General features: G+C 50.8%; 49 protein-coding genes (2 of these 49 running past the window's edge). 16 read left to right on the top strand and 33 right to left on the bottom strand.

Annotation, left to right across the window (positions count from 1 at the left end; genetic code table 11):
- A protein-coding gene (locus tag C0068_RS03315; protein WP_103683069.1) for a TonB-dependent receptor crosses the window boundary here: on the bottom strand, window positions 1-1,443 show its 5' portion. 918 nt of this gene lie to the left of the window's left edge; the window shows 1,443 of its 2,361 coding nt (coding positions 1-1,443); its start codon is at window positions 1,441-1,443; its stop codon lies beyond the left edge, outside the window.
- 134 nt (window positions 1,444-1,577) lie between these two features.
- Here C0068_RS03315 and C0068_RS03310 point away from each other — a divergent pair, with 134 nt between their 5' ends.
- Genes C0068_RS03310 through C0068_RS03300 form a run of 3 tightly spaced genes read left to right on the top strand, consistent with a single transcriptional unit; the run spans window position 1,578 to window position 5,178 of the window.
- Window positions 1,578-2,873, top strand: a complete 1,296-nt coding sequence (locus C0068_RS03310; RefSeq protein ID WP_158249903.1) for a DsbA family protein — start codon at window positions 1,578-1,580, stop codon at window positions 2,871-2,873.
- Window positions 2,874-2,875: 2 nt separating this feature from the next.
- Entirely contained in the window at window positions 2,876-4,513 is a 1,638-nt protein-coding gene (locus C0068_RS03305; RefSeq protein ID WP_103683067.1) for a sulfatase-like hydrolase/transferase, read from the top strand.
- 17 nt (window positions 4,514-4,530) lie between these two features.
- Entirely contained in the window at window positions 4,531-5,178 is a 648-nt protein-coding gene (locus tag C0068_RS03300; RefSeq protein ID WP_103683066.1) for a TetR/AcrR family transcriptional regulator, read from the top strand.
- A 9-nt stretch (window positions 5,179-5,187) separates the two neighbouring features.
- Here C0068_RS03300 and C0068_RS03295 read toward each other — a convergent pair whose 3' ends face one another.
- Together C0068_RS03295 and C0068_RS03290 are read right to left on the bottom strand one after the other, a co-directional pair.
- Window positions 5,188-6,309, bottom strand: a complete 1,122-nt coding sequence (locus C0068_RS03295; RefSeq protein WP_158249902.1) for a glutathione S-transferase family protein — start codon at window positions 6,307-6,309, stop codon at window positions 5,188-5,190.
- Window positions 6,310-6,337: 28 nt separating this feature from the next.
- Complete coding sequence (locus C0068_RS03290; protein WP_103683064.1) at window positions 6,338-7,420, bottom strand: MBL fold metallo-hydrolase; 1,083 nt, start codon at window positions 7,418-7,420, stop codon at window positions 6,338-6,340.
- 165 nt (window positions 7,421-7,585) lie between these two features.
- On the opposite strand from C0068_RS03290, the gene C0068_RS03285 reads away from it, so the two are divergent.
- From C0068_RS03285 to C0068_RS03275, 3 genes are all read left to right on the top strand, one after another.
- Window positions 7,586-9,325, top strand: coding sequence for an arylsulfatase (locus C0068_RS03285; protein WP_233208719.1), 1,740 nt, complete (start codon window positions 7,586-7,588; stop codon window positions 9,323-9,325).
- A gap of 190 nt (window positions 9,326-9,515) precedes the next feature.
- On the top strand, window positions 9,516-9,896 hold the full coding sequence (locus tag C0068_RS03280) for a hypothetical protein (RefSeq protein WP_146047833.1): 381 nt from the start codon (window positions 9,516-9,518) through the stop codon (window positions 9,894-9,896).
- 101 nt (window positions 9,897-9,997) lie between these two features.
- Complete coding sequence (locus tag C0068_RS03275; protein WP_103683061.1) at window positions 9,998-10,948, top strand: AEC family transporter; 951 nt, start codon at window positions 9,998-10,000, stop codon at window positions 10,946-10,948.
- 41 nt (window positions 10,949-10,989) lie between these two features.
- Here the strand turns inward: C0068_RS03275 and purK are convergent, their stop codons facing one another.
- Complete coding sequence (purK, locus tag C0068_RS03270; RefSeq protein WP_103683060.1) at window positions 10,990-12,063, bottom strand: 5-(carboxyamino)imidazole ribonucleotide synthase; 1,074 nt, start codon at window positions 12,061-12,063, stop codon at window positions 10,990-10,992.
- Window positions 12,063-12,554: a 5-(carboxyamino)imidazole ribonucleotide mutase gene (gene purE / locus C0068_RS03265; protein WP_103683059.1), complete on the bottom strand. Its 492-nt coding sequence runs from the start codon at window positions 12,552-12,554 to the stop codon at window positions 12,063-12,065. Before purE ends, purK begins: the two co-directional genes overlap by 1 nt.
- Window positions 12,555-12,897: 343 nt before the next feature.
- Between purE and arsS the strand changes: the two genes are divergently transcribed.
- Window positions 12,898-13,848, top strand: coding sequence for an arsenosugar biosynthesis radical SAM (seleno)protein ArsS (gene arsS, locus C0068_RS03260; protein ID WP_103683058.1), 951 nt, complete (start codon window positions 12,898-12,900; stop codon window positions 13,846-13,848).
- Between the two features lie 204 nt (window positions 13,849-14,052).
- Here the strand turns inward: arsS and arsH are convergent, their stop codons facing one another.
- Genes arsH through C0068_RS03240 form a run of 4 tightly spaced genes read right to left on the bottom strand, consistent with a single transcriptional unit; the run spans window position 14,053 to window position 16,654 of the window.
- Window positions 14,053-14,763 carry an arsenical resistance protein ArsH gene (gene arsH, locus C0068_RS03255; RefSeq protein ID WP_103683057.1) on the bottom strand — a complete coding sequence of 237 codons (711 nt, stop codon included), beginning with the start codon at window positions 14,761-14,763 and terminating at the stop codon, window positions 14,053-14,055.
- Window positions 14,764-14,793: 30 nt separating this feature from the next.
- The gene (gene arsB, locus C0068_RS03250; RefSeq protein ID WP_103683056.1) at window positions 14,794-15,813 is read right to left on the bottom strand and encodes an ACR3 family arsenite efflux transporter; all 1,020 of its coding nucleotides are present in this window, start codon (window positions 15,811-15,813) and stop codon (window positions 14,794-14,796) included.
- Window positions 15,813-16,304, bottom strand: coding sequence for an arsenate reductase ArsC (locus C0068_RS03245; RefSeq protein ID WP_103683055.1), 492 nt, complete (start codon window positions 16,302-16,304; stop codon window positions 15,813-15,815). The genes arsB and C0068_RS03245 overlap by 1 nt, the downstream gene beginning before the upstream one ends.
- Window positions 16,305-16,318: 14 nt before the next feature.
- Window positions 16,319-16,654: a metalloregulator ArsR/SmtB family transcription factor gene (locus tag C0068_RS03240; protein WP_103683054.1), complete on the bottom strand. Its 336-nt coding sequence runs from the start codon at window positions 16,652-16,654 to the stop codon at window positions 16,319-16,321.
- Window positions 16,655-16,846: 192 nt separating this feature from the next.
- Here C0068_RS03240 and C0068_RS03230 point away from each other — a divergent pair, with 192 nt between their 5' ends.
- Window positions 16,847-17,878 carry an NADP(H)-dependent aldo-keto reductase gene (locus tag C0068_RS03230; protein WP_103683052.1) on the top strand — a complete coding sequence of 344 codons (1,032 nt, stop codon included), beginning with the start codon at window positions 16,847-16,849 and terminating at the stop codon, window positions 17,876-17,878.
- A 31-nt stretch (window positions 17,879-17,909) separates the two neighbouring features.
- Here the strand turns inward: C0068_RS03230 and C0068_RS03225 are convergent, their stop codons facing one another.
- Window positions 17,910-20,018, bottom strand: a complete 2,109-nt coding sequence (locus C0068_RS03225; RefSeq protein WP_103683051.1) for a TonB-dependent receptor — start codon at window positions 20,016-20,018, stop codon at window positions 17,910-17,912.
- A gap of 260 nt (window positions 20,019-20,278) precedes the next feature.
- Between C0068_RS03225 and C0068_RS03220 the strand changes: the two genes are divergently transcribed.
- Entirely contained in the window at window positions 20,279-21,151 is an 873-nt protein-coding gene (locus tag C0068_RS03220) for a bile acid:sodium symporter family protein (RefSeq protein WP_103683050.1), read from the top strand.
- A gap of 32 nt (window positions 21,152-21,183) precedes the next feature.
- Here the strand turns inward: C0068_RS03220 and C0068_RS03215 are convergent, their stop codons facing one another.
- Genes C0068_RS03215 through C0068_RS03205 form a run of 3 tightly spaced genes read right to left on the bottom strand, consistent with a single transcriptional unit; the run spans window position 21,184 to window position 22,577 of the window.
- Window positions 21,184-21,936, bottom strand: a complete 753-nt coding sequence (locus tag C0068_RS03215) for a hypothetical protein (RefSeq protein WP_103683049.1) — start codon at window positions 21,934-21,936, stop codon at window positions 21,184-21,186.
- Window positions 21,920-22,345 (bottom strand): hypothetical protein, encoded by a 426-nt coding sequence (locus C0068_RS03210; RefSeq protein WP_146047832.1) that lies wholly within the window; start codon window positions 22,343-22,345, stop codon window positions 21,920-21,922. Before C0068_RS03210 ends, C0068_RS03215 begins: the two co-directional genes overlap by 17 nt.
- Before the next feature lies 1 nt (window position 22,346).
- Window positions 22,347-22,577, bottom strand: a complete 231-nt coding sequence (locus tag C0068_RS03205) for a hypothetical protein (RefSeq protein WP_103683047.1) — start codon at window positions 22,575-22,577, stop codon at window positions 22,347-22,349.
- A gap of 112 nt (window positions 22,578-22,689) precedes the next feature.
- On the opposite strand from C0068_RS03205, the gene C0068_RS03200 reads away from it, so the two are divergent.
- Together C0068_RS03200 and C0068_RS03195 are read left to right on the top strand one after the other, a co-directional pair.
- A complete protein-coding gene (locus C0068_RS03200) occupies window positions 22,690-23,646 on the top strand; it encodes an SDR family NAD(P)-dependent oxidoreductase (RefSeq protein WP_233208718.1) in 957 nt (318 codons plus the stop codon).
- A 291-nt stretch (window positions 23,647-23,937) separates the two neighbouring features.
- Window positions 23,938-24,306: a hypothetical protein gene (locus tag C0068_RS03195; RefSeq protein WP_103683045.1), complete on the top strand. Its 369-nt coding sequence runs from the start codon at window positions 23,938-23,940 to the stop codon at window positions 24,304-24,306.
- A gap of 259 nt (window positions 24,307-24,565) precedes the next feature.
- On the opposite strand, the gene C0068_RS03190 is transcribed toward C0068_RS03195, so the two are convergent.
- The 11 genes from C0068_RS03190 to C0068_RS03135 form a co-directional block, all read right to left on the bottom strand.
- Window positions 24,566-25,438, bottom strand: coding sequence for a universal stress protein (locus tag C0068_RS03190; RefSeq protein ID WP_103683044.1), 873 nt, complete (start codon window positions 25,436-25,438; stop codon window positions 24,566-24,568).
- Between the two features lie 554 nt (window positions 25,439-25,992).
- Window positions 25,993-27,228 carry a type II toxin-antitoxin system HipA family toxin gene (locus C0068_RS03185; RefSeq protein WP_103683043.1) on the bottom strand — a complete coding sequence of 412 codons (1,236 nt, stop codon included), beginning with the start codon at window positions 27,226-27,228 and terminating at the stop codon, window positions 25,993-25,995.
- A complete protein-coding gene (locus C0068_RS03180) occupies window positions 27,221-27,463 on the bottom strand; it encodes a helix-turn-helix domain-containing protein (RefSeq protein ID WP_146047831.1) in 243 nt (80 codons plus the stop codon). The genes C0068_RS03185 and C0068_RS03180 overlap by 8 nt, the downstream gene beginning before the upstream one ends.
- Before the next feature lie 161 nt (window positions 27,464-27,624).
- Window positions 27,625-28,449, bottom strand: coding sequence for a restriction endonuclease (locus C0068_RS03175; protein ID WP_103683041.1), 825 nt, complete (start codon window positions 28,447-28,449; stop codon window positions 27,625-27,627).
- Window positions 28,450-28,659: 210 nt separating this feature from the next.
- Window positions 28,660-29,229, bottom strand: a complete 570-nt coding sequence (locus C0068_RS03170; protein WP_103683040.1) for a DNA-binding protein — start codon at window positions 29,227-29,229, stop codon at window positions 28,660-28,662.
- Window positions 29,230-29,906: 677 nt separating this feature from the next.
- A complete protein-coding gene (locus C0068_RS03160; protein ID WP_103683038.1) occupies window positions 29,907-31,145 on the bottom strand; it encodes a ribonucleotide-diphosphate reductase subunit beta in 1,239 nt (412 codons plus the stop codon).
- Between the two features lie 86 nt (window positions 31,146-31,231).
- Window positions 31,232-34,126 carry a ribonucleoside-diphosphate reductase subunit alpha gene (locus C0068_RS03155; protein ID WP_103683037.1) on the bottom strand — a complete coding sequence of 965 codons (2,895 nt, stop codon included), beginning with the start codon at window positions 34,124-34,126 and terminating at the stop codon, window positions 31,232-31,234.
- Window positions 34,127-34,535: 409 nt separating this feature from the next.
- Window positions 34,536-35,741: an ABC transporter ATP-binding protein gene (locus C0068_RS03150; protein WP_233208717.1), complete on the bottom strand. Its 1,206-nt coding sequence runs from the start codon at window positions 35,739-35,741 to the stop codon at window positions 34,536-34,538.
- Between the two features lie 49 nt (window positions 35,742-35,790).
- Window positions 35,791-36,708, bottom strand: a complete 918-nt coding sequence (argF, locus tag C0068_RS03145) for an ornithine carbamoyltransferase (protein WP_103683035.1) — start codon at window positions 36,706-36,708, stop codon at window positions 35,791-35,793.
- A 27-nt stretch (window positions 36,709-36,735) separates the two neighbouring features.
- Window positions 36,736-37,926 carry an acetylornithine transaminase gene (locus C0068_RS03140; RefSeq protein WP_103683143.1) on the bottom strand — a complete coding sequence of 397 codons (1,191 nt, stop codon included), beginning with the start codon at window positions 37,924-37,926 and terminating at the stop codon, window positions 36,736-36,738.
- Between the two features lie 265 nt (window positions 37,927-38,191).
- Complete coding sequence (locus C0068_RS03135; RefSeq protein WP_103683034.1) at window positions 38,192-39,352, bottom strand: iron-containing alcohol dehydrogenase; 1,161 nt, start codon at window positions 39,350-39,352, stop codon at window positions 38,192-38,194.
- A 209-nt stretch (window positions 39,353-39,561) separates the two neighbouring features.
- Between C0068_RS03135 and C0068_RS03130 the strand changes: the two genes are divergently transcribed.
- The 3 genes from C0068_RS03130 (at window position 39,562) to grxD (ending at window position 44,295) form a co-directional block, all read left to right on the top strand.
- Window positions 39,562-41,967: a TonB-dependent receptor gene (locus C0068_RS03130; protein ID WP_103683033.1), complete on the top strand. Its 2,406-nt coding sequence runs from the start codon at window positions 39,562-39,564 to the stop codon at window positions 41,965-41,967.
- A gap of 114 nt (window positions 41,968-42,081) precedes the next feature.
- Entirely contained in the window at window positions 42,082-43,620 is a 1,539-nt protein-coding gene (locus C0068_RS03125; RefSeq protein ID WP_199176097.1) for a hydantoinase B/oxoprolinase family protein, read from the top strand.
- Between the two features lie 345 nt (window positions 43,621-43,965).
- Window positions 43,966-44,295, top strand: a complete 330-nt coding sequence (gene grxD / locus C0068_RS03120) for a Grx4 family monothiol glutaredoxin (protein ID WP_103683032.1) — start codon at window positions 43,966-43,968, stop codon at window positions 44,293-44,295.
- A 34-nt stretch (window positions 44,296-44,329) separates the two neighbouring features.
- On the opposite strand, the gene C0068_RS03115 is transcribed toward grxD, so the two are convergent.
- The 4 genes from C0068_RS03115 to C0068_RS03100 all read right to left on the bottom strand — a co-directional run bounded on the left by C0068_RS03115 (window position 44,330) and on the right by C0068_RS03100 (window position 50,287).
- Window positions 44,330-45,232 carry a sterol desaturase family protein gene (locus C0068_RS03115; RefSeq protein ID WP_233208716.1) on the bottom strand — a complete coding sequence of 301 codons (903 nt, stop codon included), beginning with the start codon at window positions 45,230-45,232 and terminating at the stop codon, window positions 44,330-44,332.
- A 57-nt stretch (window positions 45,233-45,289) separates the two neighbouring features.
- The gene (locus C0068_RS03110) at window positions 45,290-47,455 is read right to left on the bottom strand and encodes a TonB-dependent receptor family protein (protein ID WP_103683030.1); all 2,166 of its coding nucleotides are present in this window, start codon (window positions 47,453-47,455) and stop codon (window positions 45,290-45,292) included.
- A 21-nt stretch (window positions 47,456-47,476) separates the two neighbouring features.
- Window positions 47,477-48,712: an imelysin family protein gene (locus tag C0068_RS03105; RefSeq protein ID WP_103683029.1), complete on the bottom strand. Its 1,236-nt coding sequence runs from the start codon at window positions 48,710-48,712 to the stop codon at window positions 47,477-47,479.
- Between the two features lie 78 nt (window positions 48,713-48,790).
- Window positions 48,791-50,287 carry a DUF4856 domain-containing protein gene (locus C0068_RS03100; protein ID WP_103683028.1) on the bottom strand — a complete coding sequence of 499 codons (1,497 nt, stop codon included), beginning with the start codon at window positions 50,285-50,287 and terminating at the stop codon, window positions 48,791-48,793.
- Between the two features lie 200 nt (window positions 50,288-50,487).
- On the opposite strand from C0068_RS03100, the gene C0068_RS03095 reads away from it, so the two are divergent.
- Window positions 50,488-50,946 carry a hotdog fold domain-containing protein gene (locus C0068_RS03095; RefSeq protein ID WP_103683141.1) on the top strand — a complete coding sequence of 153 codons (459 nt, stop codon included), beginning with the start codon at window positions 50,488-50,490 and terminating at the stop codon, window positions 50,944-50,946.
- Between the two features lie 3 nt (window positions 50,947-50,949).
- On the opposite strand, the gene C0068_RS03090 is transcribed toward C0068_RS03095, so the two are convergent.
- The 4 genes from C0068_RS03090 to C0068_RS03075 form a co-directional block, all read right to left on the bottom strand.
- Window positions 50,950-52,050: a hypothetical protein gene (locus C0068_RS03090; RefSeq protein WP_146047830.1), complete on the bottom strand. Its 1,101-nt coding sequence runs from the start codon at window positions 52,048-52,050 to the stop codon at window positions 50,950-50,952.
- Window positions 52,051-52,394: 344 nt separating this feature from the next.
- Window positions 52,395-52,757: a hypothetical protein gene (locus C0068_RS03085; protein ID WP_103683026.1), complete on the bottom strand. Its 363-nt coding sequence runs from the start codon at window positions 52,755-52,757 to the stop codon at window positions 52,395-52,397.
- 3 nt (window positions 52,758-52,760) lie between these two features.
- Entirely contained in the window at window positions 52,761-54,977 is a 2,217-nt protein-coding gene (locus C0068_RS03080; RefSeq protein ID WP_103683025.1) for a peptidase M19, read from the bottom strand.
- 280 nt (window positions 54,978-55,257) lie between these two features.
- The gene (locus tag C0068_RS03075; RefSeq protein ID WP_103683024.1) at window positions 55,258-55,719 is read right to left on the bottom strand and encodes a MarR family winged helix-turn-helix transcriptional regulator; all 462 of its coding nucleotides are present in this window, start codon (window positions 55,717-55,719) and stop codon (window positions 55,258-55,260) included.
- A gap of 241 nt (window positions 55,720-55,960) precedes the next feature.
- On the opposite strand from C0068_RS03075, the gene C0068_RS03070 reads away from it, so the two are divergent.
- Window positions 55,961-56,935 (top strand): zinc-dependent alcohol dehydrogenase family protein, encoded by a 975-nt coding sequence (locus C0068_RS03070; protein ID WP_103683023.1) that lies wholly within the window; start codon window positions 55,961-55,963, stop codon window positions 56,933-56,935.
- A 386-nt stretch (window positions 56,936-57,321) separates the two neighbouring features.
- On the opposite strand, the gene C0068_RS03065 is transcribed toward C0068_RS03070, so the two are convergent.
- Window positions 57,322-57,671: the end of a DUF3800 domain-containing protein gene (locus C0068_RS03065; RefSeq protein ID WP_103683022.1), read on the bottom strand. Its footprint extends 544 nt past the window's final position; the window shows 350 of its 894 coding nt (coding positions 545-894); its start codon lies beyond the right edge, outside the window — the gene reads right to left on this strand; it ends in the stop codon at window positions 57,322-57,324.

Raw genomic sequence — 57,671 nt, 5'->3', positions numbered from 1 at the left:
TACGGACAGTTGATTGGACTGTTCTATGCTGCCGTGCTTTTTCTCGTAAGAGTAGCGAAGCCCCAGCGACATCTGCCATTGCTCTGAAAGGGATAGATCGTATTTATTGAAAATGCCAAAGCTTTCAGTTTGTTGTTTAACGTAGTAGTCGCCGCGATCCCCAGCAACGCCCAGGGCCGGAATAGTTAGCGGCAGTAAATTAATGGGAAGAATTCCTAAAGAAATTTGGTAGTCAGCGACTGCATCGCCATAGGCGGCGATATCCTGCTGGGCAATAAATTCGGGGCGATCGCGGTCGCCGCGAATAAAGGTGTTTTCATAGTAGAACAGACCAGCTAGCCAATTTAGGCGGGCATTGTCATTGGAGGCAAAGCGTAGCTCTTGCGAAAAGGAGTGACCGTTTTGAACGTCGAGGAAGTTGGCGACTTGCAAGCTTTGCTGCTCTACATCATTTACACCATTGGCGCTTTCATAGTCGTCATAGCTGCTGATTGAGGTAAAGCTAAGCTTGTCGAGAGCGTATTCGACTTTGAGAATAACGTCATTGCTTTCGCTGGCGAAGGTAGTGTTGTCTCGGTATTCAACTTTTCGATCGCTTGGATCGTTGGCGATACTGGTCTTGCCGCCGGCATTGGCGATAATGGTTTTGGCGGCTTCACTTAAATACACGTCGCCGCTCATGGGATTCAGATCTTTTTCGCTGTAGCCGACAATCAGGCGGGCGCTGAGTTGATCGCTAAAATCGGCTTGCAGCTGTCCGCGAATGGCGCGGCTGTCCTGGTTGTCGCTGTCGGCACCTATCGTATTATTTATCCATGCGTCGCGGTGGGTCTCTACCCAGCTCACGCGGCCACTTAGCCAGTCTGTTAGTGGGCCGCTGATCGAGGTTTTTAGTTGCTGTAGCTGGTCATCGCCTAGGCTGGCTTCCACCATGCCTTCCAGTGTGTCGCTGGGGGCTTTGGTGGTGACGCTAATAACCCCTGCGGTGACGTTCTTGCCGTGTAGTGTACTCTGGGGCCCTTTGAGCACTTCCACCGATTGCACATCGGCTAAATCGCCAATACCCATGCCGGAGCGTGAGCGAAAGGCGCCGTCGATGAATAAGCCCGTGGCGGGTTCAAAGGTGGGAATATTGCCCGCGTTGCCGATATTGCGAATACGGAAGGTCGCCGATAGCGGGCTGATATTGGTTAATACAATGAGTGACGGCACTTGCGCGGCAATATCGGCGATATCGTTAAAGCCAATATCGTCGAGCTGGTCGGCGGTGATGGCCGACACAGCTACTGGTACATCCTGAAGATTTTCGCTGCGCTTCTGGGCGGTAACAATGACCTCTTCGAGCTGGGGTGTCGCGATTGCGCTGCTATTCAGCCCTAGGAGCAGTGCGCTACCAAGCATTGTGGGGTTTGTGAAAACGCGGACTTTGCGAAATGACATCATTGTTGAAACCTTTATTCTGGGGAGCGCTTATTGCTTCCCCATTGTTGTTATTTTGGCTCAAACTATCACAGGGTTTACACTATGTAAATAAAATTGCTAGTATCGCTCAACGAATAAAAAAAGTGTGGTGTGTCATGGCGGTGCCGACCAAGGCAAGATACAAGGCCAGAGTGATTCAGCTAGTGGCTGGCGGATATAAATTCGCTCAGCGGCGGCGGGCAGCCCGTGACAATGCAGCGGATGATTTGGAGTTTTATTACGCGGCGGGAGATCCCCACTCGCATTTGGCAGCACAGTTGCTGCCGCGCTTGCAGGAGCAGAGCAGAGTAAAGATTCGCGTGCGCTTGGTGTCTCAGCACGAGAGCCCTATTTATCCTGCAATAGACAAGCAGCGTCAGTTTGCGCTGACGGATGTGCCGCGTTTGGCGTCGGCTTATGGGCTTAAAACGGTGGCGATGAATACACTACCGAGCGCCGATCTACTGGCAAGCGGCAGTCGACATTTACATGGAGCCATCTCGTTAGAGGAATTTATACAGCGGGAATGGGAGGTGTCGGCGGCGCTTTTTTCTGGCCAGAAAACGCAGCCATTTGATACGGGCAAGTTAGCCACGCCGGAGGACACCGACATTGAAATACAGGCCAACAATGCGCGCCGCGAACGCTTAGGTCATTACCTGCCAGCCATGTGGCAGTTTCGCGGTGACTGGTTTTGGGGGGTGGATCGCGCAGAGGCTTTGTGTACGGCTCTTGGTCGCGCCAAGTTGTACGACGGTGCGTTGCAATTGTCGTGCTCAGCCAACGTCGCCGAGCTTGGCGAGACGCCTGCGATGGATACGCCTTTAGAGTTTTTCTTCAGTTTTCGCAGCCCTTACTCTTACCTCGCGGCGGTGCAGTTGCAGCAGCGCTTGCCGTCCTTATCGCTTCCGCTAGCGGTGCGGCCAGTACTGCCGATGGCAATGCGCGGATTTAAAATTCCCCTCGCTAAACGCATGTACATTGTTCATGACGCCGCGCGTGAGGCGAAAAATTTGGGAATCCCCTTTGGCCTGATCAGTGATCCCATTGGCGAGGGCGCCCTGCGTTGCTTAAAGGTATTTAGTTTGGCGACGGGCGCGGGGCAGCAACTTGATTTCTTGGTGTCGGCGGGGCGGGGTGCTTGGGCAGAGGCTATCGATTTGTCCACTGATAGGGGCTTGCGTAAAGTCTGCGAGCGAGCGGGCATTAACTGGGTGGCGGCGCAACGCTGTTTGCAAGGGCCCTTGCCGAATTATGCCCAGGCCAATCTCGATGCTTTGCAAGATATGGGCTATTGGGGAGTGCCCAGTTTTCGTTTGGGGAAATTCACCAGCTGGGGTAATGATCGCATGTGGATGCTGGATGAATTGCAGCGGCGAGTTGTCTCGAATCAGCGGATGAAGGAACAATAATAATGAAGAAAATCCTGCTCGCAGTGACTGTGGTATTACTGCTCGTGCTAGCTGCTTGGCCCTACCGAGGAGAGTGGCTGCTGCGAACCGTGATTGGGCTCGATAATCTTCGGAATCCGGTATTAGAAAATCAGCCGGTTAATTGGCAGCGGGGTGAACATGCCCCCGCCGATAAGCGGCCAAACATCATCCTCATTGTGGCGGACGACCTAGGTTTCAATGATATTAGTTTTCACGGCGGTCAACAGGCCACTTTGCCAACACCGGCTATTGATTCTTTGGCCCAGCAGGGCGTTTCTTTCAGCAGCGCTTACGCGGGCAATGCCGTCTGTGCGCCGTCGCGGGCGATGTTGATGACCGGCCGTTATTCAACGCGCTTTGGTTTTGAGTTCACACCGGCGCCGCGCAGCTTTGCAAAAATGTTCAATATATTGCCGAAAAATCCTGATGCCGTTCACCAGCCAGAGGTGGATATGGCGGCGGTGGATCGCATGCCAAGGTTTCAGTCTATGGGCATGCCGACCGAAGAAATAACCTTGGCGGAGCAGTTGCAGGCGGCGGGATACCACACCCTGCATATTGGCAAATGGCATTTGGGGCGCGATCAGGGGATGCGCCCTGAGCATCAAGGTTTTGACGAAAGCCTGCTGATGGAGAGCGGCTTGTATTTACCGGTAGACGATCCGCAGGTGGTTAACGCTAGACAAGATTTCGACCCGCTGGATCAGGCGATATGGCTGAAAATGCGCTATGCCGCCTCTTATAATGGCGGGCCGGCCTTCGCCCCCAAAGGCTATCTTACCGACTACTATACCGATCAAGCTGTTAGCGCGATTGAGGCGAATAAGGATAGGCCGTTTTTCCTTTATTTAGCGCATTGGGGAGTGCATTCACCCCTGCAGGCTTTAAAGGCCGATTACGACGCGCTAGCGCATATTCAAGATCACCGTTTGCGGGTGTATAGCGCCATGCTGCGCGCATTGGATCGCAGCGTGGATAGGGTGATGCAGGCGCTGGTAGATAACGGTATTGACGACAATACGCTGGTGATTTTTACCAGCGACAACGGCGCGCCGGGGTATCTGGGCTTGCCGGATTTAAACGCGCCGTTTCGGGGGTGGAAGCTGAGTTATTTTGAGGGCGGCGTCCGCGTTCCGTTTTATGTACGCTGGCCGCAACAGTTATCGCCGGGCTTGAGGTATGATGCACCGGTTTCGCATTTGGATGTGTTCGCCACTGTCGCTGCCGCCGCTAAGGCGGGGTTGCCTGCAGAACGGGTAATGGACAGCGTGGATCTATTGCCTTATTTGAGCGGGGATAAGCAGGGCCTGCCCCACGAGGCGATTTTCTGGCGGGAGGGCGACTATCAGGGCGTTCGAGCTGGCGACTGGAAGCTGATGCGCTCACTAAATCCGAATAAAATCTGGTTGTACAACCTCAAGGACGACCCCTTGGAGATGCATAATCTGGCGGCGGATAAACCGGATGTAGTGGCGCGTATGACGGCGCAATTGGCTGAGCATAATAGCCAGCAGCAGGACTCGCGCTGGCCCTCGGTTGTCAGCTTACCGGTGTTGATAGATAAGACGATGGCTGAGCCAGCTACGACGGATGACGAATATATTTACTGGCCAAATTGACAGGACATCACGCTGATATGGCGGAGAAAAAAACGGCAAAGCGCAATTACCTAAATCGGCAGCAGCGCAGGCAGCAACTCTTAGAGGCGGCGGCGACGATTGTAGACGAGCAGGGTTGGCCGGGGCTGACCATGATTTCGCTTGCCGAGCGGGCGGAGGTGAGTCGGCAATTGGTGTATCAGCATTTTCCGGCAATAGATGAATTACTGCTAGAAACCATCAAGCATTTGTTTGGCAGTCTTTATCAAGATTCGCAGGCGGACTTTAATCAGCAGCCAAATAATATTGAGCAGGCTGTGCAGGCTCAGCACCGACACTATCACGAAGACTTGTCCGCTGGCCGCGTGCGCGCCCTGTGGACGATTTTGTTTACCCCTTATAACGCCGACGAGCCCATTGCCAAAGCAGCGAGAATGATTCGTCGCATTAGCGCCGATGTGCCGGCGGCGGCGATACCGGGCTTGGTCGGTGAGGGTTTGATTGACAGTCAGCGGCGACATATCGGTTTTATGATCGACATGTTGTTTTGGGGCAGCTACAGCCTAGTGAGCGACGGTGAGATGGATAAAGACAGCGCGCTTGAATTGCTGTTGTGGATGCTGAAGCGCTTTAAATCTGGCGACAAGGCGGGTTTGCCCCCTGTTAGCAATAAGCCCGCCTCTTAATACCTACGTTTATTTTTTTGCCACCCAGCGAATAGCTGTGCCGGCTTTTTCTAGGTGCCACGCTGCGTCTGTTTTCAACAACGGCAGGAAGCCAGTGTCGGCAAGCAGAGTGTCGGCGCTCTGTTGGTCTTCAAGTGATAATTCTCGGTAAGCATTCATCACCCTTTGTAATTTCCAAGCTACATAAGGTGAGCTGGCCGATGAAACCTCTACCCCTTCGATCGTAACGGAAAGTGGGCCGAAGGAGGGCGGCAACGTATCGCTGTCGGTGCTGCTAATACCTTTTTCCACGGCGTGCCATACAGCTTGCGCCATAGCTGCAAAGGGAGTGGCGAGTTGGGCGAGAAATTCCGCTAGCTGCGGGTCATTGTCCAGCTGGCCATCGCTGGCTTCGCCCGCTGCGGCATGCATGCGCATCATCCACATCGACAGCTTCGTGCAGTGGCGGCGGAGGTATTCGCCGGCGTCGCAGGGGTCCATATAAATGTGACCAAACAAACCATTCATCAGTGCCACATCTGCAAGAGAAGGCCGCTTGCCGAGCAGGAAGCGTTGCTGGTTTAAGCGTTGTTCGATGGCATCTAAAATGCGGTGGGTAAGCTGCCGACTTAGCGCTTGTACGTCTTCTCGGTCTTGGCCCAGTTTGCGCACCTTAGCCTGAATACCCTCGGCGACAATATCGGATATGCCCGCAGATTGTTCCCGCAGGGCGGGGTCGTCAAGGTCGGTATGTATAACTGTTTGGAACATGTCCAGCGCCCACTGGCGAGTGTCTTCGGGAATCCAGCGGTAGTAAATAAACGGCGCAATAAAAAACTCATCACAGAGGGTTTCTAATAATAAGCAGGCCAGCTTTAGAACGGGGTCTTCGGGTGACAGTGGCCGCTCTGGGTGGCGTTGCTCCAAGGCCTCGACAATGTCGCAGCTGTCGTTTAGCAGCTCGCCGTCGGGGCAGAACACGACGGGGAATTTAGCCTCGCCGGTGCGCGGCAATACATCCTGAAAGAGCGCCTGAAAATTGCTGGCCCGCTCGGTGTAGGACAGGCGTTTGTATTGCAGGCAGGCGCGCACTTTGGCGGAGTAGTAGGAATACTGTGTAGCGATCAGAATATAGTCTTGTTGGTGATTCATAGTCGTGTCCGAAGCTCGTGAATTAGGCTTACAGCAGGGAGTCAGTGTGAATGTCACTGCTGTTGGCTGGCAGGCTGAAAAAATCGCCATCGCGGGTGATGCTAATTGGGCCTTTGTAATGTTTGGCGCTACCCTGGATAAACAGCTTTTCTAGATAGCGTAACGGGAGGCCGGGAACAATGTGGTTAAGCGCTAGGTACTTGACCCCAGCGGCCTGAGCAATGTCAGCGGCCTGTTGAGGTGTGGTGTGGTAGTTGAGAATATCCTCTGAAATTTGCGCCATGTGTTTAGCGCCGACTTCCTTTGCAGCCGCTTGCATGAGGTTTACCAATTGCGGAGATAGCGCTTCGTGAAGTAGTAAATCGGCCCCTGCGGCCATTGCTTCAACATTGGCATTTTTACTTGTGTCGCCAGAAATCACCACGCTGCGCCCCTTGTAGTCAAAACGGTAGCCAACGGCGTTGGGGATGGGGTAATGGTCGACGGTAAACGCGGTAATACGCAGTCCTTCATCTTCAATAATCACGGCGCTGCCCATGCTGTCCATTTCCGCAAAGCTGTGGGCTTTTAGGCCGGCGCCTGAGGGGATGACGGTATGGGCGCCGTGGTGGTCAATGCGGTATTGCGTGTCTTGGGTGTAGGCCAGATTAAAGCCGTCAACGACCTGTTCAACACCTGTTGGCCCGTAGACGTTTAGCGGTTCATCGCGATGGCCGCCAGCCCAGCGCTGTACCGATAGCTCACCTAAAGCGTCGATATGGTCGGAGTGAAAATGGGTGAGTAATACCGCTTTGGTGCGACCCGCAGAGAGTCCGGCAGGGCCGATATTGCGAATGCTGCCGCTGCCGGCATCGACAATATACAGATTGTCGCCGGCGATCACGGCTGTGCAAGGGCCGGCGCGATGAGGGTCGGGGATGGGGGAGCCAGCGCCGCAGATGTAGACATGTAGGCCGTCAGGAAGCTCACCCATAAAGCGGTTGCTGAGGGTGTTTTCCACTTGTCGCTGCATCAACTTCAGCACAAGCGGGTCGCCGAACTTCCAGAAAAAGCCTGCACCGGCGACGATCAACAATAGCAATACAGCGCTGAATTTTGAACGTGTTGTCATTGCGTTATTCTCGTTGTTATGACTGGACAGTTTGCGCCATTCTGCATTAAAGTTTACATCGTGTAAATAAATGGTCGAATGCGCTTCGCGTAGCTGAGTGGGGCGCGCTTTAGTGTTCCGGCGCCGTAGGCCAACGATAAAAATAATGATAAGAGGGTGTGCCCAGTGTTGAGGCGAAATCTTTGCTGCTTGTTACTAATATTGATGCCTTCCGTCTCAGAAGCGGCAACTCCCAATATTGTTTTGATTCTGGCTGACGATCTTGGCTTTACCGATATTCAGCCCTTTGCCAGCGAAATTTCTACGCCGAGTTTGGCGGCGTTGGCAGAGAATGGCGTACGCTTTACCAATCACCATGTTGCCGCTAGTTGCGCGCCCACGCGGGCAATGCTGCTAACCGGCGTGGACAGTCATTTAAATGGTGTGCCAAATATTCCAGAGGCGATGCCGCCAAGTCAGTTGGGTCGCAATGGCTACGACGGGGTGCTGTCTCACCAAGTGCAGACTGTGGCGACGCTGCTGCGTGATCGCGGTTATCACACCTATGTGTCGGGGAAATGGCATCTGGGTAAAGACCCTAGTCGCCTACCGAATCAACGCGGCTTTGAGCGCAGTGTGATTCTGGCAGAAAGCGGGGCGGATAACTGGTCCCAGCGTCCTTATCTACCAATGTACCGCACTGCAAATTGGTACAAAGATGATCAGCCCCACCAGTTGCCGGAAGAATTTTATTCATCGGAATATATTGTCGACCAAGCCATCGAGCAGATCGACAGTCAGCACGGCGACGGCCAAGCGTTTTTCTCCTACCTCGCTTTTCAGGCGGTGCATATTCCCGTGCAGGCGCCGGCGGAATATCGCGCGATGTATGAAGCGCAGTATCAGCAAGGTTGGTCGGCGCTGCGGCAACAGCGCTATAGAGCGGCAGTGGCGGCTGGGTTGGTGTCGTCGTCAACTACCTTGTTAGAGATGGATAGCACCGACGATTGGGACGCGCTCACCGAGGGCGAGCAGCGCGATTGGGCGAGACGCATGGCGGTCTATGCGGGTATGGTTCAGGCGATGGACCACCATATTGGTCGCTTTGTTGAATACCTCAAATCCATAGGGGAATACGATAATACGGTGTTTGTTTTTATGTCGGATAACGGCCCGGAGCCGGCAGATCCGGTTGGCCAGTTTGGCTTGCCCTTTGTCTTGTGGATGAAGGCGATGGGCTACAACACGGATTACGAAACGCTGGGCGAGCCCGAAAGCTATGTGGTGATCGGTCCGAGTTTTGCGAGTGCCGCAGCCTCGCCGCTTTCATACTACAAATACTATGCGGGTGAGGGCGGTCTGCGGGTGCCGATGATTATTGCCGGTGCGGGGGTGGAGTTAAGAGGGCAGCTATCATCCGCGCTAACCCATGTTACTGACATTGTGCCGACCTTGCTCGAGCTAAGCGGCGCTTCCATGCCGAGCTCGCAGTATCGTCAGCCAACGGGCAAAAGTTTATTGCCCCTATTGCTTGGGAGAGATGATCGAGTAAGGCAGGAGCATGAAACTCTCGGTTATGAACTGGGCGGCAATGCGGCCTTGTTCAAGGGGGATTACAAACTCGTGAAAAATTTGCCCCCCGCCGGCGATGGTCACTGGCATTTATACAATATTGTTGATGATCCTGGAGAGAGCCGCGATTTGGCTGCGAGCATGCCCGAGCGTTTTACAGAAATGCAGGCAGATTATGAGGACTATGTGCAGCGCAATGGTGTGCTACCCGTACCAGACGGTTATGAACAGCTTCGACAAGTGAGTAGAAATTCGATAATGGCAAGAAAAGCAGAGTGGATCTCGGCGCTGCTGGTCTTGCTTGTGCTGGTATATATTGGTGTTAGCTGGCGGCGTAAGCGTGCAGGAGTTTAGGCGTGCTGTGCAGTTGTTTGCCATTTGTTTTTATTCGCGTAGCTGCGGATATTGCAAAACAGGACAAAAACGCTATTCAGAATTCTGCGTCGGCGAAAGCTGGTGCTGGATAAGTTTGGGACGAGGGTGATTGAGCTGCAATTAAAATGGCGGCCCTGTCAGAGTATATTAAAATAAAACTAGGAAAATAATGATGACGAAATTATTGAATGCGCTGCTGTGGGTACTAGGGCTGTTATTTGTAATCTTGGGTTTGCGCTGGTTGATTGATCCGCAGGCAGCCGCTGCGACCTTGGGAATGGCATTATCTGACGGCGTTGGGCGCAGCTCGCAAATCGGCGATTTTGGCGCTTTCTTTTTTACCGGTGGGCTTTGGGTCTTGCTCGGCGCTTGGCGTAAAGCGCCAATTTTTCTGTATGTCTCGGCGACTACTTTGGGTGTGGCGGCGCTGTTCAGGTTGCTTGCGTGGGCGGTGCAGGACGCTGCGCTGACGGTAGATATGATTGCGGTGGAAGTTGTGATTGCAGTTATTTTATTGGTGGCCGCAAAACAATTTGAACGCTCAGCGTAGTCTATAGAGTTTCCACGTCTTTTTTGAGGGTTGCGATTGTCGTACATGGTAAGCTAGTGGCGAACGTATTATTCCTATTGTGAGCCGCTGCGACATTAGCCATGCATGATTTTCTGCAATCTCTCGCCTTTTCATTTTCAATTACTGGCCCCATTTTTGTGGTGCTGGCCCTAGGCGTTTACCTGCGGCGTATTGGTCTGATTAACGACAATTTTATCGACGTGGGTTCAAAGCTGGTTTTTAACATCACCTTACCGGCTCTGTTGTTTTTAAGTATTAGCCAGACTCATATAGCAGATTCCGCAAATATTTCTCTAGTCGTGTTGGGCTTGGTCGGCACGCTGGTCGCTTATTTATTGTTGGAACTATTAGCAGCGGTATTGGTGCCAAAGCGTGAAGATCGCGGTGTGGTGGTGCAGGGTGGCTTTCGCTCTAATATGGGAATCATCGGACTGGCTTATTGCGTAAATGCGTTTGGAGACGCGGGGCTGGTGGCGGCGTCTTTGTATTTAGGTTTGGTCACAATTCTATTTAATATCTTGGCAGTCATTACACTGAATCGGTCTTTAAATCACCGTGGTGGTGTTGCCTCAACGCTAAAAGGCATTGCTCGTAACCCCTTAATTATAAGTATTGTTGCGGCTTTATTTATTGCGGGTTTAGAGTGGGATATTCCTGAATTATTAATTCAGAGCGGCGGCTATTTCTCGCAAATGACCTTGCCCTTGGCATTAATATGTACGGGGGCGAGTTTGAATTTTAGAGCTTTGCGGGCAGATTTTCGCAGCGCAATGATTAGCGCGGTATGTAAATTAATGGTCGTGCCATTATTGCTAATTGCAGCGGGTATCGCCGTTGGGTTTAGGGGCTTGGAATTAGGGGTGTTGGCGTTGATGTCATCGGCACCTTCCGCCGCTGCCAGCTATATTATGGTGCGGGCAATGGGCGGGAATTCCGCCTTGGCGGCAAATATTATTGTACTGACGACGATGGGTTCGCTGCTTACAACTAGCGTATTAATGATGGTGTTACATGGTTTTGCGTTGTTGTAGAGCAGAATGCTCCGCTGCTTAAGCGGAGCATAAACACGCCGTTAAAGTTTAGCGAGTTCTTCTTTCACCCAGTCAAAAACATCGCCGTAGTTTTCAGGGAGTAAATGACGCAGCTCATTCAGTGCGGTTTGCACGGCGCTTTTCTTGGGGTGATTGATATTAATATGACCTAGTTTGCGGCCGGGGCGAACGTCTTTGCCATACCAATAGCACTGGGTAGAAGGAATTTTTAACCAGTTGGTTTCGCGCTCAACACCAATCACATTAATCATCACGCTTTGGCCGCGCACTTCAGGTGCTTTGATGGGCAGGCTACTTACTGCGCGCAAATGCATTTCAAACTGGCTGACACAGGCACCGGCTTGGGTCCAGTGACCGCTATTGTGAACCCGTGGTGCTAGCTCGTTGACGATGAGTTCATCGCCAACTCGGAAACATTCCATCGCCATCACGCCAACGTAGTCAGCGGCGTCCATAATTTTGCCAAGCATTGATTCTGCTTTGCCTTGCAGGTGATCAACTCTAGCGAGCGGCGCAAGCGATGCCATTAAAATGCCGTTGCGGTGAAGGTTTAGCGTTAGGGGATAAAAGACTTTATTGCCGTCTTTGTCCCGCGCGCCAACCAGCGACAATTCTTCATTAAACGGGATCTTCTTTTCGGCGATGCCAGTGCCCAACCAATCGCTGGGAACATCCAAACCTTGGTTTTGATAAAGCCAAAACTGCCCCTTGCCGTCATAACCACCTTCGCGGCGTTTTAGTAAAACGTCGGGGCCTAGTGCGGCATGCAGTGATTCGGCTTGGGTGTCGACTTCGACAGAACGCCACGGCGCGGTGTTAATACCGAGGGTGTCGAGCATGGTTTTTTGATGGAAGCGGTCGGCGATCTTGCCAAAAATATCCGCGTTCATAAAACTAGGCTGCTGGCTCATGTGGCGGGTTACGGCTGTGTCTGGCCACTGCTCGCGCTCGACGGTAATGATGTCACCGGCTTTGATCGCTGGTAGCTGTTCGCTCTCAGGCTCAACGGGCTCGACGCGGAGCGCCAATGGATATGCAGCCTGCTTTAGCATGGCGCCTAATTGTCCGGCGCCGAGAACCCAAACCGTCGGCATTAAGCGTCCCTCGGATCCGGATTGTCTAACACGTCCTGCGTCTGCTTGGCGCGGAAGGCGTCAAGTCGCACAGCTAAATCAGCGTCAGTAAGTGCCAAAATCTGACAAGCCATGAGGCCAGCATTAAATGCGCCCGCGCTGCCGATCGCCAAGGTGCCAACGGCAATTCCTTTGGGCATTTGAGCGATAGAAAGCAAGCTGTCTACACCGTTTAGCGCCTTGCTTTGCACTGGCACACCCAGCACAGGTAGGCGAGTTTTTGCTGCCACCATGCCCGGTAAGTGCGCAGCGCCGCCGGCGCCGGCAATAATGACATCAAAGCCACGGTCTACGGCCTGGCTGGCAAATTCCATTAGTTTGTCCGGAGTGCGATGCGCCGAGACCACTTCTACGTGGTGCTCTACGCCAAGTTCGCTCATGATCTCGGTGGCTGGGCGCATTGTTTCCCAGTCACTTTTTGAGCCCATGATCAGGGCAACTTTTGCGGTCATTGCTATGCTCTCTTCGCGTGAAAGCGGCGTATTATACGGGAAATCTTGGTTTTAGGCCGAATATCCGTGCAAAACTCGTCAAAACATCTACTTTAGCGGCTTGAATTACGTAGTGCTAGAGCGGGGTGGTGTGCTAAGTTATTGTAAATATAAGAAAAATAATCTGGGATAGTCTAATTTCGGTTTGTATGTTTTTTGATCAAAAGGGTGGTGAAAATACCCAGATTTGTAGTGCCTTGTGGTCTGCTGCCATATTGTATTCGTAGAAGCTGAAATTACCCGGCACGTAACATTGACCGACTTGTCGCGTCAGTGTGTAACACACCGAACATTAGGAGCGAAAATGCACGACACCTTGGCACTTTTAGAGCTCACCGATTTTCCTGCCATAGCGCGAAAACCGCTGGATACCCTACAGGTAAATCTCGGCTATAAATGCAATCAGCGCTGTCTACATTGCCACGTTAATGCGGGGCCAACGCGTACAGAAATGATGTCTGCCGACCTTATCGCGCTTATTCCAGAAGTATTGGCGGCCAGAAACATAAAGACCCTCGACCTCACTGGCGGTGCGCCGGAACTCCATGAGCAGTTTAGAGAATTGGTAAGTGCCGCTGTGAAGCAGGGGGTGAAGCTTATCGACCGCTGTAATTTAACGATATTGTTTGAGCCAAATCAGGAAGGCTTGGCTGAATTTCTAGCAGAGAACAAAGTAGAAATCGTCGCCTCTTTGCCCTGTTACTCCCTAAAAAATGTGGATGCTCAGCGCGGCGAAGGCGTATTCGATAAGAGTATTGCCGGTCTGAAGTTATTAAATTCCTTGGGCTATGGCATGCCTGACTCGGGCTTGGTGTTGAATTTGGTTTATAACCCGCAGGGCGCATCACTGCCACCAAATCAACAGGCATTAGAAGCAGATTATCGGCGGGAGCTACGCGCCCACTTCGGTATTGAATTTAACAATTTATTTGCCTTGGCCAATATGCCCATTAAACGCTTTGGCTCGACCTTGGTATCTAAAGGCGAATTTAAACCCTATATGGATTTGCTAAAAAATAATTTTAGCGAGGAAAATTTAGCATCACTCATGTGCCGCAATTTGGTAAGCGTAGATTGGCAGGGAAATTTATATGACTGTGATTTTAATCAACAGCTCAACATTCCTGTAACAAACACCACGCGGCATTTGCGTGATTTACTTCATGACGATATCGCAAATCAAGATATCGCTATTGCCGATCACTGCTTTGCCTGCACGGCGGGACAGGGGAGTAGTTGCGGTGGTGCGTTGTAAGCCATAAAAAGTTTTACATTATAAAAATAATAGGGCGGTCTTATGGAGATAAAAAATAAGATTTAATTCTGGTTTGATCTGCTTCTGTTGCTATAACTGCGATGGCAATTCTTAGCGATGAGGCGAGTAAGTTGAATGGGGTAATCGTGGAAGAGTGGAGAAGCTAGACCACAACATGTCATGGTCTAGCTTTGGTATATCCGCTTAGTTGGTTTCTGTGCGCTGGGATATCCGCTTTTTAAAGGCTTCTAAGTCTTCTTTGCGTTCTGAGTAACGGTCTACAAAGTAGTATGCGCTTCCTCTGGTGAGTAGTGTGAACTTCACTAACTCTTCCATCACGTCCACTATGCGGTCGTAGTATGAGGAGGGTTTCATGCGGTCGTTCTCATCAAACTCCAGCCACGCTTTTGCGACGGATGATTGGTTGGGTATGGTGACCATGCGCATCCAGCGGCCTAGCACGCGCAATTGATTCACCGCATTAAAGCTTTGTGAGCCACCGCAGACCTGCATAACAGCTAGGGTTTTACCTTGGGTTGGGCGTACTGCGCCAATGGAGAGTGGAATCCAATCTATTTGCGCCTTCATAATGCCGGTCATCGCGCCGTGGCGTTCTGGTGAGCACCACACCATGCCTTCGCACCAGCTGGCAAGTTCTCTTAATTCTTGAACCTTTGGATGGCTGGCGTCGCAGTCGTCGGGGAGTGGTAGGCCAGAGGGATTGAATATGCGAGTTTCGGCGCCGAAAAATTCTAGCAAGCGTGCCGCTTCTTCGGTGGCGAGTCGGCTAAATGAGCGCTCGCGCACGGAGCCGTAGAGCAGCAAAATTTTTGGCGGATGCGCTAGGCTTTTAAATAATTTATTTGTGTCGATTGGCTTGAGTAAGTCCGTATCGACATGTTGAAGATCGTTCATTGTTTTTCCGTTAATAAAGTCGATATGTATTTAGGATGGAAAGCTGTCGCGGCTGCGGTTTACAAGTGCGACCAGCGATAGCATAACGGGCACTTCTACCAATACACCCACGACGGTTGCCAGTGCAGCGCCTGAGTGTAATCCGAATAAGGATATGGCGACGGCGACGGCCAATTCAAAAAAGTTTGATGTGCCAATCAGGCAGGCTGGCCCGGCAATATTGTGAGGTAGGCGCAGGGCTTGAGCGCCGTAAAAGGCAATGGCGAAAATGCCGTAGGTTTGGATTAGCAGCGGTATTGCAATCAATACAATCGCAATAGGGTTTTGCATAATGACTTCTGCTTGAAAGCCAAATAATAGAATGACAGTTGCCAATAGACCGCTTATTGAAATGGGTTTTACTCGGTCTAAAAAGTTCTGCAGGTGTTTGTGGTTGTCGGGTTTGTCGAGTGCGCGGCGGGTTAACACACCGGCTATGAGTGGTATAAGCACATAGAGCACAACTGAGATCAGTAGGGTGTCCCAGGGTACGGTAACATCACTGATGCCTAATAAAAATGCGGCGATAGGCGCAAAGGCGAAGATCATGATGACATCGTTAATAGAGACCTGTGCGAGGGTGTAGTTGGCGTCACCTTTGGTGAGTTGGCTCCAGACAAAGACCATTGCCGTGCAGGGGGCGACGCCGAGTAAAATCATGCCGGCGATATATTCGCTGGCGGTTTGCGGGTCAACCCAGTCTGCAAACAGCACGCGAAAAAATAGCCAGCCCAGCGCCGCCATGCTGAAGGGTTTGATCAGCCAATTTATGACCAGTGTTAAGGCTAGGCCTTTGGGCTTTTTGCCAACGTCTTTGATTGATGAAAAATCGACTTGTACCATCATTGGGTAAATCATTACCCAGATAAATAAAGCGACGGGTATATTAACGTGAGCGACTTCCATGCTTGCAATAAGTTGGAATAGATCTGGTACGATGTTGCCTAAGATTAAACCGGCAATGATGCAGAGCCCAACCCAGACACTTAAATAGCGTTCAAATAGGCCCATTAGATGAGGCTCCCTTCGGTGGCGTTAGTATGGATTTGCTTTAAAGCGGCGATGAGTTCGGCTTTGTCTAGTTGTTCTAAGTCGAGGGCTAGCAGTGCTTTTATTCGCGCCTGAATGGAGGCGATGCAGTCATTAAATGCGGCTTCGATTTCGGCATCGCTGCCGTTTAGTTTGGACGGGTCGCTCAATCCCCAATGTACTTTCGGTGAGCCACCTAGCCACAGTGGGCAGCTCTCACCTGCGGCGCTATCGCAGACGGTAATGGCAATGTCGATGGCTTTGTCGGCAAAGTCATCCCAGGATTGGCTGCGTAAATTAGCCGTTGAAATGCCGTGTGCGGCAAGATATTTCAATGACAGCGGATGCACTTCTCCAGCGGGTTGGCTGCCGGCGCTGAAGGCTTGAATACGCGGATCATTGGAGTGATTGCTAATGGCTTCGCAAAGAATGCTGCGGCAGCGATTATGGGTGCAGATAAATAATATATTCATGTAATCCTCTTAATTTATGCGCAGCTTTCGGGGCGACAGTCCATGGTTTTTAATTTCTGTAAGCAGGGTTTTAAGCGCCCCTGCTGGGCGGCAGACGTAGTTGCAAGAATGTCTGTGACCCATTTTGGTAGTTGTGGATGCAAACGGTAGTAGACCCATTGGCGGTCGCGTCTATCGGTGAGAATGCCGCAGTTTCTAAGCTGGGCTAAATGTCGCGAAATTTTAGGTTGGCTGTCTTCCAGTGCCTCCATTAATTCGCATACGCAAAGCTCACCCTCGGCCTGAATTAAGAGGGTGGACAGCAAGCGTGTTTCGTCTGCTAGGCATTTAAAAAGCTGTTCTGGGTTCATGTGGGTGAAGCTTATCTTGGTGATGTTGCTGAAATACTATCTTAAATTTGAATATATGTATATCCGTATATTCAAATTGACGATGCGCAGCGCGATTGGATTGCTGTTGTTCACAGCGAGAGTAATTGCCGTACACTTAGGAATGAATTTGACGTATATCTTGAATCAGATAAATGAATTAGAGGAACTCAAATGAAAACGCGTGAATTGGGACGAACGGGTATTAGCGTTAGTGAGATTTGCTTGGGCACCATGACATGGGGTGAGCAAAACACGCAGGACGACGCATTTGAGCAAATGGATTACGCGGTGTCTCGGGGGATTAACTTTTTTGACACCGCTGAAATGTACCCTGTGCCGCCAGTCCCTGAAACCCAAGGCAAGACCGAGGAATATATCGGTGAGTGGTTTCGGCAAAGTGGTAAACGCAAGGAAATAGTGCTGGCCAGTAAGGCAACTGGCCCCGGCCACCAGCATGTGCGCGAAGGTAAACCGCTTGGTCGCAGCGGCATATTGAGCGCCATAGAGGGTAGCTTGGCGCGGTTGCAGACGGACTATATCGATTTGTATCAAATCCATTGGCCCAATAGAGCAACAAATTTTTTCGGCAAATTGGGTTACCAGCACGGTGCCGACGATGCCGAACGTGATTTGCATGAGATATTAGAAACGCTGTCGGAGTTGTTTAACAGCGGTGTAGTAAAGGCCATTGGTATTAGCAATGAAACGCCTTGGGGCTTGATGAGTTATTTAAATTTGGCCGAGCAATATGGCTTGCCGCGCATAGCGAGTATTCAAAATCCATACAGCTTGCTGAATCGCACCTTTGAAATTGGTCTGGCTGAAATGGCTATTCGCGAAGACGTTGGCTTGCTGGCATATTCGCCAATGGCGTTTGGAATGCTGAGCGGAAAATACCGCAATGGGGCTCGTCCGATTGATGGCCGCATCACCTTGTTTGAGCGTTTTCAGCGCTATAGCAATCCGCAAGCTGTGGCGGCCAGCGAGGCTTATGTCGCTTTGGCGGAGCGTCATCAACTGTCTCCCGCGCAGATGGCCTTGGCCTTTGTGACGGGGCAACGTTTTTTGACGAGCAATATCATTGGCGCAACGACAATGCTGCAATTAAAGGAAAATATAGATAGCTCGGAATTGCAGCTTAGTGATGATGTTATGAGAGAGATTGAAGCAATTCATCAGCGTATACCTAATCCTGCGCCGTAGTAAAACTGGCGCAGGGCTGGGTAATTGCAGTTTAAAATTTATAAGTAATGCGCGCGCCGATTTCCTTTGGGTCACCAACGTAAACGGCGTTAATACCCAGTGAGGGGCTGTTAAAGCGATCTGTAATATAGAATTTGTCAGTTAAATTTTGGCCGTATATTTCCGCGCCAAAGTGATCGCCCTGATAGCCAATACGGGCGCCAAATAAATCGCGGGCATCCGCCAGTAATGTGGGTGTGTTCTCGCGATCGATAAAGCTGCCGTCGGTTCGCGACCAGCTAATATCGCTGTAAAAACCCTTGTCATTTGCGTAGCGCAAGCTGAGGTTGGCGGTGTTGCGCGGTGCATTGGGGAAGTGATTGCCCGCGTAATTTACGCCGTCATCTTCGTATTCAACAAAAGCGGTGTCTACGTAGCCAATGCCGCCGAATACGCTAAAGCCATTGCCAAGTTCGCCGCGAAACTCCAGTTCGGCCCCTTCTGATTTTGCTTCACCGGCGTTGTCGGTTCGAAAGTTAGAGGCGTCAACGCGTACGCCGATTTGCATATCGTCGTAGTCAATGCGAAATACTGTGCCCTGCACAAACCAACTGCCGCGCTGAAACTTTACGCCAAGATCATAATTGTTGGTGTATTCAGGGCCGTAGCTGGGGGAGTTGCCGGAGCTAACAAAATCTACCGAGCCGGCGCGGTAGCCTTGGCTGCGGGTAAAAAATGCACTTAATTCGTCGTTAATTTGAAAACTCACCGCGACTTTGGGCAGCAGAACATCGTCGCCGCTGGGGGCGCTGGTGTCGTTGTCGAGTATGGGCTTTAACACCGGGCTGATATCGCCGGGTATGGTGGTGCCAGTGACGGGATCGATTAACTCTGCGCCGGTCACAATAAAGGCGCTGCGGTTTTTGGCTTCGTTTTCTTCATAGCGTGCGCCCAAGGTTAAGGTCCAGCGCGTGCTTAAATTTATATCAGCCTCGCTGTAAATGGCTTGGGTGGTCGCGTCGCGGTCTGCGGCTAAGTCGGCGTCGGCACGTAATTGCATGCCGCTAACATTGTAAGGTAGATCAATTGAGCTTGAGGTGCCGACAAGTTCGTCGCTGTTGTAGTAAAGACCAGCCACCGCTTTGACGACCGCTGTTTGGTATTGCAGGCGAACTTCTATAGAGTCGTTTTCGGTGTTGACGGTATTAATAAAATAGCCGTTGTTGTCGTCAGAAATATCGTAGTCGCCTTTGCGTTGGTTGTAGTTTTCAGAGTGGCTGGCAATGAGGCTTAGGCGTAGCTCATCGCTGAGTTCGGCGTGTTGGCTCAGTACCCAGAGTTGGCTGTTGTCATCGTAAAAGCCGTCTACGTCGTCGGTAGAAATGCCATCTTCAGCGGTTTCTGGGGGGAGGTATTCATTGCCTTCCCGCAGCTTGCTGTCTTGAATTGTCAGCATGGCGGAATACCATTCATTGGCATCCCAGCTCAGTTTTAAGCGCTGCATATAACGCTTGCGAGCCTGCCATTCATCGTCGTTTAAGGTGGTGTTGGTAACTTCGCCGTCGGTTTGGTTTGTTTCTGCGGCGTAGCGAAATGCAAGGCCACCTACCAACGGTCCACCCACCGCAATACCCGCTTCGCGACCGCCATAATTGCTGGCGCCGACTTTTACGTCGCCGCTGTATTCTTCATGCGATGGGTCGCGGGTTTGAACGACCACCGCACCCGCTAAGGAGCCGGGCCCAAAGGCGGTGGATTGGGGGCCACGATAAAACTCGATTTGCTGTACGTCCCAACTGTTTGCAACGCCACGGCCGGGTTGACGCGCACCGTCAATAAAAATGCTCACTGTTGGGCGGCCGGTGCCTCTGGGACCAATACCTTCGTTGGCGATGCCGCGCACCGAGAATTTGTCTTCCCGTGCGGCGTTTAAGTTGGGGCTGCGTAATAGCAGGTCGTAAAGGTCGCGAATGTTCAGGGCGCGCAGCTGATCCTCTGGCACGATGCTAATGCTGGATACTGTATCTAGGCTGCTGCGGCTCATGGGGTCGCCCGTTACCAATATTTCTTCGAGCTTATTGGTGTTTGCGGTGTCAGCGGCTAGGGCGACAAGGGGAGTGGATAGCGCGGTGGCTGCGAGTGCGTATCGCATAAATAACATGGTTTGAGTCCGGTGCTAGAGGGTTGGTAACAGTATGTGATCCCCAAGCTTAACATGACGCATAGTGCAAATGATAATTATTTCTATTTGGTAATGCTGAGTTTTGAGCGCGAACTGCCGAGGTAGAGTAATAGTCGTGGATGACGCAAATAATCCAGCGGATTCATGGAAATTGTCACCTTTGTAACAGATAAACGGGGTCTTTCAGCCTAAACTGCGGTACAAGCGTTATTTCATTACAACAATAAAGAAGAAAATCTATGGAAAAGAGTGTGTTCATCGATATTGGTTTACCCGTTTCCCTATTTATTATCATGATCGGTATGGGTCTTGGGCTGACGCTGAGTGACTTTGCCAAGGAGGCTAGGCACCCACGGGCCGCCATCGTTGGGAGTGTCGGGCAGCTAATTGTGTTGCCTGCGCTGGGGTTTTTAGTGGCTTGGGGTTTAGGTTTAACGCCGGCTATCGCGGTTGGCTTGGTGATTTTGGCGGCCTGCCCTGGTGGTGCAACCTCAAACGTGATCACCTATTTAGCCCGAGGGAATGTGGCGCTATCAATTGTGGTTACCGCCATTGCCAGCATTGCCACCATTATGACCTTGCCCTTGTTGGTCAATCAGGCCTTGAGCTGGCAGCTTGGCGAGTCTACCAATGTCGCCATGCCGGTTGTGGACACTATCGCCATGTTGGTGATTATTGTCTTGCTGCCCACTGGCATTGGTATGCTCATTCGGGCCAAGGCACCTAATATTGCTGCTCGGGCAGAGAAGCCTCTCAATGGTTTTGGCGCCGTGGTGTTATTGGCTTTGATTGTGCTGATTTCTTACGGTTTGCGAGATCACCTTTTAGGGTTGCTGATTCAGGCGGGGCCTGCGTGTTTACTGTTAAATACCTTGGGAATTGGTGCTGGTTTTGCTATTGCGCGCATGGCGGGTGTGGCGAAGGAAGACACCTTGGCGATTGCGGTTGAGCTAGGCATAAAAAATAGCACCATCGGGATTCTTGTCGCGACCACCATTCTAGGCTCGCAAGAAATGGCGATTCCATCAATGGTATATGGCTTGACCATGTATGCGTTTGGCGCGGTCTTAGTTGCGTTTGGGCGATCGACCATTGGCGCTGCAAAGGTGTAAAAGGAAGCGCGGTAAAAATATACGGCACTGCGTTATGGCGTACTTGCCGCTTGCGTGCGCTGGCGGCTTAAAATTTCATAGCGGTGTTTGGTGGCGATGATGGTCAACAACACCGGCATCAATTTATTCCAGTCGGTGTCGGTTACTTTAAAAAAGCCGTAAGTCGCGAGGGCGAGCCAGCCCGGGGGGCCAATGAGCTGGGCAATGGTTGCCGACAGGCCTGTGTAGGCGGCATAGGGTAAGGTAATGCCGACAGCGTGGGTGGCAAAGCCTAGCGCGGTAGTCGCTCCTGCATATATCGCATGGCCAGAAGCGTTGGCGAGTGCCAATACACTAGCCGCAGTGCGAAGTCCGCCGATTTCTCTGCTTTTGATGCCCGCAGCCTCCCACATTGGCGAGGCGTTAAATTCCTGCGTAAAAAAACGATCCCGTTGAGCGGGGTTCATTTTGGCGAGGGCGGCAACAATAACCGCCTGGGGAATGTAGCGTTCGTGCTCATCTATTGTTGTGCAGTGCTTTTGAATCCCTAGTTTCTTGGCGGCGCCCGCTAGTAGGGCCTCGTAACTTGGGCAGGGCATGTCCTTGCCGCTGCTTTGTCGCGTTACGCGTTTAAAACCGCGTTTAATACGGTGTCTGGCGCGGGAGTTATACATCCAGCGTATTTGTTCGCTAATCTCGTTAGTGGAGGCGGTGCTTTCGTCGAGATCGCAGAGAATGGCCAAAATGGTTTTGTCGCGTTCGTCCCAGCTTGCCAGTATCGCGGTAAGTTCAGTCTGCTTGGTCACGTTTTTTTCGTTCCAGCATGATGTCTGCTCGCGAGCGCAGCGGGGCGTTATGGCGCAGAGCGTCAAAGCCGTCGTTTTGTTCGGCCGGCTTTACAGTTTTAGCTTTGGTTTGGTTTTTTTCCGAAGCCTTGTTTTGAGCTTTGTTAGCTTGAGTGGTTTTGGCGATTCGGCGTTCAATAAACCACAGGTAGCCGGCCCCCGCTAATAGCCAACCTAGCCAACGAAAATAAAAAGCTAGTGGTGTTAGATCGAGCCGCTCTGTTGCTTTAAAAAAGGCGACGGCTTCTGAGTGAATTAAATTCACCGCCAAAACTAAGAGTACCGTAACGACGATACCAAGTGCGCGCTGCCTAATGTGGCGACGCCAAATCATATACAACACGCCGCTGCGTAATAGAGGGACTAGCATATTAAAAATGTCCCAGCGTTAAGGCGGCGATGAGCGCGGCGAGGCTGTAATTTTTTAATCTACCCCGCAGCTTGACCTCTTCGTCATGGACTAGGATCTCTAGTTCATCTGGGTCTAGCTCGCCAGGGGCGACACCTCGCAGAGCCAATTGCTTTTTAGCGTTGGCGATGGCGCCTTCTCGAATACGCGCGCGGTATTTGCTGAGTAGTTTGTCTTTGGCTTGTGTGATCATAGGCTCGAGGGGCTGCTCGTTGCTTGTTGCGGCGTTAAGTATTAATAAAAATTCGTTTTAAGCACTGATTTTATGAGATGCTAAATGGCTTATAAAAAGGATTATGACGGCCATGTTTGGAAAAATACAGGGCTTTATCAGCGGCACCAAAATGGCCGAAGTAGTGAGTTTGCAGGGACGTCACTTTATTGTGACCGGCTGCGCCGAGGGCTCTTTGGGTTTTGCTACCGCATTGCAGCTATTGGGTCAGGGGGCGTTGGTATCAGTAACGGTGCGCAGCAATAGTGGGTTAATTGCAGAGGCCTTACGCCGGCAATTGGATCGTCGCTACCATCAAAATATTCATGCCTTTGATTTAGATTTGGCGCGCTATGATTCCGTTGAAGCCTTCGTGAAAGCCTATAAAGAAACCGGTTTAGCTTTAGATGTGCTTATTAATAATGCGGGAATCCATCTTGATTTAATGTCGCGGTGGACCTCCCCACAGTTAAGTGCCGATGGTTATGAAATTCAGTGGCGGGTAAATTATTTGGGTACAGCGCATTTAACGCTTTGCCTGCTGCCACTATTGCAAGACTCCGCTGCTGTGTCGGGTGATAGCCGAGTGGTAAATGTGGTTTCTCAATTGCATAGCAAAGGTCTTAATAGCGAATTTTTTCATCCACAGCGTCCCTATAATTCATGGAATGCATACGGGCAGTCTAAGCTGGCCTTGGTGCATTTAACGCGCAGCATTGACGTACATTTTTCTGAGCATGGCATTACAAGTTACTGCCTACATCCCGGCGCGGTATACACCAATGTTGCAGGCAAGGGTTTAGCCAATACCGGCATGATAGAAAAAGTACGCAATGCCTTTGCGCCGCTAGAAAAATTTCTTATGAAAATACCCGCGCAAGGAGCGCAAACTCAGATTCATTGCGCCACGGCGGCCAAAGATGTATTAAGTTCAGGCAAATGCTATCGCAATACTCAAGTGGCAGCGGCGAGTTCAGAGGCGGATGATTCTGATGTGGCTGAGAAACTCTGGCTTGATTTAAAGAGTTGGCTTGCTGCAAGCCAAGAATAGCCGCGCTATTGCTCGGGTGATTTCCCAATTTATCAAACACACTATTCAAATAATAAGGAAGGCGTCCGCATTCAGCGTTGTGTGCGGATATTGACGTAAATTGATGACGATTTGCGCAAAAAGATAACAAGTCTGCGCCCAGTGAAAAGCGCGGCAGTCCTAGTTTTTCTAGTATCGGTGTTGGCAATAAAGGGTGTTCGGGCTTTCGTGTTTAAGAGGTGGCTGGATATTTTTTCTGCACCTCGACGCTTATAAAGCTGTAGATTTAAATTTAAAAGAAGGAGAACAATAATGAGAAAAAGTGGAAATAAAATTATTTTAAGCCTCGGGCTTTGCTGCGCAATATTGAGCGACGGAGCGTTTGCGCAATTAAACGTACCTATTGTGCGTACCTTACCTGTGATTGGCGATCCACCGATTGGCGTTCTTGCCAAGCTACCAGTACTTGCTGAGCTGGATCAAAGTATTGGCTATGTGGATTTACTGGGTGCGAAAGCATTGCCCGATATAGAGCCTCTGCTATCGCTGGAGCAAATGCTTGATATTAAGTCGCTGCTGGCATTGGGTAGCCTACCTTTGCTCGGTGACCTTCTCGGCATGGATGGCATGTCAGGCTTCGATACGTTGCCGAGCTTAGGTGGCTTACCTGGCTTTGAGTAAACCGTCCGTAGAACCCACTGCCGTTCCATAGTTAAAGTTCATAAAGCGAACCTCATTTGAGGCTCACTTTTCTTGTGCCTATATGGGGATGGCTTTAGTATCTCTTTTAAGCTTTTCCGCTCAAATAAGTTGAGCTGATGTATGTCTTATTCAAAACATACATTTGATATTTATAAACTGGGCGGTATTTGAAGGCAACGCCGTACTTGCGCGACGTTGCGGCTGTGTTTGATACTAAATATTTGGTAAGTACGTCGAATCAAGGTCTTATTGTAAGGATATCGGTATACAGACGGCCTAGTATTCCTTCAGCTGTATTCCCTATTAATTTCCCTTTTAGCCCTTTTCTGCCTATGGTGCCAACAATGGTGAGATCTGCTTTAAGGTCATTGGCAATACTAGGGATAACTCGCTCGGGTTCACCTTGCTTTATGTGAACGTTTTCTTTGCTGATACCGTGTTTTTCGCAGAATTGATCCACTACGGCTTGTAAGCTTTTTCGCTTTTCGGCAAGGTATTTTTTCGCGTCTATTAGATCTAAGTCAATCAATGCTTGTGGTGCGGTAAGGGCAAATGCAATGTGAATGCTATTGTCACCTAATGGCCCGACAAGTGCTTTTGCGTTCGCAATAATCTTATCGTTAAGTCGCTGTTTGGTTTTTTCTGTGCTTGCAAAGTCGATTGTCGCGAGTATTCGTGATTTCTTTTTCCAGGTTTTTCCTGCGGTAATCATAAGAGGGATCTTTGACTCGCGAATGAGCTGCCAGTCAGTTGAGGTGTGGAACCATGACCCTGTTTTGTGTGCAGACTTTACAATCAAGTCTGCACTATCGGCGATTCTCCGCGCCAGCAACTCTCCGGCTATGTCTTTGCTCCAGACTACTTCCGCTGTGATGTCGTCAGCTGAAGCGTCGAAATCAGCTATCAGTGCATTTAGCTCTGCAGCTCGTTTTTCCATTAGCAGTGCTTTTACCTTGTCGGCATTTTCTGATGTTTCACTATTGTTGCTTGATGTGTAACAAAATCCGAATAAGGTGATATGGGCGCCTGTCCGACTTTGAATCTGTAGCGCTCGTTTCAGTGCCGTATTTTTTCCACCATGTGTGTCTGCTAATACAATGAGGTTTTTCATTTTTCTGGGTTACTCCCTTAAGCGCACTTTATGGTCCTAATATATACCATCTACTCTATCGCCACTATAAGTCAGTAAACTATATGGGGAGAGTAATCTAGGTTGGGCGTGAAGGCGTATCTTTGTGAGAGCACTTGGGTTATGTAAGTATTTTTAATGAGGTAGGAGAAGCTGTGGCTAAAGAATATCGAAGAGAGGTAGTTGTATTTCTGACTTTGGAAAAAGATATTTTAAGAAGTCCCTGGCCTGTAGGTAGGCCGGGATTTCATTAAGTGGCGAAAAGTCGCTCTCTATTGAGAATTGCCGATGGTGGAAGTTGACAATTGACGTCTTGCTCTGTGCTAACAAAATCAATCAGTTAGCGGTTTATTGCCAAGCTAAAATCACTATTTATGACACTTGAAAAGCAATCTCTTTGCTAACATATTGTTAAATATAACTTTTTGTCAGTTCTGAAGCTGGCTATGATCCGTCAGCTGCAAGCCCTATTGGCCCCCAAGGCATTAAGCGAAAATGGGGAAACTGCTGAGCGGCGTCAAAGTAGTGGATATATTTTATATCGAAAGTAGACGCTTTATTGCGCTGCAATCTGAATCGCTGACTTTGCACTCTGCTGCGAAATCTTCCCATTGCTGAATAGCATCCACAACCTGTTCAGCTATGTTTTTAACTGTGGTTTTGTCTAAGCCGAATACCTTACCTTGATTAATGATCTCGCTGGGCTTTGGTGGATATGGCGAGTATTGATAGCCGGCAACATGATAAGCCCCAGTTGTTAAGCTGGGCACTAAATCGTATGCGGGAGATAAGCGGTAGCCACTGCCGTCATTAATCATCGAAAAATTTCGTTCGTGGTCGTCGGTATTATTGATCGCTCGATTGAATAACATTTGTCGTAACAACTGTTCCGCATCCTCACAAAAATGCGTGCTGTGTGATTGCAGTAATTTATGGATGTCGTCATAACGAAATACACCCGCGTCGTCTCGCTGGTAAGCGTCCTTGCGCAAGCCGTTGATAGAAATAAGGTGGCGCCGATGGGATCCGGAAATATCAAAGCGTTCCAGCAATAGCGCATCGCGGCCTGTAAGATCCTCGACCAGTTCGCCGTTATACACCTTAAGTCCCGCCGCTTTAGCCATCTTAAGACAGGCTAGCTCAACGCGGGCAACGTTGAATTGATCACTTCCAAGTCGGTTAAATTTGGCAAGAAAAGCTTCGTTACCACGATAGACCAGTGATTTTGGGCGGGCACCGCCAGCTCCTGATCCTTCGTTAGCGAGATAAATTAAATCGAGCGATTCGTGTGGGATTTCCTCGAATGACAAGGTGTCGATTTGGTGGGCAATTTTTTCTGTTTGAGCAAGCTCCTCCCAAGCGATGCCTAGTTGGTAAAGCGGCTGCTCGTTAATTGTGGTGAGTTCCAGTGCTCCAATTCGGCTCCGCCGTAAGGCGTTTAAGCAGGCAATAGCGCTGTTGGCATTCATCTTTTCGCCGGTTTGCTTTAGCACCGCGTAACTCAATACACGGCGTCCCCAGGCATCTGGTAAATAATCATCAAGAAATGCGGGTATGCCGCCACGACATTCTATCGCGAGTTCTTTGGGTGACAACGGTAAGGAAATTGGATCAATGGCGATGGCGCCGGGCAGTTCAAGGTATTCAGGACGATATCGAAAACCAACTTGATTAACATGACCGCGATCTTCCAAGATCACAACGTCGGCGGCCTGAGTTCGCCCAGTGCTCGGCAGGTCTATATGTAGTGCATAGCGAGCTTTGTCAGTCATCGAATAAGGACTTCGGGATAACGAATAATAGGTCAAACTGATTCTCTAGGCCCAACACTCTAGCGGCTTCATGGTAGTTGCCTAGTGACACTGACAGTTTACCTTGCTCCATCTTGACGAGCGTTGACACGCTTACACCAATACGAGGCGCAAAACCGCGTACGCCATCTTTGGGGAAGCGCTCTTTGCGAGCGGCGCTCAAGCGTTTTCCAAGTTCGGGTAGCTCATTTGTCATGTAGTATAATAGTACAACAAAATGGGTTAAATGTGATTTTTGTACTAATATAGTATAACTTATACGCAGTGGGGGCAAGAATCATCTATCTTCTGGGATTGGCTTCATGCTTTGAATAAAAGCTGAGCTAATCCTCTTTTGGGAAGTATTTACTAGTGAGGTTAGAGCGGTCGAGTGCCTCGGCAAGCTGGAAAGTTTGTGCACCCCCAGAACTGCTTCCCTGAATGTGCGCCCTTTTTCGCTACGCGACTAACCATGGGCTTAGTACATAAAGGGCAGTCGGGTATTGCTGGGCGCAACGGCGTCAACTTAGCTTGAGTATGGCGATGACCAATATTGTTCTTGTTCATCTGTTTTCTGATTTGTTGGCCATCGATGAGCTGTATATTACGTCCTTCAACAAAGCGTTTTGCGTCTGCAGTAAATTGACCTGTGGTTGCTACAAAGCCGCCAACGGCACTCTCGGCTGCCATCGCGCCGTAAAGTTCTCTCACAACGGGCACGCCAACATTGATGGATCGCCAGTGCTTGCATTGAACCAGATATTTCTCTGTGCCCTTTTTCAATACAAGGTCTACACCACCATCTGGCCCGTGCCCGCCGCGCTCTTCTACCTGAAAACCCTGCTCCCTGAATATGGCAGCAACCAGCTGTTCAAATTGCTGCCAAGATAGAGTGGAGAGTCCGTTTGATTGGGATCTGGTTTGCGTCAGTAAGTTTTTACCTCGACGGCGTTGCATGAAACCCGCAAGGGCTCCAAATAGCAGTGCCGCTGGCACTAGATATTGGCCGACCAACCCGATAAATCTACCGACCTGTATAAACACGACATTGGATAGGTCTTGCGGCCCGGTAACGATAGGCGGATCAATGAGGGAGAGTTGGTGTAAACCAATTGCGGAGCTAATGGCGAGGACAAGGCTTAGTTTCCAAGGAAGTTTTGCACCCAAAGCAAAAAGATCATCCATGACGGTGGGTTTAGCCATCGCCTGTTCCTTAGCGGCTAGTTTAGTAGATGTATATTGCGGTAAGTTCTAGGCTTCAACAAGCAGGGAGTAATTATGCATTCGCTAGAGGTTGAAAGATTCAATGCATGATGACGAGGGGCATGGTTATCCATAGGATGATCTGATCTTTGGATTTAAATCATAAACCAAAGACCAAAGACCTGACCCTCGTTGTTGGGTTTGATTTTTCTAGTGGGCTACCTTACTAATGAATGAGTCAAAAGCAGGGGCTTTATTGCGAGCGTATTCAAGTGCAGCATTTAACTTACGAGCTGAGTTTGTAAGATCTAGTAATTCTTGGGCTCTATCTGGTCTGTCGACTTTTCCATTGTCTAGAAGCCAGCTCACTACTTCGTTCATGTGCCAAAGTGAGGTTCCATTAAATAATGCTTCGGCTGGGAACGGCCGCATGACCTTTTTAACTTGATCGAATGCATATTTTCGCATTGCTTGGCGGGTCAGGTGAGCGACCTCCCACTTTTCCATTACTTTTGGCATATCGGATAAATTTACAAGGTCTGGGCTGGCCGAAATTAGTCGGGCATCAGGAATGGCGCTCATAACGTTTTCTACTGAACTTAAAATTGCTTCCTCTGCGTTTTTTGCTTCTCGAGTGAAATCTAGAGCAATGTGTCCGAGCTTGCCTGCCCCGACCAATGCATCATCACAGCCTGCTTCAAACAATGCATCGAGGTGATCTTCCGAGTCTGGGCGATCTTCGGGTAAAACAAAATGTAGTTCGAAGTTATATTCAGTCATAGTCTTCACCATTGGCGTATTTGCAACCTTCTACCCATTTGCAAATTTTCTTTGCCATATTCTCAGGACTGCGAGGCGTACTCCATATCGAATTTTTGCAATATTGCCCGCATCGGCAGTCTTGGTCATTATGGGGGCATAAAAGGAACCCCCAAGCATGAGAGCTCTTGCCTGAGCTCGCATATATCCAACCATTTGCTTCGGCGAACTGGACTGCTTCTTCAATTTCTTTTTTGGAGTGCTTGGGTCTATTGGGCATTGGCAGTGCGTCCGATGACTAGAGTAGTGGCTCTGTTGTCAGATGACAACAATTTTGACTGATTCGCTTAGATTGTTTTTGATGTTTCTTATCTTTAGCTATAAGGGAGGGTTATATATCGAGGGCTGTAGGGGAGCTATTCATAGCTTATAGAGCATTTCACCGTCCTCCTATGGCTGAATAGTCCCGCTGGGTAGTGTAGTTTGATCTGAGGCTGTCACTAAACATGTAACCAATTGAAAATTATGATTTCTACATTTGGTAAAGGTTTTTTTTCAGTGTCCATTTTTAGTCGGCTTGAAATATTAGCGATTTTCGCTTGGCAAGAAATATTTAAGCCATTGATTTTAAATACAGTGCACTTTTTCACCTTTGTCAAAAGTGCACTCTCTAGTGTCAACTTCCATTGGGTATTACATTACCAAGTCAACGCCCCACCAGTTTGATATTCAATAACTCGCGTCTCAAAGAAGTTTTTCTCTTTACGCAAATCCATGATTTCGCTCATCCATGGGAAGGGGTTTTGCGCGCCGGGGAATTGTTCTTTTAAGCCGAGTTGGCTTAGGCGGCGGTTGGCGATGAATTGGAGGTATTCTTCCATCATGCCTGAGTTCATGCCGAGTACGCCGCGCGGCATTGAGTCGCGGGCGTATTCGATTTCTAGCTGCATGCCTTCAACGATCATTTGGGTGACTTCGCCTTGGAATTTTTCGCTCCAGAGGTGTGGGTTTTCCAGTTTGATTTGGTTGATCATGTCGATGCCGAAGTTCAGGTGCATAGACTCGTCGCGGAGTATGTATTGGAACTGTTCGGCGATGCCGGTCATTTTGTTGCGGCGGCCCATTGACAGTATTTGGGTGAAGCCGCAGTAGAAGAAGATGCCTTCGGTTACCGCGTAGAAGCCGATCAGGTTGCGCAGTAGTTCTTGGTCGGTTTCTGGGGTGCCGGTGTGGAAGTTTGGATCGCCCAGTGCTTGGGTGTGCTGCAGGCTCCACGCCGCTTTTTTAGCGATGGAGGGCAGTTCGCGGTACATATTGAAGACTTCGGCTTCATCCATACCTAATGACTCTACGCAGTATTGGTAGGCGTGGGTGTGGATGGCTTCTTCAAAGGCTTGGCGCAATAAGTACTGGCGGCATTCTGGGTTGGTGATGTGGCGATACACCGCTAATACTAGGTTGTTGGCAACTAGCGAGTCAGCGGTGGAAAAGTAACCCAGTGAGCGCATGATGATGCGGCGCTCGTCGTCGGTGAGGCCTTCTGAGTTTTTCCACATGGCGATGTCGGCGGTCATGTTTACTTCTTGGGGCATCCAGTGGTTGGCGCAGCCGTCGAGGTATTTTTGCCATGCCCAGTCGTATTTGAATGGCACGAGCTGGTTAAGGTCGAGGTGGCAGTTGATGATGCGCTTGTCTTCTACACGCAGGCGCGCAGCGCCCATTTCCAGTTCTTCTAAACCGGCGGCAACATCTAGGTGTTCGATAGCGGCGTTGGCTTTTTCAAGTACGCTTTGATCAGCAACACTCACGCCGTCTTCGTTGTTCATGGTGTTCAGCGCTGCGCTGATAACGGGCTCAGCGGTTTTGGGTGCTTGGGGTTTTGCAGCCGGCGCCTTGGCGGGTGCTTCGTCTTTGTCGAATTCGTCCCAACTTAACATTTTATAACCTCAATTCTTTATGTGTGTTTCGTCAGACGTCTGACGTCGGGCGCCAGACGAAGGGGCTCTTTTGAGCCCCGCCGCTTTTATTGGCAGGCTTCGCAGTCTGGATCGTCCAGTGAGCAGGCCAGCGGTACTGGTGCAGCTTGCGGTGCAGCGGCAGACGCGGTGGCGGCTGCTTTAGGTGCTGACTGCGACGACACCTTGTTCATTGAGCCTTGAGAAACCGTTGATTTCTCAGTGGAGCTCGCTGCCAATGCGCGGAGGTAGTAAGTGGTTTTTAGGCCACGGTACCAAGCCATGCGGTAGGTGATGTCGAGTTTTTTACCCGAGGCGCCAGCGATGTATAGGTTTAGCGATTGCGCTTGATCTAACCATTTTTGACGGCGGCTTGCGGCGTCTACCAACCAGCGCGGCTCAACTTCGAATGCGGTGGCGTACAGGGCTTTAAGGTCGTCTGGAATACGGTCGATTTTGCTTACCGAGCCTTCGTAGTATTTAAGATCATTGACCATAACCGCGTCCCACAGGCCGCGTGCTTTTAGGTCTTTAACCAAGTAGGGGTTCACAACGGTGAACTCGCCAGACAGGTTAGATTTTACATACAGGTTTTGGTAAGTCGGTTCGATAGATTGCGACACACCTGTGATGTTAGCAATGGTGGCAGTTGGTGCAATAGCCATCACGTTGGAGTTGCGCATACCTTGTGCTTTTACTACTGCGCGCAGGCTGTTCCAGTCTAGGGTTTCGCTGCGGTCTACTTCAATGTAGTCGGCGCCGCGCTCTTCGGCCAAGATGCCTACTGAGTCGATGGGGAGAATGCCACGGCTCCACAGTGAACCTTCGTAGCTTTGGTAGCAGCCGCGCTCTACTGCTAAATCGCTAGATGATTTAATAGCGTAGTAGCTGATCGCCTCCATTGAACGGTCGGCAAATTCCACCGCCTCGTCAGAGGAGTATGGAATGTGCTGCTTGTACAGTGCATCTTGGAAGCCCATCAAACCCAAGCCGACAGGGCGGTGCTTAAAGTTTGAATTTTTGGCTTGTGGCACGCTGTAGTAGTTAATGTCGATAACATTGTCGAGCATGCGCACGGCTGTTTTGACGGTCTTCTCTAGCTTGGCTAGGTCTAGGCCGTTGTCGCCGATGTGTTGGGCGAGGTTAACTGAGCCAAGGTTGCAGACGGCGATTTCATCTTTGCTGGTGTTCAGGGTGATTTCTGTACACAGATTAGACGAGTGAACCACGCCGATATGCTGCTGTGGGCTACGCAGGTTGCATGGGTCTTTAAAGGTGATCCAAGGGTGGCCTGTTTCGAACAGCATAGACAGGATCTTGCGCCACAGGTCTGCTGCTTTTACGCGCTTGAACAGTTTTAGTTCGCCGCTGCGTGTCATGGCCTCGTACTCTTCAAAGCGAGTTTCAAAGGCTTTGCCGTAAAGGTCGTGCAGATCCGGTACATTGTTTGGTGAGAACAGTGTCCACTCGCCGTCTTGGAAAACCCGCTTCATGAACAAGTCAGGAATCCAGTTAGCGGTGTTCATGTCGTGGGTACGACGACGGTCATCACCGGTGTTTTTGCGCAGCTCTAAGAATTCTTCAATGTCGATGTGCCAGCTTTCTAAATAAGCACACACAGCCCCTTTGCGTTTGCCGCCTTGGTTTACGGCAACAGCGGTGTCGTTAACCACTTTTAGGAAGGGAACAACACCTTGTGATTTGCCGTTGGTGCCTTTGATGTAAGCGCCCAAGCCGCGAACCGGTGTCCAGTCATTACCCAAGCCGCCAGCGAATTTAGATAGCATGGCGTTGTCTTGAATGGCGCCGTAAATACCGTGCAGATCATCGGGCACAGTGGTTAGGTAGCAAGATGACAGCTGTGGACGCAGGGTGCCGGCATTGAACAGAGTGGGTGTTGAGCTCATATAGTCAAAAGAACTCAGTAGATTGTAGAACTCGATGGCGCGGGCATTGCGGTCCTCTTCGTTCATGGCCAAGCCCATAGCAACGCGCATAAAGAAGATTTGTGGCAATTCAATGCGCACTTCATTGCTGTGAATAAAGTAGCGGTCGTACAGGGTTTGCAGGCCAAGGTAATGGAACTGCATGTCGCGCTCTGGTTTGATGGCCTCGCCCAGGGCGGTTACGTCGTATTCAGTTGCAAGGCGTGGGTCGAGAAGCTCTAGCTCGGCGCCTTTGGCTAAATAAATTGGCAGTGCCTGTGGGTAGTAAATGCTCATATCGTGCTGGGTGGCGCTTTGGGCAACACCCAAAAAGCTCAGTGCCTCGGCGCGCAATTTGTCTAGCAATAAGCGAGCGGTAACCAAGCTGTAGTTGTGTTCTTTCTCAACCATGGCGCGGGCGGTGATTACCAGTGAGGTGTTGACCTCTTCTTCTGGTACGCCGTTGTACAAGCTTTTTAGGGCTTCTTCTTGAACCGCGGCGGCAGAGACATCTTTCAGGCCTTCGCAGGCTTCTTGCACAATAAATTCTAAGCGGCCAAGGTCAAGTGGCGACTCGCTGCCATCGGCGTGTTTAACGCGGATGCTAGGGTGGACTTTTTCGCCAACAGGGGCCAATTGGCTGCGCTCTTCAGCGCGGGCGGCGCGATACAAAACATAGCCACGGGCAATTTTATGCTCGCCGCTGCGCATCAGTGCCAATTCGACTTGGTCTTGGATTTCTTCAATATGGATGGTGCCGCCGGAGGGCATTCGGCGCTTGAAGGTGGCACTAACTTGGTCGGTCAGTTTGGCAACGGTTTCGTGGATGCGGGTAGACGCGGCGGCATTGCCACCCTCTATCGCTAAAAAGGCTTTGGTAATTGCCACACTGATTTTGTCGTCAGTGTAAGGCACCACAGAGCCATTGCGTTTAATAACGCGCAACTGGCCAGGTGCGGTGGCTTTAAGTTCTGCTTCGGTGCTGCTGTGCGGGGGAATGCCTGTGGCACTGCTAGTACTGTCTTGTTGGGTTTGCATGATATCTCCGAGCCCTTGCTGATGTCCTTGAACGTATTGTGCGGCAGTCTTCCTGCATTGCCTCTGGCACCCAATTGCGGGTGGAGGGCTTTCTATAAGATGCTTCAAAAATGTTGAAACTTGGGTTCAGTTCGGACTGCGCATCCGTTGTTATTATGTTTGTATTAAACCCTATATATGGGGTTTGTCTGAAGCTGGGATACAAGATAATGCGGTTTGCTTAAGTTCGCAAGCACTAGATGCTGTGTGTTTTCTGTGGATAAAGTGTCGGTAAGGGGTGTGTAAAAGCTGTGCAAAATAGTAAGTGCCCGTCATGCGCGGGTTTCCGCTGAATTGCCTAAGCTTGCGGAGGCCTAATAAGGCGGTAGACGGATTGTGAATAAAAAAGGTTTTTTTATAGCTTAAATATTTAGGCAGCGCCGTGCAGTACTTCTTCGCGGCTGAAGGCAATTAAGTGATCTGCTTCGGTAGTAATTTGGACGGTTTCTTTAATGGCGTAATCGCGGTGGCTAGGCAGTAGTGCCTCCACTCGGCTGCCGGTAGGTAGACTGAGTGTGTACAGCGTTGCACTGCCGGAAAACACCTTCTTTTCAACTGTTGCGGTAATGCCGCCGAGTTCGCTAAGTACAATGTCGTCAGGCCGTAGCAAAACTTCTACGGGGCTACCCTGTGGCCAGTGATAGGCGCGGTTGCCAATCAGTGTGCCGAGCTCGGTGCTAATGGTGTTGGCCTCGCCGCCGATCACGCCGGGTATGAAGCAGCCCTCGCCAATAAAGTCCGCGACAGTGCGGTTGCTGGGTTCATGGTAAAGATTGAAGGGGGTGTCCCATTGCTGCAGTTGGCCACCGTGGAGCAAGCCAATCTGATCGCTGAAGGCGAAGGCTTCTTGCTGGTCGTGGGTAACCAAAATGGCGCTGATTTTCAGTTCTTTGAGGATGTCGCGCACTTCTAAACTCAGGCGCTTGCGCAGTTCTGCGTCTAGGTTTGAAAAGGGTTCGTCTAATAATAATAGATCGGGACTGGGTGCCAGAGCGCGGGCGAGGGCGACTCGCTGCTGCTGTCCGCCAGATAACTCGTGCGGGTAGCGATGGCCTATGTCTTCTAGCTGCACTAATTCTAGTAGTCGTTTTACCGTGCTGTTTTGCTGGGCGCTGCTCTGCTTGCGCAAGCCAAAGCGGATATTGTCTTTTACGCTGAGATGGGGGAATAGGGCGTAGTCTTGAAACACCATGCCAATATTGCGCTGTTCAGGGTCGACTAGTTTGCCAGGCTGGCTTAAGCATTGGTCGCGTAAAATGACTTGGCCATGAGTTAGTGGCTGGAAGCCAGCAATAGCTCTGAGTATGGTGGTTTTGCCGCAACCACTGGGACCGAGCAGGCTGCAAATGTCGCCATCGTTAACGTGAAAGCTGACCTTATCGACGACAATGTCGCTTTCGTATTGGCATTGGATTTCGTGAATTTGGAGCATGGGGGTTAAGGTCTTGCTGCTGCGGTGAGTGAAGGCTGGCCGAGGTAGTGGGTGGTCTGAGGTCTGATGTCGGACGTCTGACGAGAAGTCTCGGCTGCGCCGATTTCGCAGCATTGCGCGACAAAGTCGCGCTCGCTTTTGCATCCGACGTTCGACGTCTGACGCCCGACGAGCGAGGCCTCAGCTCCCTGCATCAAGCTGTCTGTGCCTCAAGCAACAAAAACTCCAACAGTGCCTTTTGGGCATGCAGGCGATTTTCTGCTTCGTCCCAGATGACGGTGTTGGGATCGTCCATTAATTCAGCGCTGATTTCCTCGCCGCGTTTGGCGGGAAGGCAGTGCATATAGAGCGCGCCTGGGTTGGCTAAATCCATCAGGGTGCGATTGATTTGGTAGCCAGATAGCTTGCGGCGGCGTTCGGCTTTTTCTTCTTCTTGACCCATAGAGGCCCAGACGTCGGTAACGAGCAGGTCTGAGTTGCGGGCTGCATCGACGGGGTCGCGCACGATTTCAACGTGGTCGCCAGCGGCGGCGACTAGGTCGGCGCGGGGTTCAAAGCCCTCTGGGCAGGCGACCATTAATTTAAAGTCCAGCATGACCGCTGCATTGATGTAGGACTGGCACATATTGTTGCCGTCGCCAATCCATGCGACTTGCTTGCCCTTCATGCTGCCACGGTTTTCGACAAAGGTTTGAATGTCGGCCAAGAGCTGGCAGGGGTGGTAGTCGTCGGTTAGTGCGTTAATGACGGGTACGCTGGAGTTGGCCGCAAAGCGCTCAATAATGTCGTGCTCAAAGGTGCGGATCATGACGATGTCGCACATGGATGAGATCACTTTGGCGCTGTCTTCTATGGGTTCGCCACGGCCAAGCTGGGTATCGCGGGGCGAAAGAAATATAGCGTGGCCGCCCATGTGGGCCATGCCGGCTTCAAAGGAAATGCGAGTGCGGGTAGAGGCCTTTTCAAACACCATGCCTAACACGTAGTTAGGAAACTGCACGCTGGCTTTGCGGGCTTTATGCTCTGCTTTGAGTTCAATGGCGCGCTGAATAAGTTGTTCCAGTTCGGCGGGACTCAAATCCGTGAGGGTTAAAAAATGTCTTAAGGCCATTCGGCTACCTTTACTGCTGAATCGGCATCACGCCGCGCTGCCCTGGTCTGCCCAAGCTAAAATTAGCGGGCAAAGAATAGAGAGCAATTCATCAATTTCCTGTTGGTTAATAATTAGTGGCGGTAATAAACGTACCACCCGCTCTGAAGTTACGTTAATCAGCAGGCCCTTTTCTAGTGCTTGACCGACTAATGGCGCGCAGGGCGTGCTTAATTCAATGCCGATCATAAGGCCTTGGCCACGAATGCCCTTTACGTGAGAGGCGTTGCCAAGCTGTTCTTTTAAACCCGCGACGAGGTAGCGGCCGCTTTCGGCAACTTGCTCGATGGCGTTATTACTGGTCAGGGTATTGACCACGGCAAGGCCCGCCGCGCATACCAAGGGATTGCCGCCAAAGGTGGAGCCGTGATTGCCGGGCTGAAATAGCGATGCCGCTTTGCCGTGGGCCAAACAGGCGCCAATGGGGACACCGTTGCCCAAGCCTTTAGCGGTTACGACCACGTCGGGCATGATGTCGCTGTGCTGGTAGGCAAAATATTTACCGGTACGGCCATTGCCCGTTTGTACTTCATCTAGCATGAGCAGCCAGTCGTGTTTGTCGCACAGTGCCCGCAGTTGCGAAAGGTATTCCGGCGGTAGTGTGTGAATGCCGCCCTCACCTTGAATAGGTTCAATTAATACGGCAGCGACGCTGTCGTTGTTATGGGCGATGGTTTCTAGTGCCGCAATGTCGCCGAAGGGGGCGCGGATAAAGCCCCGTACCAGCGGTTCAAAGCCCGCTTGAATTTTCCGATTGCCCGACGCGGTTAGCGTCGCCAGAGTCCGGCCGTGGAAGGCCTGCTCCATAACGACAACATGGGGAATGTCGATGTTGCGATTGTGGCCGTGCTTACGGGCGAGCTTGATTGCCGCCTCGTTGGCTTCGGCGCCAGAGTTAGAGAAAAATACATTGTCCATGCCGCTGATGGCGCAGAGCGCTTCCGCTAGCTCGCTTTGTTTTTGCACGGAGTACAAATTAGAGGTGTGCAAAAGCTGGGCGGCTTGGGTTTGAATCGCCTCAGTTACGGCGGGGTGGGCATGGCCCAGTGCATTCACGCCAATACCGCTAATACCGTCTAAATAGCGTTTACCTTCTGTGTCGAACAGGCGCACACCTTCGCCCCGGGTAAAGGTTACCGGTAAGCGTCCGTAGGTGTTCATTAAAGCCGGCAGTGCCATCAACAGATCTCCGTGCGCTGCAATATCACCCAGTGCGATAAACAGCGCAAAAAAACAGTACAAAGGATTTAAAACGCAAAAAGGCAGCCAGAGCTGCCCAGTCAGACTCTCAATAATATAAGGAACGACGCCGGAATTCTAGGCCTTGGCGGCGGAAAAACACGGATCGCGATAATTACAGTATGTCAGCATTAACTTACGGTTGAGGCCTCGATCTACTTGGGCTTGCTCAACGGCAATAATTCTTTAGTAGCGAAGCCTTTAATCAATTTGTCCAAACGCCTTGATACAGCTCTGCGATTTGCTCTGCATTAGGAATGCGGGGGTTGTTTGCCGGCGAGCCCGAGTTCAGCGCCTGCTGAGCCATGGTCGGAATTGCTTGCCGCCATTCCTCATTGCTAATGCCGAAGCTGGCGGGGGTGGGAACCTGTAAATCAGCGCAGAGCTGACGTAAACCTGCGACCAGCTTTTGATTTGCTTGGTCGTCACTGTCGCTAGCGTTGGCGAGCTGCATGGCGCGGGCGCAGTCGGCATAGCGTGAGGGTGCGCCACTAATCGACCACTCTGTAATGGCGGGCAATAACATGGCGTTACTCATGCCGTGGGGTACGTGGAATAAACCGCCAATCGGTCTGCTCATGCCGTGAATAAGAGTGACCGAGGCGTTTGAGAAGGCGATGCCGCCTTGGGTCGCCGCGAGCATCATGGCTTCGCGGGCGACGCGGTTGTCAGGTTCGCGGCAGGCGGTTCGAAGATGTTTTGCAATTGCCGTCATCGAGGCGAGGGCGATGGTGTCGGTGAACGGATTGGCGCGTCGGCTAACGTAGGCCTCTAAGGCATGACAGAGGCTGTCGATACCGGTGTCGGCGGTTAAGCGCAGCGGCATAGTCATGGTGAGTTCAAAATCCACCAGCGCGGCTACCGGCATCAAGCCGAAACCCATGCACAGCATTTTCTCATGGGTTTCGGTGTCCGTGATGACGGCGACTCGGGTTGTTTCTGAGCCGGTGCCGGCGGTGGTGGGGATGGCGATAATGGGCAAGCCGTCGTCCAGAGTTTGCGGCACTTTATAGTGTCGGATTGGCTGATCGCGCTCAGCCATTGCGGCGATGGTTTTTGCGGTGTCGATGGCGCTGCCGCCGCCGAGGGCTACCACGCAGTCGTGCTGATTTTCGCGTAATACCGCCAAGCCCTCGTAAATAGCGTCGGTGGTGGGGTCTGGCACCACGCCGGTAAAACTGCGATGAAAAATACCTTCTTGGTCTAGCTGCTGTTGCAGCTTGGTAAGCCACCCCAGGCTAACAATAAAGGCATCGCTTACTAAAAGCGGACGAGACAAGCCAAGCTCTTTTAAGGTGGCGGGCAGCATTTGGCTGGCTTCTGCGCCGATGCGAAGTATTCTCGGCAGGTTGATGTTCGCGGTCATGATTGAGCTCTCTTTCTTATTTATCAGGGCATTTAATATGGAGTGGGTTTGAAACACAAATTCCGTTGGTGGTCTTGGTTGTTATCGCCACAATACAGTGCATTTTTTCTCCTATCTGCTATACCAAAGGAGAGTTGTTTTGCCGTGGTAAATGCGGTGAGGCTTGAAGTGCTTAAATAAGAAGAAAAAATAACAACGGGGAGAATGCGATGATAAAACATCCAAGATATATACGGACTAGCTTGAGCTTGGCGGTGGCGATGGGGTTTGTTGTTGCTGCGCCGACGGTTCACGCTGAGTCGGTGCGAGTGATTGAGGAGGTGCTTGTTACGGCTCGTAAGCAGTCTGAGACCTTGCAGGATGTACCATTTTCTATTGCGGCAATGACAGAGGGCAAGTTGCAGCAAAGCGGCGCGACCGATCTTGAGTCCATGGCAAATAATGTGGCCGGTATATCCATTCAGAATTTAGGGCCTGGCCAGAGTCAGGTCGCGATAAGGGGTATCTCCGCTGGCCAAATAGTGCGTGACCAGCCGGGTGTAAAAGAACAGGTTGGGGTATACATGGATGAATCTGTGATCTCCATGTCACTGTTTACGCCTGATTTAGATTTTTACGATATCAATCGGGTGGAGGTATTGCGCGGCCCTCAAGGTACCTTATTTGGTTCGGGCTCTTTGTCGGGCACCATTCGCTATATTAGCAACCAACCCAATTTTGAAGAGCAGAGCGGTTCGGTTCAGGTGGGCGGCGAGACAGTAAAAGAAGGCAGCGAAGGTGGAAACATCAAGGGCCATTGGAATGTGCCTTTGAGCGATACTGTGGCTTTGCGTGCTGTTGGGTATTATCAGCAATATGCTGGGTATGTAGATGCCCTTCAGCCCGACGGCAGTGTGAATAAAGATGTGAATGAGGGCAGTCGCGAAGGTCTGCGTTTAGCGATGACATTCCAGCCCAGTGACGCCTTAACCATCACCCCTAGGGTCATCTATCAGTCCATTGAAATGGACGGCTTCAATCGCGAGGATCAATACAATATTCTTGCGAACCCGTACACAGACCCCGCTAGTCGTGCGCCGGTTACGCTTGGCGAATACGAGCAGTTCACCCAGCTAGAAGAAAAATTTGAAGACGACTTTACCCTGTTTGATTTAACCGTGAATTATGATCTGTCAGACACTCTGACACTCACATCGGTCACCTCTTATACTGATCGCGATGTTTTGGTTTTGCGGGATGCCACAACATTGAACGCGAGTATTGTTGGCGGCTCTTACGGTGAGGCTGAGTCGATCTACACACTGGATGCGCCGCTTTTTGATACTACGGCAGCTGAGGTAACTACCCAGGAGTTTCGTTTAAGCTCTACTGGTGAATCGGCTCTCCAGTGGGTTGCCGGTATATTTTATAGTGACGTTCGCCGCGATTATGCGCAGTCATTACTGGTTAGCGGCTTCGAGGCGTCAGGGCCGGTGGCCGCAGATTTGTCTGGGCCAACTGCGGGGGCGCGAGCGGGAACTGACGAGTTGTATTTTTCTGAGGTGCCCTACAAGCTTGAGCAGTTTGCAGTGTTTGGTGAATTGTCTTACGACGTGAATGACAAGACGACCGTTATCCTAGGGGCGCGCTGGTTTGATTATGAAGAAACCCGTGAACTCACGTTCGATGGTATTTATGCGGCGTCGGTTATTGCTAAAAAAGGTAAGGTCTCTTCTGACGGTGTTTCACCGCGAGTTATGGTGCGCTATGACCTTAACGATGAAGTAATGCTTAATGCGCAAGTGTCCCAAGGTTTTCGTCTTGGGGGAATTAACGATCCACTCAATGTCCCGCTCTGTAGCCCCACAGATTTAACCACCTTTGGCGGCAATGATACCTGGGAGGATGAAAAACTAACTAACTATGAGGTGGGCGCTAAAACCACGATCTTTGGTGGAGCGGCGACCTTAAATATGTCGGCCTTTTATAGCGATATTAAGGATCTGCAGGCAACGGTCGTTGCGGGGTCGTGCTCGTCTAGATTGGTCTATAACGTCCCTGAAGCTCACAGCCAAGGTTTTGAGGTGGAGCTGTTTAGTCGCCCATTAGATAATTTAGAGTTTGGTTTGTCTGGCAGCTATGTGCAGGCGGAGCTAGATTCTGAGGTGACGTCTACTACCGGTGGCGTGACCAGTATTGTGGGCGGCATCCGTGACGGCAATGAGCTGCCAACCGCGCCCGGCTTTCAAATGGCTGTAACGGCGACCTATTACTTCCCTATCGCTGAAGCCTGGGAGGGCTATCTTACGGCAACTTACCAAAATATTGGTGCTCGCTTTACTCAGATAGCCGACCAAGAAAATGGTGGTCAGGGCAGTGCGACACTTTTCCCTGGCGTCGGTGGACCGCTGTCGCAAGCGAGCTACGAGTATGATCGCGAGCTGCCTGCATATCAGATTGTAAACCTGCGTTTAGGTGCTAAAACGGAGCAGTGGGATACGGCGTTATTTATTAATAATGCGGCGGATGAGAAGGCGATTCTATCTTTAGATACTGAGCGAGATGGTCGCGGACGTGTTGCTTATCACGTGAATCAGCCGCGCACTATTGGTATCAGCGCCCGTTATAATTTTTAGCGAAGGGCTAGCTCTTCGATTAACGGCCCATTCGGGCCGTTTTTGTTTGTGTCGAGCTGGTAAGCGCGCCGATATTGGCGATAATAGCGTCTTTCTCTTTTCGTGGTATTTTCTATGGCGATGCAATCTTCTACGCTCGACCCCGTTAAACTCGGTCTTTTTGTGAGTCGTCTGGAGTCAGTGTGCGAGGAAATGGGGGCCGTATTGCAGCGTGCGGCCTTCTCGCCAAATATAAAAGATCGCTTAGATTTCTCCTGTGCCATTTTTGATGCCCGCGGCGATTTATGTGCGCAAGCGGCGCATATTCCTGTGCATCTTGGCAGCATGGCTTACGCTATGGCAGATATCGTTAGCGCTTGCGAGTGGCGAGCTGGCGATATGGTCGTCGTAAATGATCCTTTTCTTGGCGGCACCCACCTCCCCGACGTTACCGTTATAGCGCCTTACTTTGACCGTCGCGGTACGCTGCTGGCTTTTGTCGTAAATCGCGCGCATCACGCCGATATTGGAGGGTCGACGCCGGGCTCTATGCCGCTGTCTAAAACGCTTGCAGAAGAAGGTGTGGTGATTCCCCCCACGGTATTGGTTCGCGGTGGCAATTTAGATAAAGGCTTACTTGATGCGTGGTTTGGCGATGGGCAACATGGTGATTTTATTGCGCAGATCAGTGCTAATCGCAGTGGCTTGCATCGTCTAGCTGAACTGCTTGAGGCCTTGCCCGTGCCGTTTAGTGCGGCGGTGACGCAATTGCAGGACTATGCAGAAAGTATTGCGCGTCGTCGCTTGGCGGAGTTGCCGAAAGGCAGCTACCAATTTACCGACTATATGGATGACGACGGCTTTGGTAACAGCGAGTTGCCTATCGCGGTCAGTATTAAATTGGGTGATGACAATGTGGCTGTGGATTTTGATGGCAGCGCGCGGCAGGTGGCGGGCAATATCAACTGCCCGCTCTCGGTTGCCGCCGCCGCGGTGTACTACGTCTTTCGCTGCCTTATGCCCAGCGAGGTGCCCGTGTGTGCGGGGCTGTTTCGGCCAATCAGTATCACTGCGCCGAAGGGCTGTCTATTGAATGCAGAGCGGCCCGCCGCGGTGGCGGCGGGAAATGTTGAAACCTCTATGAGAATTACCGATGCGGTATTGGGGGCCTTAGCACAGGCTGCGCCGGAGCTTATTCCAGCCGCGAGCCAAGGTAGCATGAATAATGTTGCTATGGGTGGCCGTGGCGCTGGTGCGCATTGGGACTATTACGAAACCATCGCCGGCGGGATGGGGGCTCACTCTGCGGGGCGAGGCTTGAGCGGCGTGCAAAGCCACATGACTAATACATTGAATACGCCGGTAGAAAGTTTAGAAATGCACTATCCGCTGCGGGTGCGTCGATACGCATTGCGCACCCATTCTGGCGGCGAAGGCCAATTTGTTGGTGGAGAAGGTGTTATTCGTGAATTTGAGTTTCTCTCACCGACGCAATTCACCTTGCTGACCGAACGACGCTCCCTCTCACCCTGGGGCTTGGCGGGGGGCGGCAATGCACAGCTAGGTCGCAACCTATTTAATGGTCAAACCTTGGCCGGCAAGATCAGCATGAGCGCAGCAGCGGGCGACGTACTGACGATAGAAACCCCTGGCGGGGGTGGTTGGGGGAAGTGACGTCGGAAGTCGGAGGTCTGACGTCGGACGAGGCGATAGTAGCTGGTGCGGCGGAACGCTGGAGAGGGACGCTTTTTTAAGACTCTTAGTCGGATGTCGGACGACTGAGGATAAGGTCAAAAGAAGTTCTCAGCACGATTACATAACACTAGACCAAAACGTGATTTAGCATCCACGGGCTTAGTATACGGTAGCCTTACGTCCGACATCCGACGCCAGACCTCCGACGGTTTCAACCAGAGCCATTACTTTTGCCCTTGATATTGCTAGAATAGCGCCAACAATCTCCGGATAAGCGCCCCGTGAATCAGGCCTTATCACCGTTATCCGACAAGCAGGTGGTCCATGGACACTATTGAAGCAATTAAGCAGCAGATTTCAGCTAACCCAATCATCCTTTATATGAAAGGCTCGCCTAATCAGCCCCAGTGCGGTTTTTCGGCGCGGGCGTCACAGGCATTAATGGAGTGTGGCGAGCGTTTTGCGTTTGTGGATATTCTGTCTAATCCAGATATTCGCGCAAAAATGCCAGAATTTGCTAACTGGCCAACATTTCCGCAATTGTGGGTTGCCGGTGAATTAGTTGGCGGCTGTGACATTATTTGCGAAATGCACGAAAGCGGCGAATTAAAGACATTGGTACAAGAGACGGCAGCCGCGCAAAGCGCAGAGTAATTCTGCTCGCCCTTGGCGTTGTCTTAGTTGTTTCTTAATTAAAACTCGGCCTAGTGCCGAGTTTTTTTATGCCTTCGTCTGGGCTAATGACGGGGTTGTGCTCGCTTGTTGATGTGTCGATAAGGCCAAATTCGATGGGCCGAGCTTTACCTGAAGCGCGCCAGCTTTTTAGCATGCGGTCCCATATCGCTAGGCAAGTGCCAAAATTGATGTCGCGGTGTTCAGCGGCGCAAGAGTGATGTAGCTGGTGTTGTGCAGGGCTTATGAAGAGCGATTCTGCACGGCCAAATGACAGAAACACCGGCGAGTGGCGAAGGTTGGCGCCCAGCGCATTAAATAGAAAGCCAAGGCAGTCTACGCCAAGTATGTCGATGCCTGAAACCTGTCCTCGAAACAGATATACAAACACGCCGCTGAATACGCTAAACACCAGCAAACCACGTAGATAGTAAATTGCCATTTCTAATGGATGAACCCGAAACAAGGTCAGCGGGGTGAGCGTTGTGGCGCTGTGGTGGGTGCGGTGAAAGCGCCAAAGCAATGGAATTTTATGCATGGCTAAGTGCAGCGAGAAGCGGCTGAGATCTTCAAAAATAAAAAATAATAGGGTGTAGCTAATCGCAATAGCAGCTAAAGGCAGGGCCAGCGACGGAGGGTCGCCCAGCGTTCCTTGTAACCAACTGCCCACGGCGATAGTGCCTGCAAGATGCCCACCCAGCAGCGGGACTAGCAGCAGCAGTCGCAGTACGTTGTTGCCAATCAGCAAGCTGTAATCGACCGCGGTAGAGCGATTGAACCAATATTGGGGGTTTAGTAGTGCTCGGCATTGTGCGGCTAGATCAAAGCGTTTTTGCTGCAGGCTAACAGTGATAGAGGCGAGGATGACGGCAGAAAGAATAAACAGCCAAAACAAGCGCCGACCGGGATCGGTCGGCATGAGAAGTGGCGACATGAGCGCATTAAGTAAGCCCGCTAGACTGTCCATTGCCTGAGTTTAAAAACTGTATTTTGCCCGCAACCGAAAGGTGCGAGGCTTGTTGGGCCTAGCGCCAAAGGGACGCAGAGATACAACGGCCTCTTCATCTAGCAGATTGTCTACACTGAGCTGGACCGTCCATTGAGTATTAATAAACCAGCTTCCTGAGGCGTCTACCGTTGAATAGGCATCGGTGTGCGTAACTTGACTAATCGCTTGCTTGCCGGCCTGATCACGCATTTCACTTTGATAGCTCAAGGCAATAAATGCTTCCCATTGGGTGGCTTTGGCACCTAGTTGCAGGCGAGCAATTTGCTCGGGAATATAAGGTAGTTCGTCACCTGATTCGACATCGCCCCACTGGGAGAAGCCGCTGCTGAAATCACTTTGAAAAGCAGTTTCAGTATAGGTGTAGCTCAGCGACACCTCACCGGTAAGGGTTTGGCTTAGCTCTTTTGTCCATTGGCTAATAATTTCAACCCCAGCGATTTCAGCTTCGCCGCCGTTAAATTCCTCACCTGGAGTACAGCTGGGGTCGCTGACTCGGCAGCGGCCAAGCAGGTTTTCGTAGTCACTAAAAAAGCCAATGGCTTCAAGGCTCAGGTTTTGGCTATTGTAACGAAAGCCATATTCATAGTTGGTGCTCAGCTCTGGATCTACGCCACTGCCGGCCGAAGGCGAGGCGGGAGAAAAGCCACGGTTGACCCCTGCCAGCAAGCCAAGTGTGTCGCTGTATTGCCAAAATACAGCGATGCCCGGCAGCGTTTCAGATTGTGATTTACTGTTGCTGGTATTGTTGAGAAAGTCGTCGGCGTCGCCACTGATGTTTTCGTGGCGCAGTCCCACGGTAAATTTAAAGTCACGCCAAGAAATGGTGTCCATGATATGGACGGCGATGGCGTCGGTTTCCGCTTCGTCTAGTAATTTATCACCGCGCTGTTGGCCGTCGGCTGTCATCCGGCCGCTGGTCATTAAGTAACCTTGAATGCTGTGATCTCGCTCTACGTAGTCTTGGTGTAGGCGTAGTCCCACGTCAATATCGTGCTCGATATCGCCCTGCGTCAATTGCAATTTGACGGCTGTTTGAACACCCATTGAACCGTATTCCCGAGCGTTTTCCGTCACGTCTAGGGTTTCAGCCTCGCTGCCGTTAGAGTCGATCTCGCCACGGATAATCCCAATTTCTCGGGTGAAAATGTCGGGGTTGTTGAGTACGTCTCGAATGGCGATGCCGGCGATAAAGCCGTCTAGTTTGTTCCAGCTACGATTAAATTGGTTCCAATACGCAGTGCTGTGAACACTGAGGGAATCGTTAAAATCGAAGACGTGGCCAAGGTGGACTTGGCTGTGATCTGAGGTGAAGTGATCCAGTTGACTGGCGGCGTAACGGCGTGTTGGGTCGGCACTGAAGTCCGAGTCAGTTAGGCCCAGATACGTTTCGTCAGCATCTTCGTCGGCATAGCCTAGTTTGAGGGTAAAGGTTTGGCTTTGTTCGCCCTGCATCTCGGGCTGCCAACTAAATTTAAGGTTGATGTCGTTGCGTTCAAAACCGGTATCACCGCCGCCGTCGAGTTCTTTAAAACCGTCACCACTAAAGCGCAGCAGGTCAATGGCGTAGCCGTATTCGCCTATTTTCTCGCTGCTAAAAAACTGCAGTTTTTGGTAGTTGTCGCTGCCGTAGCTAATATCGATTTCGCGAAGCGGATCGTCGCTAATGGGGCGCGAGGCAAAATTGATTGCGCCACCCACGGTGTGAGGGCCGTGCAAAATGGCAGCGGGGCCTTTAACAAGTTCGACGGCGCTCATCCTGCTGATGTTGGGGATGTAATAAGCTGCAGGCGCTGAGTAGGGCGCAGGCGTAATCAATACACCGTCTTCCATAATGGTGATCTTTTGGCTGCGCTCAGAGGTGGCGCCGCGAATCCCGATATTGGGTCGCAGGCCGTAGCCGTCTTCTTCTCGAATATAGACGCCGGGCAAAGAAGACATGACTTGGTTGAGGTCTGAAAAGTCAAACTGTTCCAGCATGGCCTCATCGATGATTTGGGCAGAGCCACCAAGACTTAGAATGGCATTGCGGCCGCCGGTAACCAGCACCTCTTCTGGCGCTTTAGCGGGTTCCGCTAGAACAGCTGTCGATGTGAGCAGTGCGCTAAAAATAATGGGGTAGCGTAGAGTGTTCATCTTGCAGTTAATGTCCTAATTCTAGTCGTTGTCCGATTGGGCACGATCAGGTAGATCAACATCTACCGCAGCTACAAAGCCCACTTTTAGTGTGTCGGTTACCCTGCGCAGGTAGCCGTATAAATTACAGGCCGGGATGCTGCGTTGGCTGTCGGGAGTGTTGGCGGCGGTAAGGCAGGTTTGAGCGGCTTCCTCGTTGCTAATGCCCTCTGCTTGTTGGCGCAAACTAGTGCTCATGGTATTTATTTCGCCAATGGCGGCTTCGGTATTTTGTCGCATCAGCTCGGTGACTTCTGCGACCCCAGCTTGGGCAATAATGTCGTCAAAGCCTAAACCGCTGCCGCCTTGTAATAGGTTTAAAAAAGACCGCAGATTTTGTGCGATGTTATTGAGGCTGTATTCGGCATAGGGTGACTCTATAACCTCGGGGCAGCTGGGTTGGCTGCAGGTCGCATTGATGCCAAGTGGAATGCCGAGTTTGGTGTCTTTTGTTTCGGTGTCTAGATAGAACAAGGCGTCAGACAAGGCCTTGAGGTTGGTATCTAGTGAGGAAGGGTTTATGAATTCGGAGCGGTAATTATCGGCGTCGATTAACCACGCTTTAACGACTCTTTGCGCGGCAGCGTTAATATCGCCAGCCAATGTTTGAGCGTAAGCACAGCGCAATTGCTTGCGCTCAATTTCTGGGCGCGTATTCCAATCCGTGGTTTCAGTAATTTGGCTGGAGCAGCTGTGCTCTAGATTGTCGCTGAATAGAAGATATTCGACTGCCCCTAAACCGCGCTGGTTGGCCGAGCGGGAGCTTAAACTAAAGTTGGGGTTGCTATTGGCTAACACCACCGCTTGATCGACACCGCAGGTGCTCAGGGAGCTACCTCTGGCAAAAGAAGATATGCGGTTACGCAGGGCATTGTTGTTTGCTTGAATCGGACCAAGTTCATGCAGGGTGGTCGTTTGCCAAGCATCCATTGTCGTTTTCCACGCGGCTTGGGCTGCACCGCGGGCGCTGGCTTCATTGTCGCTACCGATCGCGCTGCAGTAGGCGGCGATGCTACCGTTCTCAGCCGCAAGAAGGCTGCTTGTGTCAGCGAGGCTCTCATAATTTGGCACAATTATGCTGTCTGCGTAGTTGGCAAGCATGGCAACAAAATCGAAATTGTCCGCTGTTACGGCGCGGTTGCTACCACCGCTATTGTCGACACAACCGGCAATGGGGAGTAGTGCAGCTAGGGCAAAGCCAAAAGCGAAGGTCTTCATACTCTTTCTCTTACGTACGTAAAAAAGGCGCGTGATGCGCCTTTTACGGGAGTGGTACTACTTTTTTGTTGATGTATCTTACCAGTTTTCTACATCTTGGCTGTCAAAACCGTAAGCCGTTTGCAACGTCGCACGTACTGCTAGCAGATCGGCGATATAGGCGTCGATAGCTTCTTGTGCAGTGCCACTTGGTGCCGTGCCGGCTTGTGAACCGTCTGCCAGTACGGGCGCTACACCCATGGTGTCGAGCAGATCTTTTAGATCGTCAAGATCTATACCAGTTACGCTGCCGTCGCGGAAAGGCGAGTTAGGGCTGAACTGCAAGCCTAGCGCAAAGCCTTTCATCTCGGCCCAGTGTTTGGCCAGGTCAAGGAAGTTGTTAACGTCGGCGAATTCGCCGTTGTTGAAGTTGCCCATATCACCCACTACGTCATTGATGTAGTGAACAACTGTCGCGGCAATACATTTTTCCCAAGTTTTTGCTGCAACCTCAATATGTCCATTTAGTTCGGCTAGTTCAGTTGCGCTCAAGCTGCCGTTGGCTGCGGCTTGGCTAATCAAAAAGCGCCCAGCTAAAAAGGCATCGAAGGTTGTTTTGCTAAAGTCGGTGTTGGTAGTGCTGCCCGCGTCGCGCTTGGCGCAATTTGTGGCGTTGCCAAAATTGACTTCGCTGCGCAGATCAATATCACCATCGTTATTGCTGTCTTTGTAGAAGTCAGTGCCCGCTATTTCTGCATCGCTATAGTCGTTGTAATCACGAGCTGCGCCGAAATAACCAAATGCTTCATCCCACTTGTGCTCGGCAAAGGAATAAGGTGCATCGCCGTCTTGGTCGTGATTGGTGTCGTCGCTGAAATCCGTTTGCAGGTAGTCGTTAGTACCTTGGGAGAAAGTAACGGCCCCTAGCAGAAATTTTTGGACTAGTTGGCGGTAGTCTCGGCCAAAAGCGTCAACTGTAACGGAACCGATATTGGCTGAGGCACCGCCGCTTGTAATAACAGAAGGGTCAATACCGTCTACCGCTTCAGCGGCAATGCGCTCTATAAACAGCTCAACCAAGTCGATGGGGAGTGATGGGGATGACAGCTCAGACCAGCCGAAAAATTCACCGCCAATTAGCTTGCCCGTTTCACCACCGCCAACGCCGTTACCACCAGCGATCTTATCAGACAGGTTTTTACCGGTAGAGATATCGCCAAAGGTCGGGCCTGGAACAAGGGTTTCGCCATCTAGGCTGTAGCTGTAATTGACGTTGTCGGCATCGCCGCTGACGTAAAACGTTAAGTCAGTTTCGATAGTGCTGGCAGTGCCGCCGGGTTGTTCAGATAAGCCTTGTAATGCGATAACGAGGTCTTCAATCAAAATATGACGAGCGGTTTGGCCGCCGTAGTTGACAGAGCTTTCTCCAGCGGTAATTTGGCTTTCAAAAGTGTAAGTGCTTGGCGCAGCGGCGTTGTCGTCGCCATTATTGGCTGAACCACCGCCACCACCGCCACCACCGCCACCACAGGCAGAAACTAAAACGATGAGAGCTGGAAGCGTTGCTTTTACAAATGAGGCGGGAATGTTTTGCATTATGCGTCCTATGTGAATTACGTCGTCTATCCTAAAATGGGGCTAAGTTAAACAAAAATAAGAATAGTTATCAATAGTGTTCGTTTTGCTACTTCTGATTGCTTACTGACCCAGATGGCGAGTTTATTGGGGTTTTGAGCCAATGTGAGGGCATTGGTGGTGGCTTAGACTTACTTCTTTTGATCTCGCAGGGTGATGATATGAATCCAGTTTTGAAGATGTGGCAGCGGGCGGCAGCGTATCCCTTAGGGAAAACAGTATTCTCTCGGGTTGTTTGTCACAGAGCACCATATTTCGCCAGTATCCAGCCTGTCTTGGAAGAGCTCGACACTGGCTGGGCGGTGGCAAAAATAAAAGACCGCCGAGCTGTGCATAACCATATTGGCAGCGTGCACGCGATTGCAATGTGTAACTTGGCGGAGTTTTGCGCGGGGGTGGTCAGCGAGGCCTCAATGCCAGACGGCATGCGTTGGATTCCCGCGGGGATGACGGTGCGATACTTGGGGCCAGCAAAAGGTGTATTGCGCGGTTACGCGAAAATGCGTGATATTGTTGTGGGTGAAAAAGGTGTTGTGCCGGTGATTGTTGAAGTTAAAAACGAGGTCGGCACAGTTGTCTTTGACGCTGAGATAGCAATGCATATATCGCCAAAGAAATAAACCTTAACCCTGCAGGGGTTGGGCGAGTATCCAAAGTCCAACGCCAGTAAAAATCACCATGAGTAGCAGCATGGGTACTTGGCTGACGCTTGCCTGCCTAGGATTAACAAAGCTGCGAAGGGCTTCTGCGTGGGCTAAATAAACACTGGCGACGTGACCAATTAAAATTAGCCACACTTGGCTATTCCAGATAAATCCCATGTCGGGAAGGATGGGCAGCCTGCCACTGATGGCGTTACCAAAAATGTTCCAGCCCCAGCCGAAGGGGTCGGAAAATAATCCGCGTAATTTTATTCCCTGGCTAAGAACCAGCGTGTAGTAATGGGTGATGTGGTATACCAAGGCGATGGGTAGCAAGCTGTAGCCAAAGCGCAGCGATAATTCAGTGACGCTCAAAGTGCTTCGGGTGAGGGCTTTGCCTAGCCATAAAAAAAATAAAAATAATCCCAAATAAATGAAGGGCGAGATTAGCAGGCACAGAGTTTCGAAGCCGATGTACCACGGTCGCAATGTTATATACGCATGTAGTGGATGTTTGCCGAGTATGGCCTCTAATATTTGGAGCGGGTCCTGCCAAAAAATATTAAACCATAGGCGCGTTTCGCGCAGGCCGTCATAAGCGGTGGATGACAGCATGAATAATATAAAAACAAGTAAGCTGCGGTGTTCAATGCGTTCATGAATTAGTCCGCTAAAAGGGGCGCGCAGTGAGATATGCCAATTGCCGGTCTTATCTCTTTGATAGTCAACCGGCGACATTTTAGCGATCAGCCTAAACATAACAGAGAATAATTCGCCATAGCGGAACCATGCTGCAGCACCCACCAAATACACGGCGATTAGATTGATAGCGGTATAGCCAATTAAAATAAGTGACAGCGAAAACGGTTGAGTATTACCAAATAACTCCAGGCAAATAAACGCCATATACAGAATAACGGCGGGCCAATAAGCAAGCGCGCTGGGGTAGTTGTGGCGGCCGGCGTTGAAATTAGCGAAGCGCGCGCTTATACATTTCCACGGATTTAAAAAGTGGTACCAATTCCCAAAAACAAAACTCAGGTAGTTGGCGCCGAGGGCAAAGCTAATCCAAAAAAAAGTCATATTGAAATTTCTATAGCTGTCTTGATTACCAATAAGGCCGCTTAAAATGGCGAGGCCAAAACAGAACAATATGATTAATTTGAATAGTGTAACGATGTGGAATTTTTTAACAAAAATGTTTAGTTTTTTTCCGCCGAGCGTAAATTTCCTTGGCGGTCGACTGGCCTCCTCGGCGCTATAAAAATAGCCTAGAATTAAAAATGACAGCACGAGTGCTGCCATTGCCCCATAGATGTACATCCAGTAGGGAATGGGTAATTTGTAAGGTTCGCCAAAGGAGTGTGCAAAGCTGATTTGAGGAAGTTGGCCGGCTATGGCCACGAGGAGTAGAAGTTTGCCGCGCATTAGCGTGGATAGACTTCAATAGTGCCAAGTTGTATTTCGCTGACGTGGACTTCCATGGCGAATCGTCCCGTTTGCGTCGCAACAAACTCGACATCTTTTTTAATGCCGGCCTCTATTACGATATGCATTTCGACGCCGTGTATATGCACGGCGGCGTCTTTGTCGCTGACGAAACTCAGCTTGGCGGTGTCGCCAAGCTTGAGCTGAATCACCATTGGCTCGGGAATGCTGCCGTCAAGCAGGGCAAAGTAAAAAGCCTGTGTTTCGCTAGTGTCGTGCACTGCTGGGGCGGGTTTCATCACCAGCCACAAGCTGGCAAGCACCGCTGTAGCACATATTAAAAACAATAGTTTTTGACGCATTACTTAGTTTCCGTTGCGGTTGTAGGCGCGCTCCCACATTTGTACATAGGCTTCGGCGGAATTATACAGAGCGTCTAGGGCTTCTTTGCCACCCTCTAATCTTACTTCTTCAACGAAGTCTGCAACTAGACCGTAGTGCGACATACCGGTTTCGTCAATATGCCAATACTTGCCGCTTTCTGGAATTAATAGCATGTCGACGGTAACGGGGTCGAATCCTGTAAATTGCGATCCCCAATCCTCACCGCTAAATAATGTGAATGGGTAAATGACGGGTTCTGAGTCGCCGCCGCGTGGCCCAGGGTGGCCGCCGAAGCCATTGGCGTCTGCGCCGTAGCCCAAGCCTAGAATTTGATCGTTGCCGCTAATGCCTGCTTTGTTGCGCCAGAATTTTAATTTTTCTAAAAACTCGGTGTGTTTTACGCCTGTACCTTTATAGGGGTAGATGACGCCGCCGTTTTTGAGCATGCGCACAACTTGGTCGCTGGTTAGGCCGCCGTGGGCATCATGGCCGGATGACAGCGGGTAGGCAGGGGTTTGCTGGTCGGCAATATCCAGCATGATGTCCTTGCTGTGGTAGGCGGCGTGGTCTATGTCGATCACCATGCCGCGTTGCATTAGCGCGTGCAGTGCGTATTCACCAAGGTCGGTAACGGTGCGGGCATTGCAGCGTTTGCCTGGTGGGTAGAGTGGCGTGATGCCGCCGGTGGCTTCAAACAATAGCTGAGTGAGTGGGTCGTTGCCGCTGCCGGGGATGGCTGTGGTCATTTCCGTACCGGGGGTGCGAACCGAAGGCTCGTCTACTGGGTAGTCGCGGCACTCAGTGGTTTTCCAAAACGCGCCGGTGTCGAGGAAATTGAGAACATTTATGACATCGCCGCTAAAGATGCCCGCGCCGCCTAGTGAACTGTCGATGTCGTGGAAGGGGTAAACGTGGCGTACACCAAGATCCCATAGGCGCTGAATTTCACTGTCTATTTGTGCTTGATCACATTTGCGCTGCTCCATACCACCGGGCAACATGGTGACACCGCAGTCAAATACTTGGGCAACCTCTACACCAAGTACCACCGCCATTTTGCCATCGTTAATGACTTGCCGTGCTTCCTGAGGGCTTTTAACAATGCGATACCAGCCTTTGCCGGGGCCGCCGGATTGCGCGTCGATGTAGTCTTGTACGTCATATAAATATTCTAACTGTTTCACCGCTACGCTCATGTCGTTGCAGTCAGCTTGCGGATTGGTTGCCAGCACTTTGCCGACATTACACAGGGCGGCGATATTGGTGCCGTGGTTTACCATTAGGCGCAGGCCAGATAGGTAGGCGCGCTCTACCCACTTGTAATACATTACTTGGTGGGTCAAATAGTCGCGGCGCGGCCAATCGACAAAGGTCGGCCAACCTTCGGTGTTATGGGTTTCGGTTGGCGTCATGTTAAGCACGTTGTTCCCATCGCGAATGCCGTTGGGGCCGTGAATGTTCTCGCAGTTTTCTAAGGCGTGATCCACCCCAAAGCGATGAATGACTTCGCCGTAGAGTACGCCACCGGCTGAGGGGCCGACATCGCCCGCATAAGACATCTCGCTAGACATACCCATGTGGGTGTGGATGTCCGCAAAACCGATGAGTGGCTTATCAACACCATTGCCTTTAAATGTATTTCCGCTCACTGCGGTGGGCATTTCGGGATAGCTGCTGCAACCGCTACTTGGTGCAAATTTGAATTGTGCGGCGGGTCCGTCGGCATTTTCTGCAGTAATTAGCGCGCCGTTCTCATTTACCTGCAGAGCTTGCGAGGTGCTGTCGGACACTATGGTGAAGCTGTCGCTCCCCGATGCAATATCAATTGTCCAAATTGCAGCGTCAGTTGCGACGTCTTGGGTATTGACCGAGCCACCGGCAGGGGTGAGTAATTTACGGTCTTCGGTATAAAACAGGTATTTGCCTAAATTGGCGGGCTGCATGAAAAAGGCATCGCCAGCGCCAATGGATTCCGCATTGCTATTGTAAATACCGTCACTAGCGGCGACGTATTTCTCAGTTTGTGTCGACTGAATAGCGTAGCAGCCGTTGGCCATGTCGTAGCGGGTAACAGGGGTTTCTGTGGCGGGTGGCGGATTGTTGCCACCTTGGCTGCCGCCGGAGTTAGATGAGCTAGAACCGCCGCAGGATATAAGCGTTGACGAGCATAACATTAGAGCGAGTAATCGTATTTTCATTCTTGAACCTGCTGGCTGTTTGGTGGTGCTTTTTATCGTTTTGTTGGGGAGCTATCGCGTATTTTTTATTGAATCGGTCGCGCTGACAGCGTGCTTAATAGCAACTCGTAAGCTATCACGCTACTGCACAAAAGTCGCTATTTGTAACGGTATGGTAATAGTTCTATAACTTTTCTTGAAGGTGGGTAGCTTTCAGGGCTCGGCGGGAGTTTGGTTCTGAAGCAAAAGCCCTAGCTGTGGTGGCTTGGTGAACGAGAGCATCGGTCTATATGGGGCGGGCTTATTCTGTGTCGGCTGCTATGTTGGTATTGATCAGGGTGTATAGCTGTTCGGCGAGCGCCTTGAGTTGCTGCACATCTTGTGCAGGCATATTAATTTGGCCTTTGATATTGTCGGGGATTTTCTTGGCGCGGTCTGCTAGATGTTTTCCGGCGGCGGTCAGCACAACCAGTTTTTGCCGAGAGTCATTACTCGATTTAACGATAGTCAGTAGCTGTTTGCTTTCTAGGCGTTTCAATATAGGCGTCAATGTTCCTGCGTCAAAGCGCGTTCGCTCGACAAGGCTTTTGATCATTACGCCGTCCTCATCCCATAAGGCCAGCATGACTAAGTATTGAGCATAGGTGAGGCCGAGCTGATCTAGTATCGGGCGATAGGCTCTAATGAGCGCATTAGTTGCCGAATAGAGTGAGTGGCAAACTTGATTTTTGAGCTTGAGGGCTGGGATGTCAGTCAATGTCATTCTCCGAGAAGAAAATATTTTGCGCGCAAATCATTGACGGGTCAAGAATGAGCTGCCATTATTTTGCGCGCAAAGTAAATTTGCGCGTTTTAATATTGAGTGTGAAAAGATCTGTGAGAACCATCGCGGAGCTTATCAGCGGCATTGTTACTGCCGGTGGTGAGCGGCGATGGACGCGAAATAGTAGTTTATCGTCCTGCTGCTTGCACTAATGCGGCCGGCAAAATGCGAAGGAGTCATTATGTTAAAAGCACAGTACACCGAGCGCGGACCCATTCCGCAGAACTCGATTTGCGCCGTCGAGTTTGATATTGCCGAGCTTGCCGAAGATGAGGCGCTGGTAGAGTTAATCGCCTCGCCAATAAATCCCTCAGACGTCCTCACCCTAACCGGTGAGTACGGCATATTGCCGCCGTTGCCCGCAATTGGTGGCAACGAAGGTGTGGGTAAGATAGTTAAGCTTGGGGGCAAGGGGCCTGCGATTGGTCAAACGGTAATGTTGCCAGTTGGTATTGGTAGCTGGGCTACCCACATGGTATGCAAAACAGCGCAGCTGATTCCTGTGCCCAATGAAGCCGACGCTAAACAGCTGGCCATGATGACCATTAACCCGCCAACAGCACTACTAATGTTGGAAGAATTTGTTGATTTAAAACCGGGTGACTGGGTAATACAAAATGCGGCCAACTCTGGCGTAGGCAGCTACCTGATTCAATTGGCAAAAATTAAGGGCCTGAAAACGATCAACGTGGTTCGCCGTGAATCTGCCGTTGAAGGCGTGAAAGCCCTAGGCGGTGATGTGGTATTGGTAGATGGCCCCGCACTCGCCAAAGACGTTGCCAAAATATGCAGCGACAATCTGCCTAAGCTGGCGATTGATGCCATAGGTGGCGCCGCTACCGATAGCGTGGGCGCCTGCCTTGCCACCGGTGGTACCTTGGTCAACTACGGATTGATGAGCGGCGAGTCGTGTCAGTTATCAGCAAAATCCCTAGTGTTTCGAGATGTCACCCTCAAAGGCTTCTGGCTGGCCCGCTGGTTCCGCACCGCCACGCCTGAAAAGCAAATGGCGCTATTCGGCCAAATCACCAAATACATTATTGAAGGTAAATTAAAGACAAAAATCCACGCCGAATATCCCGTGAGCGAAATTAAACAAGCAGTAGCGGCGGCGGCCGAAGGTGGTCGAGACGGTAAGATATTAATTGTAGGTTAATTTCGATTTAAAAAATGGGAGTTGGAAAGGCGAGCAGTGAATGGCTCGCCTTTTTTATGCGATTATCGTACTGGCTTATATATAGAAATTGAGGCAGATTCACGGGGCTCCATTAAGCAGGCAATAAAAAACCCCAACTCTTTCGAGTTGAGGTTTGATACTTGGTGGGTCGGCGTCACTCTAATAGGTGGCCTATCTTATTGATAAGTAAGTAAGATTTATTTTGGTTTTTTGTTTGTGCCCCCATAAGTGCCCCCAGTCCCGCGAGACTGAGGCGATTGTTCGTCAAGATGAAGGTGGGGAGGTTGATCTGGTTGGCGGGGGTGGCCTATAATTTACGCAAGTGGATTGGGGGTTCCTGGTCGGCGTCGCAGCCTCGGTGAGTATCATCGGGGCTTTTCGCTTTCTGGGCTTGGGAAAATCTTCAAGCCATAGCCTTCAAAGTCATTTCCGACAGCGTCTCGACCTCCTGCGCAGTAAAATTTCCGTTTTAGTACGTCAAATGCTCGGTTTTCTTGTGCGGGTTTGAAAACGCTCAGTCCTATTGGTCGGGCAACGAGGTCAGCTAACTGCAAGCCGGACGACATGGCTTTTTTATCTGAGAACCGAACGTCAAAGGGTAGTTGCTGCGAAAGTCTATTGGCGCCGTCACAAATACGGCGAAACTCCAGCTCTAATTCGTTATCTTCTTTCCGACCGCGACACTCAACCACCACATGAGTTTGCTTTTCCTCTT

This window comes from Zhongshania marina, assembly GCF_002915595.1.
Taxonomy (GTDB): domain Bacteria; phylum Pseudomonadota; class Gammaproteobacteria; order Pseudomonadales; family Spongiibacteraceae; genus Spongiibacter; species Spongiibacter marinus_B.
Note: the sequence above shows the minus strand (reverse complement) of the source record. Positions and strands in the feature narration are given on the sequence as shown.

Coding starts and splice junctions, on each gene's coding strand:
- C0068_RS03295 (WP_158249902.1), bottom strand. CDS start 6,309: ATGAATCACCAACAAGACTATATTCTGATCGCTACACAGTATTCCTAC.
- C0068_RS03135 (WP_103683034.1), bottom strand. CDS start 39,352: ATGACCGCGAACATCAACCTGCCGAGAATACTTCGCATCGGCGCAGAA.
- C0068_RS03125 (WP_199176097.1), top strand. CDS start 42,082: ATGGCGATGCAATCTTCTACGCTCGACCCCGTTAAACTCGGTCTTTTT.
- C0068_RS03230 (WP_103683052.1), top strand. CDS start 16,847: ATGAAAACGCGTGAATTGGGACGAACGGGTATTAGCGTTAGTGAGATT.
- C0068_RS03185 (WP_103683043.1), bottom strand. CDS start 27,228: ATGACTGACAAAGCTCGCTATGCACTACATATAGACCTGCCGAGCACT.
- C0068_RS03290 (WP_103683064.1), bottom strand. CDS start 7,420: ATGACAACACGTTCAAAATTCAGCGCTGTATTGCTATTGTTGATCGTC.
- C0068_RS03090 (WP_146047830.1), bottom strand. CDS start 52,050: ATGACTTTTTTTTGGATTAGCTTTGCCCTCGGCGCCAACTACCTGAGT.
- purK (WP_103683060.1), bottom strand. CDS start 12,063: ATGCCGACGGTTTGGGTTCTCGGCGCCGGACAATTAGGCGCCATGCTA.
- C0068_RS03105 (WP_103683029.1), bottom strand. CDS start 48,712: ATGAAGACCTTCGCTTTTGGCTTTGCCCTAGCTGCACTACTCCCCATT.
- C0068_RS03195 (WP_103683045.1), top strand. CDS start 23,938: ATGAGAAAAAGTGGAAATAAAATTATTTTAAGCCTCGGGCTTTGCTGC.
- C0068_RS03070 (WP_103683023.1), top strand. CDS start 55,961: ATGTTAAAAGCACAGTACACCGAGCGCGGACCCATTCCGCAGAACTCG.
- C0068_RS03240 (WP_103683054.1), bottom strand. CDS start 16,654: ATGAACCCAGAACAGCTTTTTAAATGCCTAGCAGACGAAACACGCTTG.
- argF (WP_103683035.1), bottom strand. CDS start 36,708: ATGGCCTTAAGACATTTTTTAACCCTCACGGATTTGAGTCCCGCCGAA.
- C0068_RS03220 (WP_103683050.1), top strand. CDS start 20,279: ATGGAAAAGAGTGTGTTCATCGATATTGGTTTACCCGTTTCCCTATTT.
- C0068_RS03245 (WP_103683055.1), bottom strand. CDS start 16,304: ATGAATATATTATTTATCTGCACCCATAATCGCTGCCGCAGCATTCTT.
- C0068_RS03155 (WP_103683037.1), bottom strand. CDS start 34,126: ATGCAAACCCAACAAGACAGTACTAGCAGTGCCACAGGCATTCCCCCG.
- C0068_RS03200 (WP_233208718.1), top strand. CDS start 22,690: ATGTTTGGAAAAATACAGGGCTTTATCAGCGGCACCAAAATGGCCGAA.
- C0068_RS03095 (WP_103683141.1), top strand. CDS start 50,488: ATGAATCCAGTTTTGAAGATGTGGCAGCGGGCGGCAGCGTATCCCTTA.
- C0068_RS03080 (WP_103683025.1), bottom strand. CDS start 54,977: ATGAAAATACGATTACTCGCTCTAATGTTATGCTCGTCAACGCTTATA.
- C0068_RS03170 (WP_103683040.1), bottom strand. CDS start 29,229: ATGACTGAATATAACTTCGAACTACATTTTGTTTTACCCGAAGATCGC.
- C0068_RS03180 (WP_146047831.1), bottom strand. CDS start 27,463: ATGACAAATGAGCTACCCGAACTTGGAAAACGCTTGAGCGCCGCTCGC.
- C0068_RS03175 (WP_103683041.1), bottom strand. CDS start 28,449: ATGGCTAAACCCACCGTCATGGATGATCTTTTTGCTTTGGGTGCAAAA.
- C0068_RS03190 (WP_103683044.1), bottom strand. CDS start 25,438: ATGAAAAACCTCATTGTATTAGCAGACACACATGGTGGAAAAAATACG.
- C0068_RS03075 (WP_103683024.1), bottom strand. CDS start 55,719: ATGACATTGACTGACATCCCAGCCCTCAAGCTCAAAAATCAAGTTTGC.
- C0068_RS03275 (WP_103683061.1), top strand. CDS start 9,998: ATGCATGATTTTCTGCAATCTCTCGCCTTTTCATTTTCAATTACTGGC.
- C0068_RS03100 (WP_103683028.1), bottom strand. CDS start 50,287: ATGCAAAACATTCCCGCCTCATTTGTAAAAGCAACGCTTCCAGCTCTC.
- C0068_RS03110 (WP_103683030.1), bottom strand. CDS start 47,455: ATGAACACTCTACGCTACCCCATTATTTTTAGCGCACTGCTCACATCG.
- C0068_RS03280 (WP_146047833.1), top strand. CDS start 9,516: ATGATGACGAAATTATTGAATGCGCTGCTGTGGGTACTAGGGCTGTTA.
- C0068_RS03160 (WP_103683038.1), bottom strand. CDS start 31,145: ATGTTAAGTTGGGACGAATTCGACAAAGACGAAGCACCCGCCAAGGCG.
- arsH (WP_103683057.1), bottom strand. CDS start 14,763: ATGAACGATCTTCAACATGTCGATACGGACTTACTCAAGCCAATCGAC.
- C0068_RS03310 (WP_158249903.1), top strand. CDS start 1,578: ATGGCGGTGCCGACCAAGGCAAGATACAAGGCCAGAGTGATTCAGCTA.
- C0068_RS03130 (WP_103683033.1), top strand. CDS start 39,562: ATGATAAAACATCCAAGATATATACGGACTAGCTTGAGCTTGGCGGTG.
- C0068_RS03140 (WP_103683143.1), bottom strand. CDS start 37,926: ATGGCACTGCCGGCTTTAATGAACACCTACGGACGCTTACCGGTAACC.
- C0068_RS03225 (WP_103683051.1), bottom strand. CDS start 20,018: ATGTTATTTATGCGATACGCACTCGCAGCCACCGCGCTATCCACTCCC.
- C0068_RS03305 (WP_103683067.1), top strand. CDS start 2,876: ATGAAGAAAATCCTGCTCGCAGTGACTGTGGTATTACTGCTCGTGCTA.
- grxD (WP_103683032.1), top strand. CDS start 43,966: ATGGACACTATTGAAGCAATTAAGCAGCAGATTTCAGCTAACCCAATC.
- C0068_RS03150 (WP_233208717.1), bottom strand. CDS start 35,741: ATGCAAAAGCGAGCGCGACTTTGTCGCGCAATGCTGCGAAATCGGCGC.
- C0068_RS03115 (WP_233208716.1), bottom strand. CDS start 45,232: ATGCCGACCGATCCCGGTCGGCGCTTGTTTTGGCTGTTTATTCTTTCT.
- C0068_RS03210 (WP_146047832.1), bottom strand. CDS start 22,345: ATGCTAGTCCCTCTATTACGCAGCGGCGTGTTGTATATGATTTGGCGT.
- C0068_RS03085 (WP_103683026.1), bottom strand. CDS start 52,757: ATGCGTCAAAAACTATTGTTTTTAATATGTGCTACAGCGGTGCTTGCC.
- arsB (WP_103683056.1), bottom strand. CDS start 15,813: ATGGGCCTATTTGAACGCTATTTAAGTGTCTGGGTTGGGCTCTGCATC.
- C0068_RS03205 (WP_103683047.1), bottom strand. CDS start 22,577: ATGATCACACAAGCCAAAGACAAACTACTCAGCAAATACCGCGCGCGT.
- purE (WP_103683059.1), bottom strand. CDS start 12,554: ATGACCGCAAAAGTTGCCCTGATCATGGGCTCAAAAAGTGACTGGGAA.
- arsS (WP_103683058.1), top strand. CDS start 12,898: ATGCACGACACCTTGGCACTTTTAGAGCTCACCGATTTTCCTGCCATA.
- C0068_RS03300 (WP_103683066.1), top strand. CDS start 4,531: ATGGCGGAGAAAAAAACGGCAAAGCGCAATTACCTAAATCGGCAGCAG.